Here is a 56,410-nt window from a genome sequence, read left to right on the forward strand (position 1 = left end):
GTCTGTTCAGGGGCGGGTCGCTTCAACATGACCCAGTGAATCAAAAACCCCCAGCAAATGCCAGGGGTTTGTCAGCAGTCTGAGGGGCCTGCGGGCCCCTTTTTGTTTTCTGAAAGCAGCAAACCGCGGCGGAATCCGATTTCCTGGCTTGCCCCTGGGGTTTTGGCCCAAAATAGTCGGATTTCAGCGGCTTAGCCTTTCATTTTGCACAATCGTCGGGACAATGCCCCCGAACTTGCCTTGGAGGATTCGCGAATGCGCGCCAGAAGACTGCCCTTTGTTCTGCTTTTCGCCATCATGGCGTTTGCGGCCGCACCGGTGGTCAGGCAGGCATTGGCCGAGGAGACGAAAACCGATCCCGGCCTGTCCGATGTGCTGACCGACCTGCTTCATGGCGTGGAAGGCGAAAACGCCACGGCTGGTCCCGACAAGCGCGTACCCTTCGGCCGCGAGGAGGTGCAATTGTCGTTTGCGCCGCTGGTCAAGCAGACAGCCCCGGCCGTGGTCAACGTCTATGCCTCGCAGACGGCCAAGGTCACGTCGCCTTTCGATGGCGATCCGTTCTTCGAGGAATTCTTCGGTCGCTCGCAGCCGCGTGCGCAGTCTTCGCTCGGCTCCGGCGTGCTGGTCGATCCGACCGGCGTCGTGGTCACCAATTACCACGTCATCAAGGATGCCGACCGGGTCAAGGTGGCGACCGCTGATGGGCGTGAGTTCGACAGCAAGGTGCTGCTCAAGGACGAGACACTCGACCTTGCCGTGCTCAAGATCACCTCGGACAAGCCGTTTCCGGTTATCGCCATCGGCGATTCCGACGCGCTCGAGGTCGGCGACCTGCTGCTGGCCATCGGCAACCCCTTCGGCGTCGGCCAAACCACCACCAGCGGCATCGTCTCGGCCCTGGCCCGCAGCCATATCGGCGTCTCCGATTCCAGCTTCTTCATCCAGACCGACGCCGCCATCAATCCGGGCAATTCCGGCGGTGCGCTGATCAACATGGGCGGCCAACTGGTCGGCATCAACACCGCCATCTACAGCCGCAGTGGCGGTTCGATCGGCATCGGCTTCGCCATTCCCTCGAATATGGTCCGCGCTTTTGCCGACGCGGCCAAGGCCGGGCTCGACTTCTTCGAACGGCCCTATATCGGCGCCGAGTTCGAATCGGTGACGCCGCAGATCGCCGAATCGCTCGGCATGGAGAAGCCGACCGGTGCGCTGGTCTCGTCGGTCGAGGCGACCGGTCCGGCCGGCAAGGCAGGACTCAAGCCCGGCGACGTGGTGCTGCAACTCAATGGCAAGCCGGTCGAGAGCATCGAAGCGCTGGACTACCGGATGGCGACGCTGTCGATCGGCACCACCGCCAATTTCGCGGTTTTGACTAAGGGCCAGCAGGCGGCGATGGATATTGCGCTGGAGCGTGCTCCGGAAGGCATGAAAGCTGCCGAGGTGACGCTGCATGGCCGCAGCCCGTTTTCGGGCGCCAAGGTCGCGGAGCTGTCGCCCCGGCTCGCGCAGCGGCTTGGCCTGCGCACGGACATCAAGGGCGTCACCGTGGTCGACATCAACCGTGATTCTCCGGCCGCCGATTTCGGCTTCCAGCCGGGCGACATCGTGCGCGAGGTGAACGGCACCACCATCGATACCGCGGCGACCCTGGAGTTGGCGGCCAGGACGGATACGCGCTGGTGGCGCTTTACCGTCGAGCGTGGCGGGCAGATAATGCGTCAGGTGTTGCGTTATTAGGGCTGGGTTCCGTGCATTCGGGCTCATGCTCCAACGAAAAAGAAGTGCATGGCCGATCTGTTCAGCGTCGATGAACCGGAAAAGACCCCGCCTGGGCGGCCGCTGGCCGACAGGCTGCGGCCGAGAAACCTTGGCGAGGTCGTCGGCCAGGAGCATCTGACCGGCCCTGACGGCGCGCTGACCCGGTTGATCGGTTCCGGCTCGCTCGGCTCGATGATCTTCTGGGGGCCGCCCGGCACCGGCAAGACCACCGTGGCGCGCCTGCTTGCCGGCGAAACCAGCCTGGCCTTCGAGCAGATATCGGCTGTCTTTTCCGGCGTCGCCGACCTGAAAAAGGTGTTCGAAGCGGCCAAATTGCGCCGCACCAATGGCCGCCTGACCTTGCTGTTCGTCGACGAGATCCATCGCTTCAACCGTGCCCAGCAGGACAGCTTTCTCCCGGTCATGGAGGACGGGACAGTCGTGCTGGTTGGCGCCACGACCGAAAACCCGTCCTTCGAACTGAATGCCGCTTTGTTGTCACGCGCGCGCGTTCTGGTCTTCCATTCGCTTGGCGAGGAGAGCATCTCCAAGCTGATGGTGCGGGCGGAGGAGACCGAGGGCAGGGCGCTGCCGCTCGACGACGAGGCGCGGACCATGCTCATCCGCATGAGCGATGGCGACGGCCGGGCCTCGCTGACGCTCGCGGAAGAAGTCTGGCGGGCAGCCAAACCCGGCGAGGTCTTCGATCCCGAGGGACTGCAGCGCATCGTCCAGCGCCGCGCGCCGATCTACGACAAGGGCCAGGACGGCCATTACAATCTGATCTCGGCGCTGCACAAATCGGTACGCGGTTCAGACCCTGACGCGGCTCTCTACTATCTCGCACGCATGTTCGATGCCGGCGAGGATCCGCTCTATCTAGGCCGCCGGCTGGTGCGCATGGCCATGGAAGACATCGGCCTTGCCGACCCGCAGGCGCTTGTCGTCGCCAATGCCGCCAAGGATGCCTACGACTATCTCGGCTCGCCCGAGGGCGAGTTGGCGTTTGCCGAGGCCACCGTCTATCTCGCCACCGCGCCCAAATCCAACGCCGTCTACAATGCTTTCAAGGCCGCCACGCGGGCCGCCAAGGAACACGGCTCTCTGCTGCCGCCCAAGCACATCCTCAACGCACCGACAAAGCTGATGAAAGAGGAGGATTACGGCGCCGGCTATCGTTACGATCATGACGAGCCGGATGCCTTTTCGGGGCAGGATTATTTTCCCGAGAAGATGGGCCGCCAGACCTTCTATGATCCGCCCGAGCGCGGCTTCGAGCGCGACATCAGGAAGCGGCTCGACTATTGGGCGAAGCTGCGCAAGGAGCGGGAGTAGCAGGCTTGCGTGAGGCCGTTGACCAGATCCACCGGGCAGCCAGCCGGCCACGATAGCAGGGCCGTTGTGTGGTAACCCAAAAAACCTTATCAAGGCGCACGACCGGGCGGTGGTCGTTGCCGTGATTTGGGCACTTCATTCGCAACAGGATCGCGCTCCGCGCGTGGAAAAATGACAAAAACCCTTCGCAAGTCCCTTCGCAAATTCGCCATTGCCATCCCGCTTCTCGCCCTTGGCTTCTATTTCATTCCCATCCTGACGACGATCTTCATCATCTGCGGCCTGATCGACGTGCTGCGCAACGACCGCAAGGATCTGTCGCTGTTCTCAGGCTATTTTCTCGGTAACGGCCTGTTCACCTGGCTGCTTTCGCCGTTCAATCTGCTGGTCGACCTCTTGTGCTACAGAAATCCGGGCGTCTGGAAGCTGGAGCAGTTTCCCGCCGACTACCAGCGCGAGGTCAACGAGGTCCTGGACATCTTCAAGGCGCGCAAGGATGAGATCATTGCCGACATTGACGCCAATTTCGGCGCCGGCCGGCGCGGCATGTATGTCTACCAGTGGTACGGTAAGCACAGGATCGACAACGTCGCCGAGTTCAACAAGGATTTCAAGTACATCAAGACCATAGCCGTTTCCGTCTTCAGCAAGCGCGAATCGACGTCCTGGCATTTCGGCCCGCTGCGGCTCAGCCTGCGCATCCTCTACAATCTGATCCCGGTTAAGTCGGAGATTTTCGTCGAGTGCGGCAACGTCAAGAATTATTGGTACGACAATCCGCTGTTCATCTTCGACGACACGCTGCTGCATCGCTCGGTCAACGAGTATGACGGACGCCGCTACTGCGTGTTCATGGACATCATCCGGCCGTCTCCGGTTCCCAGACTGATCGCGGGCATGCTCTCAATCGTCTCGGTCAGCGTCGAGCGCATCAATTCCATGTTCTACAAGAACTGGAAGATGATCGGTTCGACCAAGCCGAAGAATGCCGGCACGACCTGAGCAGGCAATCGCTCAATGCAGTTGGCGGCATCGGCTGAATTTGAATAGCCCAGGGAAGTACCGAAGATGTTCAATCTGCTTCTCGTCGTCGTCGGTGGCGGCATCGGCGCCGGAATTCGTCACCTTACCAACATCGGCGCGCTGCGTTTTGTCGGCCCCAGCTATCCCTGGGGCACGATGGCCATCAACATCATTGGCTCCTTCGCCATGGGGCTGTTCATGGCCTCCATGATGCGCCGTGGCGGATCGAACGAGGTCAGGCTGTTCGTTGCTACCGGCATTCTCGGCGGCTTCACCACCTTCTCCGCCTTTTCGCTCGATTTCGCGACGCTGTGGGAGCGGGGAGCCACGCTGCCTGCGCTGGCTTATGCCCTTGCCAGCGTCATTGGCGCCATTATCGCCCTGTTTCTGGGACTTTGGCTCGCAAGAAGCCTGCCTTAGTGCTATTGCCGCGCCAAGAACAGGCCGAGCTTCGCTCGGGAAACGGATAAGCGACAAAAAACATGGCAGGCGTTGAACAGATCACGGTGGAGGCCGGCGAGGCGGGCATGCGGCTCGACCGCTGGTTCAAGACCCATTTCCCGGGCCTTGGTTTCGGCCATTTGCAGAAGCTTCTGCGCTCCGGCCAGATCCGCGTCGATGGCGGACGGGTCAAGGCCGACACCCGTGTCGAGCCCGGCCAGATGGTTCGCGTCCCACCGCTCGAGGTCGACAAGAAGGGCGAGAGTGCGCTGACCGGCCACTCGATCCGCAACCAGGGCGATGCCGATGTCCTGTCGAAAATGCTGATCCATGAAGATCCCAAGGTTTTCGTCTTCAACAAGCCGGCGGGCCTTGCGGTGCAGGGCGGCTCGGGCGTCACCCGCAATGTCGACGACATGCTGGAGGCCTGGCGCAGCCAGAAGGGCGAGAAGCCCAGACTGGTTCACAGGCTCGACCGCGACACTTCAGGTGTTCTGGTCGTCGCCCGCACCCGGCTGGCCGCCATGAAGCTCTCGGAAGCGTTTCGCGCCCGCGAGACCAAGAAGACCTATTGGGCGCTGGTCAAGGGCGTGCCGCCCAAGCGCGAGGACAAGATCTCGACTTGGCTGATCAAGGAGCCGACGCCGGACGGTGACCGCGTGCGTGTCGCCGCGCATGGCGAAAAGGGCGCCGATCACGCCGTCTCCTACTACCGCATCATCGAGCAGGCTGCGCAGACGATGACCTGGCTTGAAATGGAGCCCTATACGGGCCGCACCCACCAGCTTCGTGTCCACGCCGCCTACATCGGCTGCCCGATCCTGGGCGATCCGAAATATTTCGAGGCCGACACCAACTGGGACTTTCCAGGGGGCATTCAAAACCGCCTGCATCTGCACGCCCGCCGCATCATCATTCCGCATCCCGACAAGGGCGTCATCGATGTCACCGCGCCAATGCCGCCGCACATGCGCCAGAGCTGGAACCTGATCGGCTTCGACGACGCCAGCGCGGAGGACTGATCGTGAGCGGCGCCAGTGACGCGCTCGACCGGCGCGACACGGTCGACATGGCCGCCGCCGCCATCATGGTCGGGCTGACCTTTTCCTGGGGGTTGAATTACGTCGCCGCCAAGATCTCCTACGCCGGCTATGACCCGGTCTTCCTGTCGATCGCGCGCTCGATCATCGGCGGCCTATGTGTCTTTGCCTGGTGCCGGTGGCGCGGCATCGCGCTTTTCACGCGCGACGGGACCTTGCTCGCCGGCATCGTGGTTGGCGCGCTTTTCGGCATCGAGTTCCTTTGCCTTTATGTCGGCCTGGAGCATACGACCGTTGCCCGCAACACGCTGCTGGTCAACACGATGCCGTTCTGGATGCTGCTCGGCGGCCATTTCCTGCTCGGTGAGCAGATCACATTGAGGAAATTCCTTGGCCTGCTGCTGGCCTTTGCCGGCCTTGTCGCGGTGTTTTCCGACAAGCTTGGCGGCGGCGGAGACATGCTGTTCGGCGATCTGCTGAGCCTCGGCTCCGGATTCTTCTGGGCTTTGACCAACATCCTCATCAAGCGGTCGAAGCTGGTCGAGGCGAGCGCCGAGAAGCTTCTGCTTTACCAACTCGCCGGGGCAGCGATCGTCGGCATATTGGTGCTGCCTCTCGCCGGCCCGCCCGTTCGCGACCCGACCGTGCTGCCGACCTTGGCGCTGCTCTTCCAGGCTGTCTACATCGTCGCCTTCACCTATGTGCTGTGGTTCTGGCTGTTGCGGCGCTATCCTGCGTCAGGCCTGTCCAGTTTCACTTTCCTGTCGCCGGTTTTCGGCGTGCTGTGCGGCGCCATGTTCTTGAATGAGCCGCTGACCATGCGCATTTTCCTGGCACTTGGCCTGATTGCCGCCGGCCTGATCATCGTCAACCGGCCAGTGCGCAAGCTGACGCCGGTGTAAGAGAGACCTTCTATGCGTGACATCCTCAACGACCTTGAAGCGGGCAAATATCTTTCGGATCCGGATCCGGTGCGCCGCGCCCAGATCCAGATGAAGACGCCTCTGCCGAAGCGCTTCTACAAGACCGTCTCGGTCGCGCCGGTCGAAGGCGGCTTTGCCGTGTATCTCGACGGCAAGCCGGTGCGCACGCCCGGCAAGGCGCTGCTGGCAGTGCCTACCGAAGCGGCAGCCGCGCTCGTCGCCGACGAGTTCGCCGCCCAAAGCGAGACCATCAATCCGGTGACCATGCCGGTGATGCGCCTCGTCAACACCGCCATCGACGGCGTCGCCAGCGACCCGCAGGCGGTGCTGGAAGACATTCTGCGCTTCGCCTCGTCCGATCTGCTCTGTTACCGCGCCGACGCGCCGCAAGGGCTGGTGGAGCGGCAGAACCAGCATTGGGACTCGGTGATAGACTGGGCGAGGGGAACACTTGGGGTGCGCTTCAATCTCGCCGAGGGGATCATCCATGTCGAGCAGCCGCGTGAGACCATCGCGGTGCTGGGCAGCCATCTTGCCCAGCGAACAGAGCCGCTGCGTCTCGCCGCCATCCATGTGATGACGTCGCTCACAGGTTCGGCGCTGCTGGCGCTGGCTGTCGATTTCGGCGAGATCGACGCTGAGGCTGCATGGGCCGCGGCTCATGTCGACGAGGACTGGCAGATCGAGCATTGGGGGCAGGACGCCGAAGCCGTTGCCCGCCGCGCGGCTCGCAAGCACGACATGATGGCTGCTGTCGGCCTGCTGGAAGCGCTCAAGGGCTAAGGGGTTTTCCCAGCTCGCCCGGTTTCATCCCGCAGCGCACCTAATACCAAAGTCATAATCCCAAAGACGCGCTGCCTTTGGCGGGCGCTTTCTGTCATTTTTCCCGAATGGCTGTCGTTGAGTCCGTGCTCGGAGGAGAGCGCGGACGGTGTTGCGCAGCATCGAGAACGGGTCTCACGGGAGGATAACGAAATGGCAATAGCATCGACCGCCGGCGGAGCAAGCCGCGCCATGACACGGGAGGAGAAGAAAGTCATCTTCGCTTCCTCGCTCGGCACCGTTTTCGAATGGTATGATTTCTATCTCTACGGCTCGCTGGCAGTGTTCATTGGTTCGACCTTTTTCAGTCCAGCCATCCCGGAAGCGACCCGCAATATCTTCGCGCTGCTGGCTTTCGCTGCCGGCTTCCTGGTGCGCCCGTTCGGCGCATTGCTGTTCGGCCGCATCGGCGATCTTGTCGGCCGTAAATATACTTTCCTCGTCACCATGACGATCATGGGCCTGTCGACCTTCCTGGTCGGCTTGCTGCCTGGCTATGCCACTTTGGGCATCGCCGCTCCGGTGATCCTGATCATCCTGCGCATGCTGCAGGGCCTGGCACTGGGTGGCGAATATGGCGGCGCGGCCACTTACGTCGCCGAACATGCGCCGGACAACCGGCGCGGCTACTACACCTCGTGGATCCAGACCACGGCGACGCTGGGCCTGTTCCTGTCGCTGGTTGTGATCCTGATCGTACAGGCTTCATTGAGCAAGGAAAACTATGCTGCCTGGGGCTGGCGTATTCCGTTCCTCGTATCCTTCCTGCTGCTAGGCATCTCGATCTGGATCCGGCTTTCGCTTTCCGAATCGCCGACCTTCCAGCGCATGAAGGATGAGGGCAAGGGCTCCAAGGCGCCGCTGACGGAAGCCTTCGGTCAATGGAAGAATGCCAAGATCGCACTGCTGGCGCTGCTCGGCCTCACCGCCGGTCAGGCCGTGGTCTGGTATAACGGCCAGTTCTATGCGCTGTTCTTCCTGACCAACGTGCTCAAGGTCGACGCGCAATCGGTCAACATCATGATCGCGATCGCCCTGGCAGTAGGCTCGATCTTCTTCGTCGTCTTCGGCTGGCTCTCCGACAAGATCGGCCGCAAGCCGATCATCATGGCGGGCCTTGCCTTAGCGATTGTATGCACCTTCCCGCTGTTCAAGGCACTGACCTGGGCTGCCAATCCGGCGCTTGCCACAGCCCAGCAGAACACGCGGGCGACGGTGACGGCGGCACCTGGAGATTGCAAGTTCCAGTTCAATCCGGTGGGTACCGCGAAGTTCACGACATCCTGCGATATCGCGACCTCGTTCCTGACCAAGAACTCGGTTCCCTATGACGTCGTGTCGACGGCCGCCGCCGGCACACCCGCATCTGTCAAGATCGGCAACGAGACGGTCGAGTCCTATGACGCCATCGCCGCCGGCGATCAGGCCAAGGCCAAGGAAGCCGCCTTCATCAAGGCCGTCAACATGTCGCTGCAGGACGGCGGCTATCCGCTGAAGCGCGCGGCAGCCAAGGTTGCGGACCAGAAGCTCGATGCGTTTGTTGCCGCCAACCCGGAACTGAAGCTGGATGCCGCTGCCATCCGTGCCGGTGAGAGGGCGACGGTGCCGATCGACCAGGCAGTCAAGGACAAGCTGCTGACCACCGACGAGGCGGCGGGCGCACCCGAAGTCACCGTCTACAACATTCCGGGTGGTGGCGCGTTCGCCATGTTCGCCGATCCTGCAGCAGTGAACTGGCCAATGACGATCGGCATCCTGTTCATCCTGGTGCTGTTCGTGACCATGGTCTATGGGCCGATCGCGGCGATCCTGGTCGAGATGTTCCCGACCCGCATTCGCTACACCGGCATGTCGTTGCCCTATCACATCGGCAATGGCTGGTTCGGCGGCCTGCTGCCGGCAACCGTGTTCGCGCTCAGCGCCTATAAGGGCGACATCTACTATGGCCTTTGGTATCCGGTGGTGATCGCGGCGATAACGCTGGTCATCGGCATGATCTTCGTCAAGGATACGCTCGGCACCGACCTGCACGCCAAGGAGTAGGCAGGCCCGGTGTTCAAAAGAAAGCCCGGCGCGAGCAATCGCGCCGGGCTTTCTCTTTTCAGGCCAATTCGTTGGCGAGGGCTGCTGCCCTTTGTGTCAGCTCTTGCGGCCCCGGGTCTCATCCTCGATGGCTGCCTCATGGTACCAGCCGTCGCCGAAGTCTGCGCGGGCACCACGCAGCGAGGCAAGCTCTGCCGCAAACTTAGCCTTGCCGCTCAAATTTGAGGCAGCGGCGCGCGCTGCCACCGGGAACATCAAAATTGTGGCCGACGGTCGTGTGGAAATGATTTCCATTGCCGGGTTCCTTTCTTCTGCCGAACCTTTTCGATTCAACTTGATCCGAAGATAAGGTCTGCAATCAAGTTAGGCAATATGCCTATGAAAAGATCAGCAATTGCACACTATTTGTGCAAAGAACGACTGTGATTGATCGGAACGCATCGCTTAGGCGGATCACCGACTTCGAGTGGATACCGGGTCAATTTTGCCGCACCCTTCACACCAAGAATGGCACACGAATTGCATTTTAAGAATGCGGCAGGCCGGCTGCTGACGGCAGACGCATGTCGACGCCGTTCAGTGTTCGGTGATCAAGCAACGAGAGGCTAGAATGACGAAATACAAGCTCGAGTATATCTGGCTCGATGGATATACCCCGGTCCCCAACCTTCGCGGCAAGACGCAGATCAAGGAATTCGCCGAATTCCCTGATCTCGAGCAGTTGCCGCTGTGGGGCTTCGATGGTTCCTCGACCCAGCAGGCCGAAGGGCACAGCTCCGATTGCGTGCTGAAGCCGGTTGCGGTCTATCCGGATCCCGCCCGTACCAACGGCGTGCTGGTCATGTGCGAAGTCATGATGCCCGATGGCGTCACGCCGCATGCCTCCAACAAGCGCGCCACCATCCTCGATGACGAGGGCGCCTGGTTCGGCTTCGAGCAGGAATATTTCTTCTACAAGGACGGCCGGCCGCTCGGCTTCCCCGAGAGCGGCTATCCCGCACCCCAGGGTCCGTACTACACCGGCGTCGGCTATTCCAATGTCGGCTCCGTTGCGCGCCAGATCGTCGAGGAGCATCTCGACCTCTGCCTCGCCGCCGGCATCAACCACGAAGGCATCAACGCCGAAGTGGCCAAGGGCCAGTGGGAATTCCAGATTTTCGGCAAGGGCTCCAAGAAAGCCGCCGACCAGATGTGGATGGCCCGCTATTTGATGCAGCGCCTGACCGAGAAGTACGGCATCGACATTGAATACCATTGCAAGCCGCTCGGCGACACCGACTGGAACGGCTCGGGCATGCACGCCAATTTCTCGACCGCCTATATGCGCGAAGTCGGCGGCAAGGCCTATTTCGAAGCGCTGATGGCGGCCTTCGACAAGAACCTGATGGATCACATCGCCGTCTACGGCCCGGACAACGACAAGCGTTTGACCGGCAAGCACGAGACCGCGCCGTGGAACCGGTTCAGCTATGGCATTGCCGACCGTGGCGCCTCGATCCGCGTGCCGCATTCCTTCATCAAGAGCGACTACAAGGGTTATCTGGAAGACCGCCGTCCGAACTCGCAGGGCGACCCCTACCAGATCGCCTCGCAGATCCTGAAGACGATCGCCTCGGTTCCGGCAAGCGCTCAGGTTTCGGCCGCCGCGTAAGCGTTTCGGACTGCATGACAAGATGACCCCGGCGTTTCGCGCCGGGGTTCTTTTTTGGCCGTTACCCGGCTGACGGCATTCCAGGTAAAACATACCCAGAAAAAGTCAGGGAATTCACGCGGTCGCAAATCGCCCGGAAGTTCTGGCCGCAGCCATGTGAGCCTCCGGCGATCACTCCCTATAAAGCCCGGAAAAGCGCCTTTTCCAGCCCTTATCTGGGGCAGTGGACCTTCCATAAGCATCTGTTCATACAGCAGAATCGGTCATTCGCGGCCCGGCTTGCAGCGTTGACAGATCACGCTACGGCATGCGTATTCGCAGGCCTTGGGGTTACGTCACGCGATGCTGTTCGGACGGGCGGGGTTTTCTGAACGGCGGCATTGGCGTGGGCGCCGGACGAGCGGTCACTGTAGCCTGAGACAGTGCTCCGCTCGCTCCTGGCTCCAACGTTGGCGACCGACAGTCATCCGCTTGTCTTCCACCAGACTTTGATGAACCTGAGGCTAACGTCACCGGATTGACGTGTCGTGCGTGCCAATGAGCCGCGCTCATCAACCCACGCTTCCGCGCGATCGTTGAAAATTCAAAGCAGAAGCGCTGCTCGGTTCGGCTGTCGCAGGCCGTAGAGCAGGCCTATCGGCAGGCATGACTATCGGGTCTGGCGGAAGCCTATTCCCTCGCCGGAGATCAGAACATCAATGGCATCGTCACCTTATCCACGAATGACGCGAATCTCTGTTTTCGAATTTCTGCGTCTTCGATCCAAACCAGCACTTCCATCAATACCGCATAGGCCGCCCCCATCAGCTTGCTGTCGCGGCCGACGTCGGGAGGACTTCCCTTGTCTCCATGGAAGAGATTGTTTCGGACCTGCTTAAGGCTTTCGATCAGCCCTTCGGTATCCTGTGCATACGTTCGGGAGGTCCATTCAGCGTTAGGTGGCTCGGGCGGCGCGGCCGGTTTGAACTTTAACTGACTCGGCGGCTTGTCGATGAGTATACGCATTTTCTCATTCCCGTTTACACGGGCGAAAAAGTCGGGACCCAAAGCCGTTGCAAATGCTTTCCAATCTGGCTCGGCCGAGTCGAAGGAACCTTGCTTGATAAAGTCGCTCCTCTTCATGGCATATTCGAAGCGGGAGAAGAGCTTGAAGAGGGCCAAGCTATCGATTGCGAATTGCTCCCGCTCAAGGTCTTTGTCCAGTACCGGTATATCCACGCACGAGCCCTCTGTCTGTCCAATGGTAAGTTCGCCTAACCGAAGAACTGAGCATCAAATGAGCTTGTATTTGTCGGCCTCTCTACTCATCCCATGCAGTGAAATCTCATTGCGGGCGTGGCGGAAGGCCTTCTCGTAGTCCTCACCATTCGCAAGGGCACGATAAAAGGCGCGCGAGAATGCTATTGCCGCGTCGTCAGCGATCGACTTGTCACAGCCGATGACCCACTTAACGTGCACACGCACCGCTTTCGCTACTTCCTCGGAAAAGCACGCGCTGAGGATTACGCACTGAACGGAATCGGCATGTAGGCTGACTAACTCGCCGAACGCTTTCGCGTCTACCGGTGCCGCATTCCCGTTCCGATCTTCGAAAAACAAGGTCCCGATGTCACCATGCCCACTGAAATGGAGGACCTGGGGCTTCCCATTGAAGAGAGCATCCTGAATCTGGTCGACACGTACAGCCCATTCATTGACGACCTCAATCGTGACGACCTTTCTTTCGACAGCCCGCAGCTTTTCCTTAAGGTCGCGTGCCTCTTGGTCCAATCGCAGCCGATCGGCGTCCTTTGGGGCAGCCGACAGGATGAGCACCTTGATGGCCCTCTTCTCGGGTTTGCCTTGTCGCTTGATCGACTGCATAAACTCATCCTCCCCACCAAATAGATCGGCGGTGCCCATCCGCAGGTCTTGCATGCGCAGCCGCCGATAGAGCGGTTGTCCCTCTGCTCCGAGCAGCAGATGGTCTCGTAGCTCCGGATTTGCCGCGAAAAGCTTCAAAGCTTCTTCTTCGTACAAGATGCAGACATTTGAGAACCGCGCGAAATGCTGAGCGAGCAGCTTCCGCACATACTCGACGGCTTCCTGCTTGGACCAATCAAGGGTGATACCCTCCAAGCCCTCGTAGTAGACCGTAAGCAATCCCTTTGCCATTCCTTCCCGCGCTTCGGCATGTGGAAGGTACGGTCCGTCGAGCATAATGCGATGTCGCTTGTCATGATCATGCTCGCGCATCGCGACAAGCTGCATGATCTTGGCCTGCACGTTCGAAGGGAGTACGTCCACCGGGTGCGTGTTGACACCCAAATCGTGCATTCCCAACTTCTGGTTTTCAATGATTGCCCAGACCGAATATTGGACGACGATGTCATCCGGATACGTGCCGAGCGCCTTTACGATCTGCCCGTTGCTGTGTCGTGGATGGAAGAGGTTGTCGACATCCTTGTTAAGGCCGACAGTGATCAGTGCCAGTTTCAGAATCTCTTTATCGGCCTTGTCGATGTCGATGCGCACGCTGGAGAGGTCGAGAAACTTGGGGTCAGTGTTCTGGAGCGCGGCTAAGGTACGCAGGCAAGGATCACAATTCCGAAACTGGTCGACTTCTTCTAGGCGACCGGAATACATGGTCGACAGTGCGGCGATACCCGCCGCAGTTATTTCCGGATCGCCATCATAGTGCTTCAGCGCAAGCTTGACGGGATTATCGGACACCATTCGGCGGCCAAGTTGACCTAGTGCATTGAGGCCCCACCGCACCACCTTCCGATCCTGATTGCTTTGTAGCAGAAGGCCGTCAATCGTGGTTTCGATGGCTTCCAAGCTCTCGGCGTTGAACCGTGCTCCGCCGCGATACATTCGAGAAACATCCTGTAGGATTTTCTTACGGCGGCGCGCATCACCATGGTCCAGTTCGAACCTAATAAATGCTGTTTGTTGAGGGGGAATAATCTGAGGGAGCGCCATTCACAACTGCTGTCTGCGGATGCATTCCAGTGCAGCGCGGGACCAAGGTTCTAAGTCGTCTCTATTGTTGATTCTCGACGAAATATCGAACCAGCATACATCATTCAACGAAAGACGCCGAGTGGTCGGCTCGAACCAAGCAGGACAATTCCACTGCATTATTAGCAGTATTGTCGGACGAACTTCGTCACGATCAAGCACGACAATATCCGTCGATGCTGGAAGCTCGACACGTCCGTCGTTCGTGAACGCCCGCAAGGACAAATCGAGGTCTGTTAGTAACGCATCAAGGGCCCCTTCAGCAGCACCGTAGTCGCCATCCGAGAATAGCGTATTGTCGGTAAAGCCCACGATTCCGGGAAAGCCGATCGTCCGACGGTTGGCGAACTGGTCTCGGTCGTCTCGATAGCGTCCGATGCGGTAAGAGAGAACGCTTTCGGCCCGCCTTACAAGCGAGAAAGACCAAATCATCGTGAAATCAGCAGACGTGGCTTTGGGGTCGACATATTTGAGCGCATTGTGGCGCTCCGCATCTTCGACCAATTCGTGCCACGTATGAAGTTGCGAAAACCTATCGGACATGACGTATCGCGTCGACAATGCCAAACACGGTTCATTCATGAGATCCCGTGTCCGACGCCGTGCAGGAAATGGGGCCTTAAATTTCTGTGGAATTGTCGGGTCCGACATAAACTCGGTCAAGAAGAAGACGCCGGGTTCGGTCCGGTAAAACAAGGTGTGACGGCGGTTGTACAGAATCTCTTCGCTGAGTCGTGCCTGCAAAGTCTTGTATTGCGTTTTGCCGTACAGGTGCTCCGGCACGATGCCAGCCCGGTATGCCGCGCTAATGATGGCGTGAGCGCTCATCGGGCGCTTGGACGCCCTGAGAACCTTCGCGGCTATGTCAAGATATGAGTCCACTCGACTATCACGTCCGATTACGTCAAATTCCAACAGGCTATCATAGCCATTGGTGGCGCGCGATGGCCGATAGAACGGTCCCATGCCACCTTTCGCAGCCTGGCTCCTCCACTCAATGGGCGTGAGGACCGCTATTGTATCGTCCGCATCGCCGCCAGATCGACGGCAATGAATGGGGTAAGTTGAACGAAACGCAGTATCCAAACCGACCGCATGTAAGTCGACTATTCGTTGCAGATAGCTGCACTCGAGAGTATCAGGGGTCGGCGGCTTCGAAGCGTATCGCCGACGCGGGCGAGGCCGGCCCGATCCATAGGCACGACCTGTCAGACGCGGCAAAAGGCCCTTGAAAGACGGAAATCTATCAAGGGCCTGATTATAATATCGAATCTTAGGCTGAGATTGAAATCTCAGACAGAGTAATACATATCGTATTCGACCGGATGCGGGGTCATTTCGAAGCGCATCACTTCGGCCATCTTCAGCTCGATGTAGCTGTCGATCTGGTCGTCGTCGAAGACGCCGCCAGCCTTCAGGAAGCCGCGGTCCTTGTCGAGGCTCTGCAGGGCTTCGCGCAGCGAGCCGCAAACGGTCGGGATCTTCTTCAGCTCCTTCGGCGGCAGGTCGTAGAGATCCTTGTCCATCGGCTGGCCGGGATGGATCTTGTTCTTGATGCCGTCGAGGCCGGCCATCAGCAGCGCGGAGAAGGCGAGGTAGGGGTTCGCGCCCGGATCGGGGAAGCGGACCTCGACGCGCTTGGCCTTCGGCGACGAGCCGAACGGTATACGGCAGGACGCCGAGCGGTTGCGCGCCGAATAGGCGAGCAGAACCGGCGCTTCGTAACCCGGCACTAGGCGCTTGTAGGAATTGGTCAGCGGGTTGGTGAATGCGTTGATCGCCTTGGCATGCTTGATGACGCCGCCGATGAAGAACAGGCAGCTTTCCGACAGACCGGCATATTCATTGCCGGCGAAGGTCGGCTTGCCGTTCTTCCAGATCGACATGTGGACGTGCATGCCCGAGCCGTTGTCGCCGAAGATCGGCTTCGGCATGAAGGTCGCCGTCTTGCCGTAGGCATTGGCGACCTGGTGCACGACATATTTGTAGATCAGCATCTTGTCGGCGTTGCGTACCAGTGCGTCGAACTTGATGCCGAGTTCGTGCTGCGCCGCCGCCACCTCATGGTGATGCTTTTCGACGCGCACGCCCATCTCGGCGAGCACGGTCAGCATTTCCGAGCGCATGTCCTGCGCGCTGTCGATCGGCGGCACCGGGAAGTAGCCTCCCTTGACGCGCGGACGGTGGCCGAGATTGCCGGTCTCGTAGTCGGTGTCGTCGTTCGACGGCAGTTCCGTGGAGTCGAGCTTGAAACCGGTGTTGTAGGGATCGGCCTTGTACTTCACGTCGTCGAAGACGAAAAATTCGGCTTCCGGGCCGACAAAGATGGTGTCGCCGATGCCTTCGGCCTTCATGTAAGCCTCGGCCTTCTTGGCCGTGCCGCGCGGATCGCGGTTGTAGGATTCACCCGAAACCGGATCGAGGATGTCGCACAGGATGACCATGGTTGACTGGGCGAAGAACGGATCCATGTGAACCGTTTCCGGGTCGGGCATCAGCACCATGTCGGACTCGTTGATGGCCTTCCAGCCGGCAATCGACGAGCCGTCGAACATCACGCCATCGGCGAACATGTCTTCCTCGACCTCGATGACATCCATCGTCACGTGTTGCAGCTTGCCCTTCGGGTCTGTGAAGCGCAGGTCGACGAATTTCACGTCGTTGTCCTTGATCTGCTTCATGATGTCTTTGGCTGTCGTCATGTCGTGTATCCCTGTGTGATGACTTTTTTTGATGATGACGTTTTCAGGAGGATGGGGCGGTCGGTTCAGACCGCGTCCATGCCCGTTTCGCCGGTGCGGATCCGCACGACTTCCTCGATGTTGGAGACGAAGATCTTGCCGTCACCGATGCGGCCCGTCTGGGCCGCCTTGCGGATGGCCTCAATGGCGCCTTCGACCGCGTCGTCGCCAAGCACGACCTCGATCTTCACCTTGGGCAGGAAATCGACGACATATTCGGCGCCGCGATAGAGTTCGGTGTGGCCCTTCTGACGACCGAAGCCTTTTGCCTCGGTGACAGTGATGCCTTGCAGTCCGGCTTCCTGAAGCGCTTCCTTCACTTCGTCCAGCTTGAATGGCTTGATGATCGCTTCGATCTTTTTCATGTAAAAAGTGGCCTCCACTGCCAAAAAAACGGGTTGTGACCCCCCGCTTGCGCCTCCATCAAGCACGAACTGTGCCAATTCAGCGGATTCTAAGCGGTCTCATAAGATTTCAAAGCCGCGCCGCACCGGGATGCAAATTCGCGTCATTCACTGCACCGGAAGCGGCATGGGCTGCCAGAGCCTACACAGCGCCAACACCCGCGTCCGCACAAAAATCAGGCACATCGCCTATCCCGCAGGCAATTTTCTGCCCGCGATGCCTTCGTCCCGACGTTATGGCCGCAGATCTCGGCAACTCCCCCTTGTTTGCTTAGGATCGAAATTGGACAATGCTTGATAGCATGCGGATCGGCAATCCATGAGCAACGAACTTCTTGTCCCCGCCGAAATGACCGCGGCTGATCGGCTGACGATCGCGGCCGGTCCGGCCGATGGAATCAGTCTGATGCGGCGCGCGGGCGCAGCGGTCGCGGCCGAGGTTCTCAAGCGCTATCCCTCGGCAAAGCACATCCATGTGCTGTGCGGGCCCGGCAACAATGGCGGCGATGGCTATGTCGTCGCACGCCTCCTGGCCGGCAGCGGCGTCGGCACAACGATCTGGTCATCCGGAGCGCCGAGGCCGGAAAGCGATGCGGCGCTCGCCGCCGCGGAATCACTGATCAAGTCCCGGCCGCTGTCTGATTTCGACGCCGAGTTCGGCTCGATCGTGATCGACGCGCTCTATGGGGCAGGGCTGTCCAAGCCGCTTTCCGGCGATGCCGCGAAGGCCGTCGATACCGTGACAGCCCTGCGCCTGCCTGTGGTCGCGATCGACCTGCCGTCGGGCGTTTCGGGTGCCAGCGGCGAAATATTGGGCAGGGCGTTTCGTGCCGAGGTCACCGTCACCTTCGCGCGGAAAAAGCCCGGCCACTTGCTGCTGCCGGGGCGCGGGCAATGCGGTGAAATCGTGCTCGCCGATATCGGCATCGATGACGGCATCATCGCCCAGCTCGCTGTCTCGACCTTCGAGAATGTGCCGGACCTGTGGTTGCGGGAATTTCCCCTGCCGGCGGTCGATGCGCACAAATACAAGCGCGGCCATGTCGGCGTCTTTTCCGGCGGCCCGAGTGCTACCGGTGCGGCGCGGCTGTCGGCGATGGCCGCCGCGAGAAGCGGGGCAGGGGCGGTCACCGTGCTGTCGCCTGGCAATGCCCTGCAGGTGAACGCGACACACCTCACCTCGATCATGCTGCGAGAGGCGGGGTCACTCGAGGAGGTGCAGGAATTTCTGACGGCGCGCCATCCCGAGGCGCTGGTGTTTGGACCGGGGCTCGGGCCAAAGCCCAAGGTCGGCGATTTCGCCCTGCAACTGATCAAGACCTTGGCGGAGGGTGCACGCGCATCGCAAACCGCAAACCACGGAGGAGCGATCGTGCTTGATGCTGACGCCATTACATCTATGGCCCATCAGCCGCAGTCGCTGTTCGAAGCCGCCCGTCACCTGAACGCGCCAGCGTTGGTGATCACGCCGCATGAGGGTGAATTCGGCCGCTTGTTCCCAGATATCGCCGGGGACAAAACCATGTCGAAATTGGACAAGGCGCGGGCGGCCGCAGCGCGGGCCAATGCCGTCATCGTCTACAAGGGCGCCGACACGGTCATAGCAGCGCCCGATGGCAAAGCGGCGATCAACTCCAACGGTGCACCGTGGCTGGCCACAGCCGGGTCAGGCGACGTGCTGTCGGGCATCATTGCCGGTTTGCTCGCACAAGGCATGCCGCCCTTCGAGGGCACCTGCGCGGCGGTGTGGCTGCATGCCGAAGCCGGCAGCCGGTTCGGACCCGGCTTGATCGCCGAGGATCTGCCGCTGGCGCTGCTGCCGGTGTTGCGTGAACTCTTCGACGCGCGCATGGCTGTTCCATGAACCGCGCCCTGGCTCTGCTGCTTGCCACACTCTTTGCCGTCTTCGTGGCGTCGACGGCGCGCGCCGAGGGCCCTGTGATCATCGTCGACGATCCGGCGGTGCTCGCCGCACTCGATGCCAAGGGTTTCGGCTTCGTCGACGTTTTCGGCGTCGACGGCGAGGACGGTCTAAAGACGCTTTACGACGAGGCACCCGCCTATCACGCCATCGTCGACATCGTTGCCTCTGATGTTGCGGCATTGCGCGCCGAGATGAAAGCCGGTGGGCGGCCGCTCTACGAGATAACCGACGGCAATGTCGGCCGCATCATGGACATGCGCTGGCTGAAGACCGATGCCGCGCGCCTCCGGTTGGTCGGCATCGTCAACCGGCTCGACCGTCGCGATTTCACGCGGCTGCAAGGCGACAGGAACTGCGGCGAGGTGCGCTTCGTCTACCGCCTGGCCTACAGCTTCCGCAAAAGCGGCAAGCTGCTGGCGTCGCGCCTGCCGTTCAATTTCAATGCCGTCTACAGCGCCGCCCCCGATGCCGATGGCGGCTGCGTCGGCGCTGCTGGGCGCTGGACGCCACAGCTTGACGAGGCCGTCGATGCCGGCTGGCTGACCGGCGGGCCGCTGGAGAAGGCCGGGCTGACCTTCAAGCAGCTGGAGCTCAACGCGCAGGTGGTGCGCTTCCCCTCCGGACAGGAAACCGAGTTCGGTGGCCAAGCCGCCTATCTCATGCGGGTATTCGGCATCGATGGCGCTGCTATCAGCGAGAAGCCGCTGGAGAACACGCCCGACACCGCACGGCTCTCGCAGGACGCGGCGCTGAAAGCACGGCTTGCCGCCTATGTCGGCGCCAATCTGCCGGCGGTCGATGAAGGCGTTTATGAAATTCCCGACGAGTTCCTGGCCAGAAAGATTATTTCATGGTCGACCTTCGGCAGTGCGCGGCAGGCCAATCACCCGTTTACGCAATTATTCCAACCTGAGGAATTCGCATCGCTCGATTATTCCGCGCTGAAACTCGTGCGCACGCCGGAAGCGCTGGTCGAACGATTGGACAATGGCGCCTGCCAGGGGTGCCATCAGGCCGGTTCGACCGCCGGTTTCCATTTCATCGGGCTAGACGACAAGACGACATCGCCGTTGAACCGCATCGAGGTCGGGGTTTCGCCGCATCTTCATGCCGAGATCCCGCGGCGCCAGGCGTGGCTGGCCGCCACGGCCGAAGGCAAGCAGCCGAACCGCTTCCGTCCGCTCTCCTTTGCGCCGCCGGCGGTCTGGACGAACGCCGGCGCGGTCGATTACGCGCCGGCGGAGATGGCCATGCCGTGCCTGATGCAGGAAGATGCGACCCGCTTCGGCGCGACCTGGCAGTGCAGCAGTGATACCATCTGCACGCCGCTGGCCACCGCTTCGGGCGTGCACACGAAACTGGCGCAATGCCTGCTGCCCAAGGACAGCGAAAAAATGTTTTCCGGCCATCCCTGCCTGACCGGCTCGATCGCCAGCAACGCGGCGCAGCCTTTCAACGACCGCTACAGCAGATCGGGCCAGTTCGCGGCCTTCGCCCCGGACATTTCCCGTACCGCCTACACCTGCCGTCCGCCGAAGATCGGCGTGCCTGGAGGCATCGCCTATCGCGGCTGCGACGACAAGGACCGTGCTTTCGCGGCCTTCAAAGCCGGCAAGCCGATGCCGAACGAAATCTGCGGGCTGGTCGGCGGCAAGAAATTCGACATCTGCGTGGCCACCAACAATTTCGACCAATGTCTCGGCGGCGCCGTCAATCGCGGCAACCGGCCGGCGTGTTCGGCCGATCATTTCTGCCGCGAGGACTATATGTGCCAGTCGCTGCCGCCGGACACGCCGGGCATCGGCAAGGTGAAAGGCATCGGCTTCTGCTCGCCGACTTACTTCATCTTCCAGATGCGCATCGACAACCACGCAACGCCATGGGGCAGCCCTGTCCGTGCCACGATGGGAGCGGGGTTTGGTGCGGCGGAAGAGGAGTGAGCTGCCCGACGGTTACCTCCTCGGATAGATGCCCAGCGACGCCTCACAGCGGGATGTTGTCGTGCTTCTTCCAGGGGTTCTGCATGTCCTTGTTGCGCAGCATGCGCAGCGCGCGCGCGATGCGGCGGCGGGTCGAGTGCGGCATGATCACCTCGTCGACATAGCCGCGCTCGGCGGCGACGAAGGGCGACAGGAAGCGATCCTCGTAAGCCTTTGTGTGGGCTGCGATCTTTTCGGCGTCACCGATGTCCTTGCGGTAGATGATCTCGACCGCTCCCCTGGCGCCCATCACCGCGATCTGCGCGGTCGGCCAGGCGTAGTTCATGTCGCCGCGCAGATGCTTTGACGCCATCACGTCATAGGCGCCGCCATAGGCTTTGCGGGTGATGACGGTGATCTTCGGCACGGTGGCCTCGGCATAGGCGAACAGGAGCTTCGCGCCATGCTTGATCAGCCCGCCATATTCCTGCGCCGTACCCGGCAGGAAGCCGGGGACATCGACGAAGGTGACGATCGGGATCGAAAAACAGTCGCAGAAGCGCACAAAGCGCGCGGCCTTGCGGCTGGCGTCGGAATCGAGCACGCCGGCCAGCACCATCGGCTGGTTGGCGACGAAGCCGACGGTGCGGCCCTCGACGCGTCCGAAGCCGGTGACGATGTTCTTGGCAAAATTCTGCTGGATTTCGAAGAAGTCGCCTTCATCGGCGACCTTCAGGATCAGTTCCTTGATGTCGTAGGGCTTGTTGGCGTTGTCGGGAATCAGCCGGTCGAGCGACAAATCATGGTCGGTGACCGACTGGTAGCATTCGATCTCGGGAAGCTCCGACGTGTTGGAGGCCGGCAACAGGTCGACCAGCCGGCGCATCTGCAACAGCGCCTCGACGTCATTGTCATAGGCGCCGTCGGCGATCGAGGATTTCGTCGTGTGGACGGAGGCGCCGCCGAGGCTCTCGGCGGTCACCGTCTCGTTGGTCACGGTCTTCACCACATCCGGCCCAGTAACGAACATGTAGGAAGTGTCGCGCACCATGAAGATGAAGTCGGTCATGGCAGGCGAATAGACGTCGCCGCCGGCGCACGGTCCCATGATGACAGAAATCTGCGGAATGACGCCTGAGGCCAGCACGTTGCGCTGAAAAATCTCGGCATAGCCGCCGAGTGCTGCCACGCCTTCCTGGATGCGCGCGCCGCCAGCATCGTAGAGGCCGATGATCGGCGCCCGGTTGCGGAGCGCCATCTCCTGCACCTTGATGACCTTCTCGGCATGCGCTTCCGACAGCGAGCCGCCGAATACGGTAAAGTCCTTGGCGAAGAGGTAGACCGGGCGGCCGTTGACGGTGCCCCAGCCGGTGACGACGCCGTCGCCGGCGATCTTGGTGTTCTCCATGCCGAAGTCGGTCGAGCGGTGCTCGACATACATGTCGAATTCCTCGAACGAGCCCTCGTCGAGAAACACCTCGATGCGTTCGCGCGCGGTGAGCTTGCCCTTCTTGTGCTGGGCATCGATGCGGACCTGGCCGCCGCCCATGCGGGCGATCTCGCGGCGGCGCTCGAGTTCCTTCAGTACATCTTTCATGGCCGATCCCCCGCGCCGCGCGAAACTTCTTGGCAGGCATTCGCCTGATATGGCAGACTAAACCTATGAAGAACAACATAGAAATATCCGAGGATTTGAACCGCCGGATCGAAATGTTGACCTCGCGCTCGACCCTGACCCGCGATCAGATCATTGAGGATGCCCTGTCCCATGGCCGTTCTCTGGCCTGGCAGGAAAAGTGGATCGCCGGCGTTCAGGCGGGAATCGAGGCCGCCGATCGTGGCGACTTCGCCAACGAGGAAGAGATCGCGGCCGTTCTCAACAAATACGGTCAGGCATAACGCTCTGTGCGAATTGTCTGGACCCGACACTATCAGATCGAGCTTGCATCAATCGGCGACTACATCGGCCAATACAATCCGCGGGCCGCTGCCCGGGTCGTCAATGACATTCATTCCAAGACCGCTCGGCTGTTATCCGCCAATCCGTTCATCGGACGAATCGGTGAAATCAAAGGCACTCGTGAGCTGGTGATTCCCGGCACGCCCTACATCGTCGCGTATCGGGTGAAGGACACTCAGATAGAAATTCTGTTCGTCCAACACGGCGCGAGGAAATGGCCAGATGAAGTTTGAGCGGACACTCACGAAAGCCTTGCAATAGAGGCATGAAAATTGCCACAGAACATTCCGCGTGATCATCACTACGTGCCGCAATTTTACCTGCGGAATTTTGCCACCGATCCCGAAAAGCAAAAACTAACGACAGTTGCCAAACATGGCCATGTCGCTGTTTGGGCAAAGCGCTCCATTAAGAGCCTCGGCTTCGAGCGCGATCTATATGTTTCCATGCGCAATGGTGTGCCTGTTTCCGTCGAAAACATCATCAACGAACGGATTGAAACGCCGATCTCGGAGAGCGACGTGGGCCAAGCTCGTCAACGGCAGAGCAGATGCGCTAGACAAGACGGACAAGCCAATCCTGTATGCATTGATCCGGCATCTTAATGTCCGGACACCTCATTATATGGCCGTCACGATGGAATTGGCGCGGCTGGCCGAGGATCAGGATAGCGCTATCCCGTTTACGAACGAAGAGCGCGAGCACTATGCCTACCTTCGCGCGAACCCGAACGAAGCGAAGGCGATGTTCAATCTGATGTCTATGTCAACAGCGTGGGCGGAGGCGGACTATCGCAAGGCTGCGCTCTCGATCTTCAGATCGCCTATCCCGTTCCGGACACTGAGTTCGCCTGTAGTATCTATTCGGGCACCGACACATCCGGCCTTGTATCTGCCCATGCCTGGTCTCACTCCCTATCAGTTGGTTCTAGCGCTCAATCCAACCACTATCGCGTGCCTAGTGCTGGGGGATTTCGATGATGCTTTTGGTAACATTGAAATGCCGATGGATTCAGCTTTAGGGTTCAATCGGCAATTCGTCGCCCAGTTCGCACTCTATGATGGCATCCGTCATTTGGTGACGAGCCGCGATGACCTTTCTGTCGACATGACGTGGGCTCCTTACTCCCTGATCGAGGATACTGAGCAGAAAATTACGTACCGCCGGAAGGCGTAGCGCCAGAATTCCGGCGCTTCGAAGGTGAACCTGAAGTCCTAGGGTTCGAGCAGCGCCTTCATGTTTAGAAGACCAGTTTTGCTGCGCTGCAACATGAAGCCCCTTGCAATTGAGGGCGAACTCAGCCATATGCAGCCCATAGGCGCTTGGGCCGGGAACGAATCCGGCCTTCTCGACGAATGAGACTGGTTGCGTCTGTTTTCCCTCTTTCCGGTATATCGGCCCTTTTTCCGGTAAATCAAAGCGGCGAAAAAGCCCCGTGGCATGATGCCTGCGGGCACGACAGCGCAGCCGAGTGGACGAATACGTCCGCCCGCCTTGTCGTTCATCACAGATTTTTCGACGGCAGGTTGCGCCCTGCCGCCATCGATGTTTGCGGCCAGAAGCCGCGTGAAAGAAGATTATTTTGACCAACGAAAACACTTTGCCCGGTAGCACTGCGGAACTCACCGGTTTCGCGGCACTGGGTATTACGGGCGCGCTGCTCAAGGCCACCCACAACGCCGGCTTCGCCGAGCCGAAGCCGATCCAGGCACAGGCGATCCCGCCGCAGATGGAAGGCCGTGACATTTTCGGCATCGCCCAGACCGGCTCCGGCAAGACTGCGGCCTTCGCGCTGCCGATTCTGTCGAAGATCATTGCGCTTGGCACCAAGCGCCGGCCGAAGACGGCACGTGCGCTTATCCTGGCGCCGACGCGCGAACTCGCCGTGCAGATCGAAGACACGATCAAGATCCTCGCCAAGGGCGCGCATGTCTCGACCGCGCTCGTGCTCGGCGGCGTGTCCCGCTTCAGCCAGGTGAAGAAGGTTGCTCCCGGCGTCGACATCCTGATCGCCACGCCCGGCCGGTTGACCGACCTGGTGCGTGAGGGAGACCTTGTGCTTGCCGACACCAAATGGCTGGTGCTGGACGAAGGCGACCGCATGCTCGACATGGGCTTCATCAACGACGTCAAGCGCATCGCCAAGGCGACCGCGCCCGACCGTCAGACGGTGCTGTTCTCGGCGACCATGCCCAATGAAATCGCCGAACTGGCCAAGGGCCTGCTGAAGAACCCGATTCGTGTCGAAGTCGCGCCGCAAAGCACGGCGGCGGCCGAGATCGTGCAGGGCGTCGTCTTTGCCCGCACCAAGCAGAAGCGCCAGGTGTTGTCGACGATGCTCGCCGACGAGGCGATGAAGTCCGTCATCATCTTTTCGCGCACCAAGCATGGTGCCGACAGGGTGACCAAGGACCTCGAGCGCGATGGCTTCAAGGCCGCCGTCATCCACGGCAACAAGTCGCAGAACGCCCGCCAGAAAGCGCTGAACGATTTCCGCGACGGCTCGGTGCGCATTCTGGTGGCGACCGACATCGCGGCGCGCGGCATCGACGTGCCCGGCATCAGCCATGTCGTGAATTTCGACCTGCCTGATGAAGCCGAGAGCTACGTCCACCGCATCGGCCGTACCGGCCGCAACGGCATGGACGGCATCGCGATAACGCTTTGCGATCCTTCCGAGAACAGCAAGCTGCGCCAGGTCGAGCGCATCATCCGCACCAAGCTGCCGATCGTTGCCGACCATCTCGGCAGCCCCGATCCGCTGCGCAATCCGGCTGAAAAGAACGAGCGATTCGAGCCGGCCAATGATCGCAACGACCGCAATGGCCGTCGCGACGGCAGGCGGCCCGGTGGCGAGAACAAGGGCAACGGCTTTGGCAAGAAGCGCTTCGGCGACAAGCCGGCCTTCGCAGGCGAGCGCAAGCCTGATGGCGCCAAGCCGGCCTTCAAGGGCAACAACAAGCGTCGCTTCGGCGGCAAGCGTCCGGCGGCGCGGGCTGCGTAAGTAGCCAGCGTTGTAGTCAGTCAAGCTCAGGCTGGCTGACTGCCGGGACAGACCAAGGAAAGGGCGGCTGAAGCGATGCTTCGGTCGCCTTTTTCGTCTGCCTACTTCACCACCGCTTCGATTCAGACGGCGATCCTTTGCGCCAGAAACGCCGTGGTCGATGGCGACAGCGCGCCGCCGGCAATGACGTGATTGTCCGGGTCGCCGGTGTCGTCGACCGGAACCAGTTCATGCGGCGCCCCCCAGCGCCCGGCAATCTCGCGGGTGCGATCGGCCCGCACCACTTTGTCCGAATCAGAAAAGATGAACAGTGCAGGGGTGGTCGCCTTCTCCACCGGCGCGCCATAGGCAAGCTCGGTCAGCGCCTGCATCGGCAAGGTCGCTTCGATCGGATAGCGGGTGGTCCAGAATTTTTCATGCAGCGCGTTGCGTGGCACGAAGCTGTGTTCCTTGCCGGCGACCAGCCTGGCGATCTGTTTGCCCCACGGCATGGTCAGGATCTCGGCGCCCGAAGCCTTGACGCCGAAGTTCGGGGAGATGAACGCAATCGCCGCCACCCCGTCCGATGCACCGGGCTGCGTTGCCGCCCAGACGGCCAGCGAGCCGCCGGTCGAAGTCGAGATGACGATCACCTTGTCGCCGATCACCCGGCCAATGGCGAGTGCCTCCTCATAGTCGTTGATCCAGGCATTGATGCTGCCTTACGTCATCGCCGCGCCATCCTGCCCATGACCGGTAAGGCGTGTGTAGAAGAGATTGGCGTCAAGCCGTTCCGCCACTTCGTCGGGCAGCGGGCGGACCTCACCCTTCGATGCGGAAAAGCCGTGGATGTAGACGATCGACAGCGGCGTCCTGGCATGCACCATCGGATCGGCCCAGACGATCTCTTTTTCCAGCCCGTCACGGATTCCGGGGATGGCGGCTTCGGCCTTTGCCATAGGCCTGCGGATCGTCAGCGATGAGCGAGGGATCGAAAACGCATCGTGGTGTCGACGCGAACGCGCGGGCCGAGCACGAAGGCCAGTGCGAGAATGGCGATAAGGCCCAGCACAGCAAGCACGATCCGTCGCCCCATCGCAGACTCCACCCAGCACTTGTCTCAACCATGGCGACGGCGGCCCGAAACGGTGAGCCTGCCAATTTCGCCGGCGTCCTATTCGATCGGGGGCTTGCGGTCGTAATGCAGCGGCCGCGCCTTCCAACTGGTCATCAGGCTGATAAACCCTCTGCACAGCGGCCTCGGCAGCAGGCCGAGCAGTTTCAGGGGCCAGCTGGTCCGGCGCGGGAAATGGACTTCGAAGCCGCCCGACTTGATGCCCCGCGCCATGCGGCGCGATGCGCGGCTGACCGGCATCAGTCCCGGCATCGGCAGCATGTTCTTCTCGGTCAGCGGGGTGTCGATGAAGCCTGGATTGAACACCTGGATACGCACGTTCATCTTGTCGAAATCATACTTCAGCGACTCGGCCAGGATGTTGATGGCCGCCTTGGTGCCGCCATAGGCGGCCGTTGTCGGCCAGCCGAAATAGGATGTCACCGAGCCGACCAGCACGACATGGCCGCGCGCCCGCACACGCATGCGTTCGACCGCGGGCACGAGGCCGTTGATGATGCCGAAATAATTGACCTCGAAGGACCGGCGAAAGTCGTTGACGACAAGATTCTCCCCCGGCGTCGAAATGTAGTTCCCTGCATTGAAGATGGCGAGCACGATGGGACCGAGCTCCTTCTCGATCGAGGCGACGGTTCTTGCCATGCGCGGCTCGTCGGTGACATCGCAGGGAAAGGCCGTGACACTGCCCGGCATCTGCGCGGTCTCGACGACAAGCGTGTCGATCGGATCGTCGTCAAGCGCCGTCACCGCGACGGCATAGCCCTGGGAAGCAAGATCCCTGGCCAGCGCACGGCCGATGCCGCTTGAGCCGCCCGTGATCCAGGCGACGCCGTGCTTCGGGTTAGCCCGGTAGAGTGTCATGCTGCGCCCTGTCGACTTGTTGGTGCTTTGCTCTAGAGCGGTTCACCGTTTCACGGAAACGGAGAACTGCTCTATCTCCTTGTTTCTACGCAATTCCGGACGGAAAACCGTTTCACACTTTTCCTGGAATTGCTCTAGCGGTGAAGAAATCGAATGAAAAGCCGCTTTTCAACGTCAGCCGGAAATGAACAGTGGCGCAAGAGGCCAGCCTCGGGAAGCGCCGACGCAACAACAGCACTGCAAATGCGACTGGACCAGACAAATTCTTGCCTTGAAACCGCAGCTTCGGGTTTCTAGGGTTTCGGCGCACCTACACAAGGAATCCTGAATGCCCCGTTCTGTGATCGACGCGATCGGCAACACGCCTCTGATCCGCCTCAACAAAGCTTCGGAACAAACCGGTTGCGAGATCCTGGGCAAGGCCGAATTCATGAATCCCGGCCAGTCGGTCAAGGATCGTGCGGGCCTGTTCATCATCCGCGACGCCGAGAAGCGCGGGCTGCTGAAGCCCGGCGGCGTGATCGTCGAGGGAACGGCGGGCAATACCGGCATCGGGCTGACGCTGGTCGCCAAGGCGCTCGGCTACCGGACCGTCATCGTCATTCCCGATACGCAGAGCCAGGAAAAGAAGGACACGATCAAGCTGCTCGGCGCTGAGCTGATCGAGGTGCCGGCCGTGCCCTACAGGAATCCCAACAACTACGTGAAACTGTCGGGGCGGCTGGCCGAGCAACTGGCAAAGACAGAACCGAACGGCGCCATCTGGGCCAACCAGTTCGACAATGTCGCCAACCGTGACGGCCATATCCGCACCACCGCGGAGGAGATCTGGAGCCAGACCGGCGGCAAGGTCGACGGTTTCGTGTCGGCGGTCGGTTCTGGCGGCACGCTGGCCGGCGTCGCCTCCGGACTGAAGGCCAAAAGCCGGGATGTGAAGATCGCGCTCGCCGATCCGCTGGGGGCCGCGCTCTATTCTTTCTACACCAGCGGCGAGCTGAAGTCCGAAGGCAGCTCGATCACCGAAGGCATCGGGCAGGGGCGCATCACCGCCAATCTCGAAGGGTTCACGCCGGATTTTTCATTCCAGATCCCCGATGAGGATGCGCTGCCGATCGTCTTCGACCTGATCCAGGAAGAGGGCCTTTGCGTCGGCGGCTCGACCGGCATCAACATAGCCGGCGCGATCCGTCTGGCCAGGGAACTAGGCCCCGGCCACACCATCGTGACCATTCTTTGTGACTATGGCACCCGCTATCAATCAAAACTGTTCAACCCGGAATTCCTGCGCGAAAAGCAGCTGCCGGTGCCAGGCTGGATGGAGCTGAAGAGCACAATTCCGGTGCCGTTCGAAAAGGTCGCGTGATGGCAAACAGGACGGACGCCCTGTTTCGCGACGATGCCTATCTGCGGACGGCGGACGCAACTGTCGTTGCCGTCAACGATCGCGGCGGTATCATCCTCGACCGGACGATCTTCTACGCCACTTCGGGCGGCCAACCGGGCGATACCGGGTATCTCGAACGCGGCGACGGCAGCCGTATCGTCATTGCCGCCACCCTCACCGGTGAGACCAAGGACGAGATCATACACGTGCCAGCGCCGGAGCAGGCGGTTCCGCAGCCAGGCGAGGCGCTGAGGCTGGCGATCGACTGGGAGCGGCGGCATCTCCTGATGCGCATGCACGCGGCTTGCCACCTGCTTACCGTCGTCTGCCCGTTCCCGATCACCGGTGCCTCGGTTTCCGAGGACGACAGCCGTGTCGACTTCGACGCTCCGGATGCCGGCTTCACCAAGGAGGACGTCACCGCCGGGCTGATGGACCTGGTGCGGGCCGATCATCCGATCTTTGTCAGGCTGATCAGTGACGAAGACCTGGCCGCCAATCCCGGCCTGGTGAAATCCAAGAACGTCCGGCCGCCGGTGGGCACAGGCAAGATCCGCCTGGTGTGTATCGGCGACAACGCCTCGGTGGACAGCCAGCCCTGCGGCGGCACCCATGTGAAAAGCACCGCCGAAGTCGGCGAAATCCACATCGGCAAGATCGAGAAGAAGGGCCGCGAGAACCGGCGCTTCCGCATCCGCTTTGGGCCGATGCCGGCAAACTGAACAGGACAGTGATCGCCAAAAAGCGAGCAGGAGAACAAAATGGCCGAGGATAGCCCCTTCACCGTCGACGCAGACTGGCTGCAGCAACGTCTCGGCGAGCCGGGCCTGACGATCATCGACGCATCCTGGTATCTCCCGGCGCAGAAGCGCGATGCGCGCGGCGAGTATGAGTCGGGCCACATCCCGGGTGCACGATTTCTCGATCAGGATGCCGTTTCGGACCCGGATTCGCCCCTGCCGCATACCTTGCCGTCGCCGCAGCATTTTGCTCAGTATGTCGGCGCCATGGGCGTTTCGGCCGATGACACCATCGTCGTCTACGACGGCCCGGGTTTCTTCTCCGCACCCCGGGCGTGGTGGATGTTCCGGGTGATGGGCGTCTTTCAGACCTATGTTCTGGATGGTGGCTTCGATGGCTGGAAAGCCGCCGGCAGGCCGGTGACGGCCGAACCGACCAAGATCGCGCCAAGCGTGTTTCATGCGGATTTCGACGCCGGGCGCGTCGCTGGCCTCGCCGACATGCGCCAGATCGTCGACACCAGGGCGAGCCAGATCGCCGACGCCCGTGGACCGGGCCGCTTCACCGGCACTGAACCTGAGCCGCGCGCGGGTATCCGTTCCGGCCATATGCCCGGCGCGCGCAATCTGCCCTATTCGGCGCTGTCGGAAAATGGCGAGCTGCTGTCGAAGGATCGCCTGCGCAAGGCGATCGAGGAGGCCGGCATCGATCTGTCGAAACCTGTCGTCACTTCATGCGGCTCCGGTATTACCGCGGCGGTGGTGACGCTGGCGCTGGAAACGCTTGGCCATACGAACAACAGGCTTTACGACGGCTCCTGGACGGAGTGGGGCGGGCTTTCCGACACGCCCGTGGCGACCGGCCCCGTTGTGACCGGCAAGGAATGAAGACGATGGAAAACGGCGCGCTGGAAGACATCGAAGTCACGGTGACGTTCCTCGAGATGCATGTGCCTCCGGCCTATTCACCGGCCGTGCCGTATAACCGTCAGGTCGCGCTGCTGAAGACCAAGGACATTCCGCTGCATTTTTACCGCTATCTGATGGACCGGGTGGGGCGCAAATGGCACTGGGTCAATGTGCTGAGGCTGGATGACGACGAGCTTTCCGCCGGCATCCATCGTGAGGATCGCGACATCAGGGTCCTTTACCTCGACGGCGCGCCCGCCGGCTTCTTCGATCTCAAGCCGCATCTGCCGGAAGAAGTCGAACTCGCCTATTTCGGCATGATGGAACATGCCACCGGGCAAGGCATCGGCCGCTGGTTCCTGGGCTCCGCGATCGCCGCCGCATGGTCGCATGGGCCGAAGCGGGTGACGGTGCAGACCTGCACGCTCGATCATCCGGCGGCTCTGCCGCTCTACCAGAAGCTCGGCTTTGCACCGGTGGCGCAAAAGAGGGAAATCGTCCACCCGCTGCCTTTCACTGAGCGTGCGGCCAGCGTCATGCGGCCCTAGCCGGAAGCTGACACCAGCTCTAATCTGAACCCGCCGTTCATCGGCCCTTCAGGCTGTTTTTGGCATGTTGCCGGCACCATCAATGCGGCCAAGGCCGAAGGAGACGAAGACATGCTGACCCGCCGTACACTTGCCGCCGCGCTGATCGCGGCAATTGCCATGCCAAGCCTGGCCGCAGCCCAGGCGACAACGCCTTCGGCCGCGACGATCGAGCGGAAGCTCGAGGCGGCGCCGCGTGTGAAATTGCGGCCGAACGAGCGCGTCACCATCCGCGAATTCAAGCGGCGCCCGGATTTGCGCCGCATGGCCCGCTCGATCGATATCCAATCGATCAACTTTGCCTTCGGTTCGGCGGCTATTGCCAACTCGCAATACGACAAGATCGAGACCATCGCCGACGCGCTGCGGCGCATCCTGCGCCGCGATCGCGGCGCCCGCGTGCTGATCGAGGGCCACACCGACGCCGTCGGCTCCTTCCAGTCGAATCAGGCTCTGTCCGAACAGCGCGCCGCTTCGCTTAAGCGCACATTGGTGCGCGAATTCGGCGTGCCGGGTCATGCTCTCGAGACAGTCGGCTATGGCGAAGAGTTTTTGCTGGTGCAGACGCAGAACGAAAACTGGCAGAATCGCCGGGTGACACTGCGCCGCTTCGACGATTTCATCCGTTGAGCCGCAGCTCTGAATTTTAGTTAGCCGGCGCTTTCGACGGGACTTGATGAGAGCCGGTCGCCGACGGGCGACCGGCTCTTCGATATCTGGCAGGAATCGGGTGGGCGGCGAGAGTTCAAAGGGATAATTTCCGGTAGACCACACCGGAGATTTTCCATGACCATCCAGTTCAAAGCTTTGCCGACCGAAGGTGTCAGGACGCTGCAGCGCGGCGGGATTGATGCTTATGGCCAAATGCCCGAGCGAAAGATCTCCGACGGTGACGGCATGCCTTGCCGGCATTGCTTGAAGAACATCGCCGCCGGCGATGCCTATCTTGTTCTGGCGTACCGGCCATTCCCGCAGCTTCAGCCCTATGCTGAAACGGGGCCGATCTTCCTGCATGGCGAGGAATGCGACCGCGCTGCCGAGAGCGAGGCGCTGCCCGAGATTCTCGAAAGCCCCGACTACATCGTGCGCGGCTATGGCGGGGATGATCGCATCGTCTATGGCAGCGGCGGCGTCATCCCGACCACGGCAATTGCTGCACGGGCCGAGACGCTGTTCGAACGCGACGAGATCGCCTACGTCCATGTCCGTTCGGCGCGCAACAATTGCTACCAGTGCCGCATCGAGCGCGCTTGAGGCTGAGATTAGCCGCTGGAAACAGTTGTCGTACTCCCGTCGCATATTCGCGATAGAAAGCTATTGTCGATCGATTTGCCGACCGCGGATGAACCGGCGGTAAATCTCGACATCGAGGAAGCGGGGCTTTGGCTCCGCTTTTTTGTTGCCTGCGTTTGGCGCGGAAAGATTCGAGCAATAAAAAAAGCCCGCCGGCATGGCCGACGGGCTGCAACTGTTTGGCTGGAGGGCCTTTTAGTTGAACTTGTACTTCGCGCCGAGGCGCACGGTGTGGAAAGAGGAAGTCGAGGTAAGGGTGTCGTCGGGTGCGCCGAATTCCGAAGAAAAGTCCTTCTCGGCGAACTGCGAATAGCGATATTCGAGACCGACGGTAACGTTGCTGGACAGAGCCGTTTCAAGGCCGCCACCAACCGAGAAACCGCTGGAACCCCAGTCGAGAATGTCGCCGATCGGGTCGGAAGCGTTCAGATCGAAGTGCTGCCAGCTGTAGCCGGCAAGCGCATAGGCAAGGGTTGATTCGTTCATCTTCATGCCGACGCGGCCCAACACATCGAACCCATAGTCGGTATCGACGTTGATCGATCCGCCGCCGAGCTCCAGTTCGGAAGTCATGCCGGAGTAGCGTGCATCGACCATGACGCCTGCGACCCAGCTGCCGAAGTCATGATCGTAGCCGACGTTCAGTTCACCAAAGGCCCCTTCGCCACCCAGACCATTGAATTCCAGGCCGCCGAGCGGCGGAACGTTGATCTGATGCACGGACGCACCGGCACCACCAGCGCCGCCGATATAGAATCCGGTCCAGTTGTAGGCTGGCGTCTCGAATGCAGCGCCGCCGCCGTTCTGGGCACCGAACCGGTAATTGGCTGCGATCTGGAAAGTATGGCGCGAGGTGTCAAGCTTGAGGAGACCGTCCGGAACCCCGACAATGCCAGCCTCGGAAAGAAGATCGTCCTTGGTCCCGAAGCCCGTATAGCGATACTCAGTCTTGATCGTCCAATTGCTGTTGATGGCCGTTTCGATGCCACCTCCGACAAAATACCCGCTCTGATCCCAATCAAAGTCGAAGCCGGCGTTCGTATCGAGCTTGTACTTCTGCCAGGAATAGCCACCCAGCACGTAGCCCAGAGTGTTCGGCGTCAAGAGGTAGCCGAGACGCAGGCCAGCGTCGAAACCGTAGGTTTCCTTGATCGAAGCGTCGAACCCCGTAATGTCCAGCGTGGTCTTGATGTTGCCCACGTGAGCGTCCAGCAGACCGCCGATGAGGAACCGGGGCGAGACCATATAGTCATAGCCAACCGTCAGCTCACCATAGACGCCTTCGCCACCAATGCCGTTCAGCGAGATTGGAATAAAATCGCTGCCGAGCTCGTGTACGTTGGCACCGGCACCGACGCCAAAACCAACGTAGAGGCCGCTCCAGTTAAAGCCGGCAGCTTCTTCTACCGACTGCACGACGTCTGCTGCATGAGCAGCAGACATCAAAGCCACAGCAGAAACAGCACCAAGAAGAAAAGATTTCGCGGATGTGCGAATGAACATATGCCCGTACCCCAATGAGTAAACCCAGAATGTCTCTAGCAGGGAGTCGGCCGGTACGGGAATGACAAATATGCAACAATGATGAGCAAAGTGCCGTTGCGTCACATCTTTCGACGCCATGCTTTGCCTGAAAAACAGGCTCGCAAGAAAAAACCCGCCGGCATGGAACCGGCGGGCTGGATTGAAAGGAGCTGTTTTCGCGAAAATCAGGCGGCGAGAACGGCTTTCGGCTCGACCAGTTCGTAGCCGAGCGCCTCGGCGACTGCCCGGTTGGTGATCTTGCCCTTATGGACATTGAGGCCGTTGCGCAGGTGATGATCGTCGACCAGCGCCTTCAGGCCCTTGTCGGCGAGCTGCAGGCCGTAGTGAAGCGTCGCGTTGTTGAGCGCGTGGGCCGAAGTGACCGGCACGGCACCGGGCATGTTGGCGACGCAATAGTGGATGACGCCGTCGACCTCATAGGTCGGCTCGGCATGAGTGGTGGCGTGCGAGGTCTCGAAGCAGCCGCCCTGGTCGATGGCGACGTCGACCAGCACCGAGCCTTTCTTCATGCCCGACAGCATTTCGCGCGAAACCAGTTTTGGCGCCGCGGCACCCGGGATCAGCACCGCGCCGACGACGATGTCGGCTGAAAAACACTCTTCTTCCAGCGCCTCGACAGTCGAGTAACGCGTGTGGACGCGGCCGGCGAAGAGGTCGTCGAGCTGTCGCAGGCGCGGGATCGAGCGGTCGATGATGGTGACGTCGGCGCCAAGGCCGGCCGCCATCCTGGCCGCGTGCAGGCCGACGACGCCACCGCCGAGCACGGTGACCTTGCCGGGCAGCACGCCGGGCACGCCGCCGAGCAGCACGCCGCGGCCGCCATTGGCCTTCTGCAGCGCCGTGGCGCCGGCCTGGATCGACAGGCGTCCGGCAACTTCCGACATCGGCGCCAGCAGCGGCAGGCCGCCACGGTCGTCGGTCACGGTCTCGTAGGCGATTGCCGTGACGCCCGACGCAAGCAGGCCCTTGGTCTGCTCCGGATCCGGAGCAAGGTGGAGGTAGGTGTACAGGATCTGGCCTTCGCGAAGCTGCGCCCATTCGCTGGGCTGCGGCTCCTTGACCTTGACGATCATGTCCGACCTGGCGAACACCTCGGCGGCCGTCTTGGCAATCGTGGCGCCGGCGGCGCGATAGGCGTTGTCATCGGCGCCGATGCCGGCACCGGCCCCGGTCTCAACCAGCACTTCGTGGCCATGGGCGACATATTCGCGGACCGAGCCGGGGGTGAGGCCGACGCGGTATTCGTGGTTCTTGATTTCCTTGGGGCAGCCGACGCGCATTTTCTTCTCCTGATCCGGCCCTTTGGGCTCGTTCCCTGTATGGATGGAGTGAACCACGAATCGTTGCGCAGGTGTTTGCGAATGCGCTTGCGCCAACCAGCCGGTTTCGATAATCGTTGCGCGAAATAACAAGATATTCGCAGGATTCACGAATAATGCCGCTCGACAGGATTGATATCGCCATTCTCGAGGCTTTGCAGAAGGATGGCAGGATACCCAATGCGGCACTGGCCGAGAAGGTCGGCCTGTCGCAGTCGGCCTGTTCGCGCCGGCTCGACAATCTGGAGAAATCGGGAACCATCCGCGGCTATCATGCCCGGCTTTCCAATGCAGCACTTGGCCACCAGATGACGGCGATCGTGCACATATCGCTGTCGGGACAGTTCGAGAAGACGCTGTCGGATTTCGAGGCGGCGATCAAACGCTGCCCGAACGTTCTGTCCTGCCATCTGATGTCGGGCGAATACGACTACATCCTGAGGATCGCGGCAAAGGATCTCGTCGACTATGAGCGCATCCACAAGGAATGGCTGTCGGCGATGCCGCACGTGACCAAGATTAATTCGTCCTTTGCGCTACGCGAAATCGTCGACAGGACCGCCATGGGCATGAAGCCGGAAATGGCCTAGGCTGCGTTGATATTCAGGTGATGCCGGCCTGCAAATGGTAGCTCCCTGCGCTTCCGGTGCTCGCGTACGAAAAGTACGCTCCGCTCCCGTTCTCGGAAGCGACCATTTTCGACTCGGCCTGACCTGAATCTCAGCACAGCCTGGACTAGCTGGCCTCCGTTACCACCCGGTCCATCGGGATATCGTGCGGCTGCGGGTAGATGGTCGCGATGCGCTGCAGCTCGTAGCCGACGCCGATGACCAGCGGCTTGAACGGCATCGCTGCCAGCGTACGGTCAAAGAAACCGCCGCCATAACCCAGGCGATAGTTCTGGGGATCGATGCCGACGATCGGCGAGATGACGATGTCCGGCAGCACCGGATCGCCCTCGGCCGGGATCGGGATGTTCCAGACACCTTTCTCCAGCCGGTCGCCCGCTTTGTAGGCGCGGAAGATCAGCGGGTGCCCCTTCTCGATGACGATGGGCAGGGCGGTGCGGCCGCCGCGTTCGTTTATGGACGCCATCCAAGGCCGCAAATCCGGCTCGCCGCGAAACGGCCAGTAAAGACTGACCATGCGCCTGGCGATTTCGCCGATGATCGCGTCGAGGCCATCGGCGATGCGTTGCGACATTACCGTTCGGGCGTCAGCGGAAACCGCCAGCCGGGCAGCGATCAGCCGTTCGCGTTCGGCCTTGCGCCAGCGTCTCACATCGATCCAGTCGCTCGAAGGCGCACGGAATTCCGGATCGAGCTCGTGCATGAAACAGGGCGGCGAAGAATACTGCGCCGGAGCATCGTCGTCACGATCGTTGGCCATGCCTCACCTCATCGCGTGTTCGATGACGCTATACCTCGCGATACGATACAACATGTGCATTCACGACATGCAACGACGAGTCTCGGGCACTGCCTATCTGTTGTTGCATTGCACAAAAATACCTACATCCAGGACAGGCAATCTTGCTATCGGGGTGAACGATATGAACGAAGCCAAGCATCATGTCGTCGTTGTCGGCGCGGGTTTCGGCGGCCTCGAGTTCACCCGTGCGCTTGCTGGCGCTCCGGTGCGTATCACCATGATCGACAAGCGCAACCATCACCTCTTCCAGCCGCTGCTCTATCAGGTGGCGACGACGGCGCTGGCCACCTCCGAGGTTGCCTGGCCGATCCGCCACCTCCTGTGCAAGCGCAAAGATGTGACGACGCTGCTCGCCAATGTCACCGGTGTCGACCGCGCCGGCAAGCGCGTGCTGCTCGATGACGGCAGCGCGGTCGCCTACGACACGCTGGTGCTCGCCACCGGTGCCCGCCACGCCTATTTCGGCCACGACGAATGGGAGCCTTTCGCCCCGGGCCTGAAGACGCTGGAGGACGCCACCAGCATTCGGAGGCGAATTCTCCTGGCCTTCGAGCAGGCCGAGCGGGAGACCGATCCCGCCAAACGCCGGGCGTTGCTGACCATTGCGATCGTCGGCGGCGGGCCGACCGGCGTCGAGCTTGCCGGCACCATCATCGAGCTGGCGCATGACACGCTGCGCGGCGAATTCCGCAACATCGACACGCGGCAGACGCGTGTGGTGCTGATCGAGGCCGGCGACCGCATTCTGGCCAATTTCGCACCGAAACTTTCCGACTATGCCAGCAAAGCGCTCGAGCGGCTCGGTGTGATGGTCGAGCTTGGCCGGGCCGTCACGCGCTGCGACGCCGAAGGTGTTGCATTTGGCGATAAGCAACTGGCAGCCCGAACGATCCTATGGGCAGCCGGCGTTGCCGCTTCGCCGGCCGCTGAATGGCTGGGAGCGAAGGCGGACCGCGCGGGCAGGGTGCTGGTCGAGCCCGATCTGACTGTATCTGGCAGCCCGGAGATTTTCGTCATCGGCGACGCCGCCCTTGTGCTGCGGCCCGATGGCCGGCCGGTGCCCGGCGTCGCGCCTTCCGCCAAGCAGGAGGGCCGACATGTTGCGGCCACCATCAAGGCCAGGCTCGGCGGCGACACGACCGCGCGTCCTTTCCACTACAGGCATGCCGGCGATCTCGCCACGATCGGCAAGCGCGCCGCGGTGATCGATTTCGGCTGGCTCAAGCTGACCGGCTGGGCGGCCTGGTGGCTGTGGGGAGTGGCGCACATCTATTTCCTGATCGGTTTTCGCAACCGGCTTGCGGTTTCGCTGAGCTGGCTATGGATTTACGCGACAGGCCAGCGCAGCGCGCGGCTGATCACCCAAGGCGACGACGACAAGGGCTGATTTCCTCGCCCCGATCGTTCATCCGCACGTCATCCGTTGCTGATCGAGTGGCGGCTTCATGCGCGCGACTTGTTGAATGGACTTAAGCAGGTTTCAGAGCGAAGTTCGCTTCGGGGCAGGGCTTGTCAGTTGTCGAAGGAGAAAACATGTCGCAACTGCTCCATCCCATATCCCGCCGCGATCTCCTTGCGAGCGCCGCCGCAGGGGCACTGATCATGCTGCATCCGTTCTCCGCCCGCGCTCAAGCCAACCAGGCCCATCTCCGGATCATGGAGACCACCGACATCCATGTGAACGTGCTGCCTTACGATTACTACGCCGACAAAACGAACGACACGCTGGGCCTGTCGCGCACGGCGTCTCTCATCGATGCTGTGCGCAAGGAAGCCGTGAATTCGATGCTGATCGACAATGGCGACCTGCTGCAGGGCAATCCGATGGGCGACTACATCGCCTATGAGAAGGGGCTGAAGGACGGCGACCTGCATCCGATCATGAAAGGCATGAACCTGCTTGGCTACGAGTGCTCGACGCTGGGCAACCACGAGTTCAACTACGGCCTGTCGTTCCTGGATAAGGTGCTGGCCGGCGCCAATTTTCCCTTCGTCTGCGCCAATTTGATCCGCGGCACCGAGCTTGCCGCGAACCCGCGCGACGACAAGCTCTATCTCAAGCCCTATGTCATCCTCGACAAGAAGATCAAGGACGGTTCGGGCGCCGAGCAGCCGATCAGGGTCGGCATTATCGGCTTCGTGCCGCCGCAGATCATGGTCTGGGATCTCAAGAACCTCGAGGGCAACGTCAAGACGCGCGACATCGTCGAGGCGGCCAAGGCCTGGGTGCCGCAGATGAAGGAGGAGGGCGCCGACATCGTCCTTGCGCTCTCGCATTCCGGCATCGACGTGAAGCAGGGCGACATGATGGAGAACGCCTCGTTCTTCGTCGCCGGCGTCGACCGCATCGATGCGGTGTTCACCGGCCACCAGCATCTGGTGTTCCCCGGCAAGAAGGATTTCCAGTCGCTCGACGGTGTCGACACGCAAAAGGGCACGCTGCAGGGCAAACCCGCCGTCATGGGCGGTTTCTGGGGCTCGCATATGGGGCTGATCGACCTGATGCTGGAGCGTGACGGGTCGAATGGAAGGTCGTTTCAGCCACCTCCGAAGCGCGGCCGATCTTCGAACGCCTCGACAACAAGAACAAGCCGACTGTCCCGGACGACAAGCGCATCATCGCGGCCCTCGAACAGGACCACCAGGCGACGCTGGCCTATGTGCGGCGTCCCGTCGGCAAGACCTCCGCGCCGCTTTATTCCTATTTCGCGCTGGTCGCCGACGATCCGTCGGTGCAGGTCGTCAGCCAGGCGCAGACCTGGTACCTCAGGGATATCCTCAAGAACACGCAATGGAAGGATGTGCCGCTGCTGTCGGCGGCCGCGCCGTTCAAGGCCGGCGGGCGCAACGGCGCCGACTACTATACCGACGTGCCGGCAGGCGACATCGCCATCAAGAATGTTGCCGACCTCTACCTCTATCCCAACACCGTGCGTGCGGTCGAAATCATCGGTGCGCAGGTCAAGGAATGGCTGGAAATGTCGGCCGGCATCTTCAACCGGATCGAGCCTGATAAGGCCGACCAGGCCCTCATCAACACTGATTTTCCGTCCTACAATTTCGACGTCATCGACGGCGTCACCTACAAGATCGATCTGTCGCAGCCGTCGAAATACGATACCAAGGGCGGGCTGGCCAACGCTGGCGCCAATCGCATCGTCGACCTGAGTTTCGATGGAAAACCAATTGATCCTAAACAGAAATTCGTCATCGCGACCAACAATTACCGGGCTGGCGGCGGCGGCAATTTCCCCGACATCAATGCCTCGAAGATCATCTACGAGGCGCCGGACACCAATCGCGATGTCATCGTCCGCTATATCGTCAGCGAGGGCACGATCAACCCGTCGGCGGACGACAACTGGTCGTTCGCACCGCTGCCTGGAGCCAGCGCCGTCTTCGAAACCGGCCCCAGGGCCAAGGATTTCATTGCGCAGGTGAAATCGCTGAAGATCGAACCGGCGGGCGAGGGCGAGGCGGGCTTCGCGAAATACCGCATCCTGCTTTGAAGGGTGGGCTGCGGGGCGGCTCGATCCAAGCCCCTTACGGCGTGGATTGATCCGAGCCGAAACGTTCCTTGATGTCAGGGATGACGAGATCCAGCGCATCCGTGGAAATGCCGCCGGAATAGCCGTCCGGCAGTTGCTTGATCAGTTCGGGATCGTCGAGCCCTTGCGAAAAGTCGCCGCCGGAATAAGGGCCGAGCAGATAGACGCGGCTGTCGACTCCTTGCATGCGATCGAGAAACCGGTTCGGCCACCCCCACATCCATTTCGCGACGTTGACGGGGATGAGCAAGGTGCCTTTGCGGCAGGCATCCGGAACGTAGCCGGTCCAGCCAATTGCGGCATAGCGCAGGATGCATTGCGTCAGCGATGCGCGGCTTAGCGTATGCATGTCCGGCAGCGCAGCCTTGACGGCGGCAATCGGCTTGTCGCCGCCATAGACCGAGAGATAACCGCGCTCGGCTGGTGCCAGCGTGGCAAGCCATGCGGCCAGCTTTTCGCCTTCGCCCGGATCGTTGCTCTTGACGTTGATGTTGAAGCGGCGGGCCGGGAAGTGCGTCAGAACCTCATCCAGGGATGGCATCATGCCGATACCTTTGCCGCGGAATGGAAAGGTCTTGCCGCCATCCGCCGTATAGCCATAGCCGACATCGAGGGCCTTCAACTCGGCCATGGAATGGCTGCGCGTTTCTCCCGTGCCTTCCGTGCGGCAATCCAGCGTCCAGTCATGGAAGACGGCGAACTTGCCGTCCGTCGTCGGGTGAACATCCAGTTCGAGCGCGTCAGCGCCGAGCGCGAAGGCGGCCTCCTTCGAGGGAATTGTGTTTTCGAGGTAGCCATGGCGCGGCGGCAACATGCGACTGGCGGTACAAGTCTGTCCTGTCATGCCTGCGCGCAAATAATCCTGGGCAAGGCCGCGATGGGCAAGCATCTCCGGCTTGCCGGCGGGGCGACTCGATAACAGCGAGGTGTTGTTGAGCCAGATGCCCACCGCAGCGACAACAATGACGCCGAAGAAGATCGTCCGTCTGCGCATCAGGTGATTTCCGATTCGTCCGTCCCGCGCGGCATTCTGCTTCGCGATCGGACTTTTTGACGGCGACGATGCGGCTATGTCGCGATCATGCTCGACATAGCCTGTTCAAGAGCGTGTCGGCTTACGCCTTGTAGACCACTTGGCGCACGTCGATGTAGCTGGCGCGGAAGCCAGCCTCGCAATAGTGCAGGTAGAACTCCCAGAGCTTCTTGAACCGGTCGTCGAAGCCGAGCGGGACGATCTTTTCCCATGACGCCCAGAACCGGTGGCGCCACTCGGCAAGCGTGCGCGCGTAGTCGTCCGGAAACACGCGCTCGCGCAGATGGGCAAGGCCATGATCCTTGCCCAGTGCCTTCAGGATCGACGGTGTCGGCAGCATGCCGCCCGGGAAGACGTAGCGCTGGATGAAATCCGGCCTTGCGCGATAGGTGTCGTAGGCGGCTTCGTTGATGGTGATGATCTGCAGGCCGGCGGTGCCGCCGGGCCTCAGGCAGGCCTTCATCTTGCCGAAAAACACCGGCCAGTATTTCTCGCCGACCGCCTCGAACATCTCGATCGAGGCGATGCGGTCATAGGTGCCGGTTTCGTCGCGATAATCCTGCAGCTTGATGTCGACCTTGTCGGCAAGGCCAGCCCTGGCGATGCGAGCCGTGGCAAAATCGTGCTGCTCGCGGCTGATCGTCAGCCCGGTCACGCGGCAGCCGATCTCGCGCGCCGCGAATTCGGCGAAGCCACCCCAGCCGCAACCGATTTCCAGCACATGGTCCTTCGGACCGATCCCTGTATCCTTCGCCAGAGCGCGATATTTGGCGGCCTGGGCGCCTTCCAGGTCGTTGGCACCGGTCGTGTAGAGCGCCGAAGAATAGGTCATGCTCGGATCGAGCCATTCCTTGTAGAAGGCGTTGCCGAGGTCGTAATGCGCCGAGATATTGCGTTTCGAACCGGTGCGCGTGTTCTGGTTGAACCAGTGGCGTATGCGCTGGACGGTGTTGATCAGCCAGCTGGTGCCGCCCGCGATACGCTCGCCAATGACCGAATTGACCACGAACAGCTCCAGGAAGCTGGTCACATCAGGGCTTTCCCAATCGCCGTCCATATAGGATTCGGCAACGCCGATCGTGCCGCCGGAAAAGGCGCGGCCGGGCAAGCGCCAATTCTTCAGCACCAGTTCGGCATCCGGGCCAGGTCCCTTGCCGCCGACGAGCACGGCACGGCCGTCCGGCAGCCTCACCCTGAGCGAACCGCGAGGCAGGTTCATCGCCGCCGACAGCACCATGCGCGCTTTCGCCGGCAGACCTTTGACGATCTCCGCGAAGTTGAATTCATCGAGCCTGACCGCGTCGCTCAATGCTACGCCAACATGTTCCTTTTGCGCCATCTCATGCCCCTGGATTTCCGCGGTGTCGGCGCAAATTGCCGGGCCACGGTTCTCTTGGATCATTCGCCAGCTTCGAACGCCGCCGCGACCGGTTCGTCGGCGAGCGGGCTCGAACGAAGTGCGCGCCCCCTACCAGAGCTTCAGCGCTTCCCGGTGAATCCGTGCGACAATCTTCCACGTCATGCGGGGAAACTTCAAGGGGCAGGCTGCAAGCGGGGCTGTGCCAAGCAGATTGCTCCCGCCGGCGGGCATCTGTGCCTGTGCACAGCCAAGGCGCAGCGCGTCAAAAAACGCCTATGACCGCAGAATTCCTTGTGCGATAGATTTAGCCATGCGTTATGTAATCGTCATTGCCGCCATCGCATTTTTTTTGATCTGGGATGGCATGTACAATCAGGGCCGCTATCTCGACACCGCTGTGAGAGAGCTTAGCCATGTTGTGCGATATGTTACTGGCAAGGCTTAACTCCAGTGGCAGCAGCCGCGACATCCTTGTCGATTGACGCCAACTTCCTGCCGTCACAAAAGACCCCGGCACTTTGATCGAGGAGGCGGGGTTGATCCGGCATATCGTTTTCTTCAGCGCTCGGCGAAAAGAGGATGTCGAGGCTGTGCGCACCGGCTTGCTGGCGCTCGGCGACATTCCTCATTCCAGCCTCTTCGAGGTCACGCTCAACATCAAGGTGGATCCGCTGTCGGATGAGGTCGACGTGGTCGTCTATGCGGAATTCGCCGATGACGCCGCGCTGGCCGCCTACAAGGCGCACCCGCTCTATGCGCAGACCACCAGCAAGGTCAAACCGCTGCGCGAGCTGCGCTATTCCGCCGATGTCGTTGCCGGAAGCTGATCGAGGCCTCTTCCCAACTGGTGCCTTTTTCGACGTCCGGTGGCTGGCGGGGGCGAACTGGCCGGGATTGCGATCAAGTCTTGAACCGATTTGCGGAATGATGCACATCCCGGCTGCATGACCCGAACCACCACTGGCACTCATCCGCTCGATCACCTGGTGCTGCCGACGCAGAGCCTTGAGGTGGCGCGAGCCCGGCTCACCGCGCTTGGCTTTGTCGTGGCTCCGACCGGCGTCCATCCCTTCGGAACGGAAAACTGCTGTGTTTTCCTGGCCGACGGCCCTTATCTCGAACCGCTGGCGGTCGGCGACGAACAGGTGGCAGCAAAGGCTATCGCGGACGGCAATGTCTTCGTCACGCGTGATCGCGCCTATCGCGACAGCAAGGGCGACGAGGGATTTTCCGCCATTGTTCTAGGTACGGGCAATGCCGATGCCGACCATGCACGCTATGTCGATGCCGGCGTCTCGGCGGGAGACATGCTGGGTTTTTCGCGCGCCTTCACCGACCCGGCCGGCAAAAGCGACATCGCTTCGTTCAAGCTTGCCTTCGCGGCCGGAGCCGAAGCCACGGACGCCTTTCTGTTTGCCTGCGAGCGCGTCAACGCGCCTGATGTCGACCGCACGGCTTTGCAGGCCCACGCCAACGGCGCGACCGGAATTGTCGAGATCTTGGCGGTCAGTGATGCGCCTGGAAAGCAGCATGGGCTGATTTCCGTGGCGGTGGATGATGCGGCCGCCGACAGGCAGGGCGGCATGTTTCCCTTGCCGAATGCAGATTTGAGCGTGCTTGACCGCGTGGCTTTCGCCGCGCGCTTTGACCTGCCGGCCGGCTCGCCGACAGATCTGCGCTTCGCAGCGGTGGTCTTTTCGGTTCGGAACGCCGATGTGACATCGAGGCTGCTTGCAGCCAATTCCGTCCAACACGATATAGCGGGCAATGATATCGTCGTGCGGTCCGCACCCGGACAGGGCGCGGCTTTCATCTTCCGGGAGATCCCATGAGCAAGCCGCAAGCGTCCAATTCGATGGCGCCCAATTCGTCTGTGACCGTCGGCGATGTCGTCTTCGACAACAGGGCGGCTTTGTCCCTGATCGCCGGCCCGTGCCAGTTTGAATCGCGCCAGCACGCTTTCGACATGGCCGGCGCGCTGAAGGAACTGACCGGCAGGCTCGGCATAGGCCTTGTCTACAAGACCAGCTACGACAAGGCCAACCGCACCTCGCTGTCGGCGACGCGCGGTGCCGGCATGGACGCGGCACTTCCCGTCTTCGACGAACTGCGCAAGGAATTTTTGCTCCCCGTGCTGACCGATGTCCACACCGAGGAGCAGTGCGCCATCGTCGCGCCGCATGTCGATGTCCTGCAGATTCCGGCTTTCCTGTCGCGCCAGACCGACATGCTGGTCGCCGCGGCGAAAACCGGCAAGGTGATCAACGTGAAGAAGGGACAGTTCCTCGCTCCCTGGGACATGAAGAACGTCGTCGCCAAGATCACCGGTTCCGGCAACGCCAATGTACTGACCACCGAGCGCGGCGCCTCCTTCGGCTACAACACGCTGGTCTCCGACATGCGCGCTCTTCCCATCATGGCCGAGATCGGCGCGCCGGTGATCTTCGACGCCACCCATTCGGTGCAGCAGCCGGGCGGGCAGGGGGGCTCCTCGGGCGGCGAGCGCCGCTTTGTCGAGACGCTGGCGCGCGCGGCCGTCGCTGTCGGCGTTGCCGGCGTGTTCATCGAGACCCACCAGGATCCTGACAACTCGACCTCTTCGGATGGCCCAAACATGCTGCCGCTGAAGGACATGCCCGCCCTGCTCGAGCGGCTGATGGCATTCGACCGTATCGCCAAGGGCCTCTAAGGCCGGACGCATACCCCGCCGACCGCCGGCGCTTGTGGAAGGCACGAGCCGGCTATACGCTTGCCTTGCAACTGAGCGTTTTGGCAGGAGGAAGCCATGTCTGTCGCCCGCGTCACCGAAATCACATCGTCGTCGAAGAAGAGCTTTCAGGACGCCATCGAACAGGGAATTGCGCGCGCCTCGAAAACCCTGAAGAACGTCGAGGGCGCCTGGATCCAGGACCAGAAGATCGTCGTCCAAGACTTATCGCGTCAATATGAAGGTTACCTTCATCCTCGCGGAGTGACCGGGCGTCGCCGAAAAAGTCGGGAACCTTCGCCCGCGCCCCTCATTGTCCAAGTATGGTTCTAAACCACAATGAGGAGCATAATCATGACAACCCAGACAGGTCACACCCAAGCCATCGCCGCCTCACGCGTCATCGGTACATCGGTCTACAATACCGAAGGCACGAGCATCGGAAGCATCGAGGATGTGATGCTCGACAAGATGACGACCGGCATCATGTTCGCGGTGATCGGTTTTGGCGGCTTCCTCGGCATTGGCGAAAAATATCACGCCATTCCGTGGGCGAGCCTCGACTATGATGAGGACAAGGGCGGCTATGTCGTGCCGTTTTCCAAGGAACAACTCAGGGCGGCACCTGCCTACTCGATCAACGAATTGACCGGGGCGGATGGCGAGGCGGCGCGCGACGAATCTTACAATTACTACAAGGTCACGCCTTACTGGCATTGACAGCAACGACAAAGCGGCCCCGTCGAGAGACGGGGCCGCTTTGTATTCTGGCTTATTCGCTGACGTGTAAGGGGGCCATCGCCTTCGGCGGCGACTGCTGATTGTCGCACGACGTCAGGAATGCCGCCGCGATCATTAACAGACTCACGATACCACTCAACTGGGACATGGCGAAACTCCTCCTGTTTCGCCCCGCGCGCTGCACCTTAACCGGAAGTCAGCCGACCGTGCATGACTTATGATGACAGCGATTTGCGCTTCGTGAATCGTTCAGAGGCTGATGCCGCGGCAATAATTGCCGGCCGGCCGATTGCCTTTTGCAGCACTTTGGCTAAGACGTGCGGCATTCTTCAGATCAATCGAGGACATCGCAAATGACCGCCATCATCGACATTGTCGGGCGTGAAATCCTGGACAGCCGTGGAAATCCGACCGTCGAGGTCGATGTCATTCTCGAAGACGGCTCGATGGGCCGCGCGGCGGTGCCGTCGGGTGCTTCGACCGGCGCCCACGAGGCCGTCGAACTGCGCGACGGTGGCGCCCGCTATCTCGGCAAGGGCGTGCTCAGGGCCGTCGAAGCGGTGAACGGCGAGCTGTTCGAGGCCATCGGCGGCATGGAAGCCGAAAACCAGATCCATATCGACCAGACCATGATCGAGCTTGACGGCACGCCCAACAAGAGCCGGCTTGGCGCCAACGCCATTCTTGGCGTTTCGCTAGCGGTGGCCAAGGCGGCCGCCGATGCCGCCGGCCTGCCGCTCTACCGCTATGTCGGCGGCACCAAGGCGCATCTCCTGCCGGTACCGATGATGAACATCATCAATGGCGGCGCGCATGCCGACAACCCGATCGACTTCCAGGAATTCATGATCCTGCCGATCGGCGCGCCGACGCTGCGCGAAGGTGTCCGCTGGGGTTCGGAAATCTTCCATACGCTGCGCAAGAAACTGAAAGACGCCGGCCACAACACCAATGTCGGCGACGAGGGCGGCTTCGCCCCGAACCTGAAAAGCGCGCCGGTGGCGCTCGATTTCATCATGGAATCGATCGAGCAGGCTGGCTTCAAGCCGGGCGACGAGATCGCGCTGGGCCTCGATTGCGCCGCGACCGAGTTCTTCAAGGACGGCAACTACGTCTATGAGGGCGAGAAGAAGACGCGCGATCCCAAGGCCCAGGCCAAATACCTGGCCAAGCTTGCCGCCGACTATCCGATCATCTCGATCGAGGACGGCTTGGCCGAGGACGACTGGGAAGGCTGGAAGTACCTGACCGACCTGATCGGCAAAAAGACGCAGCTGGTCGGCGACGACCTGTTCGTCACCAACACCGCACGGCTGCGCGACGGCATCCGCATGGGCGTTGCCAATTCGATCCTGGTCAAGGTCAACCAGATCGGCTCGCTGACGGAAACGCTCGACGCCGTAGAGACCGCGCACAAGGCCGGCTACACTGCCGTCATGTCGCACCGCTCGGGCGAAACCGAGGATTCGACCATCGCCGATCTCGCGGTTGCCACCAATTGCGGACAGATCAAGACAGGCTCGCTGTCGCGCTCCGACCGCATGGCCAAGTACAACCAGCTGATCCGCATCGAGGAAGAGCTCGGCAAGCAGGCAAGCTATGCCGGCAAGTCGGTGGTCAAGGGCTGATCCAGAAACACCGGCTCATCGATACCGGACAAAAGGGCGGGAGCATTCCCGCCCTTTTTCGTTTCGGCGCCGCCAAACAGATCACCTGTAACCGTCCGTTAAGCACAATCGGGCGAAAAAGACAGGGAGCCGCCTGAGTTCGTGGCCGCGAGGATTTGGATCATGTGGACGCGTCAGCACAAGCAGAGAAACACCGGCCGGCTGATCATTCCCTCGCTTTGCGTGGCGTTCCTGGCCTATTTCGGCTTTCACGCCTATCACGGCGAATTCGGCATCTATTCGAAATATCAGCTGGAAGCCCAGACGGTGGCGCTGCAAGGCCAGCTCGATGTGATCAAGGCGCGCCGCATGGAACTCGAGCGCCGCGTTCGGTTGATGCATGAAGGCACGCTCGAAAAGGACATGCTCGATGAGCAGGCACGCAAGGCGCTCAATCTGTCCCAGGCTGACGAAATCACCATTATGTTGCCGACCTCGGCGAAATAACTGATTTCAAGTTAATCATCAATATTTTCAATGATTTTAATCGCTTAGGCGCATGCCAGCTATGCAAATTCAGCATGGCGCAACGCTTTGACGCGTGTTAGCCTCCCTTAAATCGGTGGGGAAGAGCTGATCTCCCCAGAGCAGATTTCATCTGCTCTAATGTCCACAAAGAGACGCCAACAGGGAGTGATGCATGGCCACCGCCGCCAGAAAAGCGCCTGCCAAATCCAAATCCGACGGCAAATCGGGGCTTTCGGCCCCCAAGCCCGCCGAATTCACCAAGGACGAAGAGCTTGCCGCTTACCGGCACATGCTGCTCATCCGTCGTTTCGAGGAAAAGGCCGGCCAGCTTTACGGCATGGGTTTCATCGGCGGCTTCTGCCACCTCTATATCGGCCAGGAAGCGGTCGTCACCGGCATGAAGATGGCACTGATCGATGGCGATCAGATGATCACCGCCTATCGCGACCACGGCCACATGCTGGCGATGGAACTGTCGCCGCGCGGCGTCATGGCCGAGTTGACCGGGCGTCGGGGCGGCCTGTCCCGGGGCAAGGGCGGCTCCATGCACATGTTCTCCAAGGAAAAGCACTTTTACGGCGGCCACGGCATCGTCGGCGCGCAGGTGTCGCTCGGCACGGGCTTGGCCTTCGCCAACCGCTACCGCGACAACAACAATGTTTCGCTGACCTATTTCGGCGATGGCGCGGCCAACCAGGGCCAGGTCTATGAAAGCTTCAACATGGCCTCGCTGTGGAAGCTGCCGGTGATCTACATCATCGAGAACAACCGCTATGCCATGGGCACCTCGGTGTCGCGCTCTTCGGCGGAAACCAATTTTTCGCACCGTGGCGCCTCGTTCAAGATCCCCGGCATCCAGGTCGACGGCATGGATGTCCGCGCCGTCAAGGCCGCCGGCGACCAGGCGACCGAATGGTGCCGCGCGGGCAACGGGCCGATCATTCTCGAAATGCAGACCTACCGCTACCGCGGTCACTCGATGTCCGACCCGGCCAAATACCGCTCGAAGGAAGAAGTGCAGAAGATGCGCTCGGACCATGACCCGATCGAGCAGGTCAAGGCACGGCTGATGGAAAAGAAGTGGGCGACCGAGGACGAGCTCAAGACCATCGACAAGGAGGTCCGCGACATTGTCGCGGATGCCGCCGAATTTGCCCAGAACGACGCGGAGCCGGATCCGTCCGAGCTCTGGACCGATATCGTATTGTAACGGGAGGGCAAGGACATGCCGATCGAAATTCTCATGCCCGCTCTCTCGCCGACCATGGAAGAGGGCAATCTTTCGAAGTGGTTGAAGAACGAGGGCGACAAAGTCGTCGCCGGCGACGTCATCGCCGAGATCGAGACCGACAAGGCGACGATGGAAGTCGAAGCCGTTGACGAAGGCACGCTGGGCAAGATCCTGATCGCCGCCGGTACCGAAGGCGTCAAGGTCAACACACCGATCGCCGTGCTGCTACAGGACGGCGAAAGTGCCGGGGATATCGGCAAGGCCGCGGCGCCCGCCAAGGCGGAAGCGCCTGCAAAGGCAGAGGCTCCGGCGGACGCAGAGGATAAGGCGGAGGCCGCAAAGCCGGCTGCGCCGGTGGCTGCTGCTCCGAAGACGGAAATCGCCGCCGATCCGGACATTCCGGCCGGCACGGAAATGGTCTCGACCACGGTGCGCGAAGCGCTGCGCGATGCGATGGCCGAGGAAATGCGCCGCGACGGCGATGTCTTCGTCATGGGCGAGGAGGTTGCCGAATACCAGGGCGCCTACAAGATCACGCAAGGCCTGCTGCAGGAATTCGGGCCGCGGCGCGTCGTCGACACGCCGATCACCGAGCATGGCTTTGCCGGCGTTGGCGTGGGTGCGGCGATGGCCGGCCTGAAGCCGATCGTCGAGTTCATGACCTTCAACTTCGCCATGCAGGCGATCGACCAGATCATCAACTCGGCCGCCAAGACGCTCTATATGTCGGGCGGCCAGATGGGCGCGCCGATCGTGTTCCGTGGACCGAACGGCGCCGCCGCACGCGTCGCCGCTCAGCACTCGCAGTGCTATGCCGCCTGGTACAGCCACATTCCGGGCCTGAAAGTGGTGATGCCCTACACCGCCGCTGACGCCAAGGGCTTGTTGAAGGCAGCGATCCGCGATCCGAACCCGATCATCTTCCTCGAGAATGAAATCCTCTACGGTCAGTCCTTCGACGTGCCGAAGCTGGACGATTTCGTGCTGCCGATCGGCAAGGCGCGCATCCATAAATCAGGCAAGGATGTCACCATCGTCTCCTTCGGCATCGGCATGACCTATGCGGTCAAGGCTGAAGCGGAACTGCGTGGCCTTGGCATCGATGCCGAGATCATCGACTTGCGCACGATCCGGCCGCTCGATCTCGACACCATCATTGCCTCGGTCAAGAAGACCAACCGCCTGGTGGTGGTGGAGGAAGGTTATCCGCAGAACTCGGTCGGCGACCATATCGCCAACCAGGTGTCGCAGCGCGCCTTCGATTTTCTTGACGCGCCGGTCATCACCATCGCCGGCAAGGATGTGCCGATGCCTTATGCGGCGAACCTCGAGAAGCTGGCGTTGCCGAATGTCGGCGAAGTCATCGAGGCGGTCAAAGCCGTCACGTATCGCTGAACCGGGCGGGAGGACAAAATGCCAATCAACATCACCATGCCGGCCCTGTCGCCCACGATGGAAGAGGGCAATCTGTCCAAGTGGCTCGTCAAGGAAGGCGACAAGGTTTCGCCGGGCGATGTGATTGCCGAGATCGAGACCGACAAGGCGACGATGGAAGTCGAGGCTGTCGATGAGGGCACGGTTGCCAAGCTCGTCGTTCCCGCCGGCACCGAAGGCGTCAAGGTCAATGCGCTGATCGCCGTGCTCGCCGGAGAGGGCGAGGATGCGGGCGCTGCCGCGAAAAGCGGCGATGCTGCCGCACCAGCCAAAGCCGAGACGCCGAAAGCGGAGGCTCCCAAGGCTGACGCACCGAAGGCTGAGACACCCAAGGCCGAACCGGTCGCGACCGCATCCAAGGCAGATGCGGCTCCGGTTGCCAACGGCCATGCGGCTGGCGAGCGCACCTTCGCGTCGCCGCTTGCGCGCCGCATCGCGAAGGAGGCCGGTGTCGATGTGTCTGCCGTGACTGGCACCGGCCCACATGGCCGGGTGGTGAAGGCGGATGTCGACGCGGCGATTGCCGGTGGCGGTGCCCAGGCGGCGCCTGCCGCCAAGGCTCCTGCTGGCGCTCCTGCGCCTGCGGTGAAGGCGATGTCGGACGACCAGGTGCTGAAACTGTTCGAACAGGGCTCCTACGACCTCGTCCCGCATGACAATATGCGCAAGACCATTGCGCGCCGCTTGGTCGAGGCCAAGACCACCATCCCGCATTTCTACCTGACGCTCGACTGCGAGCTCGATGCGCTGCTGGCGCTGCGCACGCAGATCAATGCGGCTGCACCAGTGAAGAAGACCGATAAGGGCGACGCTCCGGCCTACAAGCTGTCGGTCAACGACATGGTGATCAAGGCTATGGCCATGGCGCTGAAGGCGGTGCCGGATGCCAATGCCTCATGGACCGAAAGCGCCATGGTCAAGCACAAGCACGCCGATGTCGGTGTTGCCGTGTCGATACCCGGTGGGCTGATCACGCCGATTATCCGCAAGGCCGACGAAAAGACGCTGTCCGCCATCTCCAACGAGATGAAGGACCTGGCCAGCCGGGCGCGCAGCCGCAAGCTGAAGCCGGAAGAGTATCAGGGCGGCACCACGGCCGTGTCCAACCTCGGCATGTTCGGCATCAAGGATTTTGCCGCCGTCATCAACCCGCCGCATGCGACCATCCTGGCGGTCGGCGCCGGCGAAGAGCGGGCAGTGGTCAAGAATGGCGAGATCAAGATCGCCACCGTGATGTCGGTGACGCTGTCGACCGATCACCGCGCCGTCGATGGCGCGCTGGGTGCCGAACTGCTGGTCGCCTTCAAACGGCTGATCGAAAACCCGATGGGCATGCTGGTCTAGGGAGGAGAGGGCGGTGCGGATATTCTTCACCTCCCTCATGGCGTTTTTCCTGTCAGGATTGGCAGGCGGCCTGGTTGCTCAACAGCTGGCGGTCGCAACCCATGCGCAGGAAGAATACATTCTGGTGTTCATGACGTCGGTGCTTGTCACCATTGCTACGACGATCATGTTTTTCATCGCGCAGCTTTTTGCGAACGCACCGACGATCATCAACTGGCTGGGCCTCTGCGCAATTGTCCTGTTCGTGCTGATCGGGCTCGGCCTGATCGGCTGGACGTTCTCTCAGCCGGTCGATAAGCGCCAGTGGGGAGGTGACCTGCCGATCGTCGCCGGCCTGGTTTTGCCGAACCTGGCCACTGTGCTGGTTCACTGGCTGTTCGTGCGCTGGCGGTTGAGGCGCGGCTCGATTAACGCACAGGTGGGCGCATGAAGACGGTTCTTTGCTACGGCGACTCGCTGACCTGGGGCTACAATGCCGAAGGTGGCCGCCACGCGCTGGAAGACCGCTGGCCGAGCGTGCTGCAGGCAGCGTTAGGCGCCGGCGTGCAAGTGATTGCCGATGGCCTCAACGGCCGCACCACGGCCTTCGACGACCATCTGGCCGGCGCGGATCGCAACGGCGCCAGGCTGCTGCCAACGGTGCTGACGACCCATGCGCCGATCGACCTGATTGTCATCATGCTCGGCGCCAACGACATGAAGCCATGGATCCACGGCAATCCCGTCGCGGCCAAGCAGGGCATCCAGCGGCTGATCGACATCGTGCGCGGTCACGACTATCCGTTCGACTGGCCCGCGCCGCAGATCCTGATCGTTTCGCCGCCTGTCGTCAGCCGTACTGAAAATGCCGACTTCAAGGAAATGTTCGCCGGTGGCGATGACGCCTCGAAGTTTTTGGCACCGCAATATGCAGCGCTCGCCGACGAGGCCGGCTGCGGCTTCTTCGACGCCGGCAGCGTGGCGCAAACCACACCGCTTGATGGCGTCCACCTCGATGCCGAAAACACGCGAAACATCGGCAAGGCGCTGGCACCCGTCGTGCGCGTCATGCTGGAATTGTGAAGGAGAAAACCCGTGGCTGAGAACTACGACGTCATCATCATCGGCTCCGGCCCTGGCGGCTATGTCACCGCGGTGCGTTCCGCGCAACTCGGCTTCAAGACGGCGATCGTCGAGCGCGAGCATCTCGGCGGCATTTGCCTCAACTGGGGCTGCATCCCGACCAAGGCGCTGCTGCGCTCGGCCGAAATCATGCACTATTCGGATCACCTGAAGGATTACGGGCTGAAGCTCGACGGCAAGGTCAGCGCCGACACAGCGGCCGTGGTCGACCGCTCGCGAAAGGTCTCGCTGCGGCTCAATGGCGGCGTTGCCTTCCTGATGAAGAAGAACAAGGTCGACGTCATCTGGGGCGAGGCCAAGCTTTCGAAGCCGGGCGAGATCGCCGTGTCCAAGACGGCCAAGAAGCCGATGGAGCCGCAGCCGCCGGTGCCGAAAGGCGTCAAGGGCGAGGGCACGTATACCGCCAAGCACATCATCCTGGCGACCGGCGCGCGACCACGCGCGCTGCCCGGCATCGAGCCTGACGGCAGACTGATCTGGACCTATTTCGAGGCCATGGTGCCGAAGGAGATGCCGAAGTCGCTGCTGGTCATGGGATCGGGCGCCATCGGCATCGAATTCGCCTCCTTCTACCGCACCATGGGCGCCGAAGTAACGGTGGTCGAGCTGCTGCCTGCGGTGATGCCGGTCGAGGATGCCGAAGTCTCGAAATTCGCGCAGAAGCAGTTCGAGAAGCAAGGCATGAAGATCATCCTCGAAGCCAAGGTGACCAAGGTCGAGAAGGGTCCCAATTCGGTCACGGCGCATGTCGAGATGAAGGACGGCAAGGTTGAGAAGATCACCGCCGATCGGATGATCTCGGCCGTCGGCGTGCAGGGCAACATCGAGGGCCTCGGACTCGAGGCGCTTGGCGTGAAGACGGAGCGTGGCTGCGTCGTCATCGATGGCTACGGCAAGACCAACGTGCCGGGCATCTATGCCATCGGCGATGTCGCCGGCCCGCCGATGCTTGCCCATAAGGCCGAGCATGAAGGCGTGGTGTGCATCGAGAAGATCGCCAATTTTCCCGGCGTGCATGCCACCGACAAGCTCAAGATCCCGGGCTGCACCTACTGCAATCCACAGGTTGCCTCGGTCGGCCTGACGGAAGCGAAAGCCAAGGCCGAGGGCAAGGATATCCGCGTCGGGCGCTTCCAGTTCGCCGCCAATGGCAAGGCCATCGCCCTTGGCGAGGATCAGGGCTTCATCAAGACCATCTTCGACAAGAAGACTGGCCAGTTGCTCGGCGCCCACATGGTGGGTGCCGAAGTGACCGAACTGATCCAGGGCTTTGTCGTGGCGATGAACCTGGAGACGACCGAGGAAGAGCTGATGCACACCATCTTCCCGCACCCGACGCTGTCGGAGATGATGAAGGAAAGCGTGCTCGACGCCTATGGCCGCGCGCTCAACGCCTGATAGATTGAAAGCGCTGCTACAGATGGAACCCGGCGGCAAGGTACTTCGTTTGCGGATGCGTTTTCACGCATCACACAAGGAGAAGGCATATGCACCTGAATGGCGTCGGCTGGATAGCAGCCATCATCATCGGCGGCCTGGCAGGCTGGTTCGCCGAAATGTTCATGAAGAGCGACACCGGCATCTTCATGAACATCGTTATGGGCATCGTCGGCGCGGTCGTGCTGAACGCCATTCTGCAGGCTCTCAATTTTGGCCCGTTCGGCGTCGGCTGGATTGCCTATCTGATCACCGGCTTTATCGGTGCCTGCCTGCTGATCTGGGCGGGGCGTCTGGTGCGCCGTTAGCATCACTGAAGAGCTGCCATGCGAAAAAGGCTGTTGCGGCATGCGCCGCGGCGGCCTTTTTCTTTGCGTTGAAAAGTCTTAGATGACGTTATGACAGCGAACGCCTGACTGGCGTCGCGAATGAACCAGGTTCCCCGATGGTCACTGTCCTCGATACGATTGCCAACGCCCCGCGCTTGCGGCATCCGGAAAAGGCGCACAAGCCTGACCAGGACGTGCTGCGCAAGCCCGACTGGATCCGCGTCAAGGCGCCGATGTCGAAGGGCTATGCCGAAACGCGCGAGATCGTCAAATCGCACAAGCTGGTGACGGTCTGCGAAGAGGCCGGCTGCCCCAACATCGGCGAATGCTGGGAAAAGAAGCACGCCACCTTCATGATCATGGGCGAGATCTGCACGCGCGCCTGCGCCTTCTGCAACGTCGCCACGGGGATTCCAACCGCGCTTGACCCCGATGAGCCGGCCCGCGTCGCGCATGCGGTCAAGCAGATGGGCCTTACCCATGTCGTCATCACCTCGGTCGACCGCGACGATCTCGCCGATGGCGGTGCGCAGCATTTCGCCGAAGTCATTCGCGCCATCCGGGCGGCAACGCCGCTGACGACGATCGAAATCCTGACGCCCGACTTCCTGCGCAAGGACGGCGCGCTGGAGGTCGTCGTGGCCGCCAAGCCCGACGTCTTCAACCACAATCTCGAAACCGTACCGTCGAACTATCTGACGGTTCGTCCGGGCGCCCGCTATTTCCATTCGATCCGGCTGTTGCAGCGGGTCAAGGAGCTTGATCCGTCGATCTTCACCAAGTCCGGCATCATGGTGGGGCTGGGCGAA

52 protein-coding genes and 3 pseudogenes (1 of these 55 cut by a window edge) are annotated in these 56,410 nt (G+C 61.2%); 40 read left to right on the forward strand and 15 right to left on the reverse strand.

Annotation, left to right across the window (positions count from 1 at the left end):
- Positions 1-255: 255 nt before the first annotated feature.
- The 8 genes from NKJ67_RS22295 to NKJ67_RS22330 all read left to right on the forward strand — a co-directional run bounded on the left by NKJ67_RS22295 (position 256) and on the right by NKJ67_RS22330 (position 9,391).
- Complete coding sequence (locus NKJ67_RS22295; RefSeq protein ID WP_127330906.1) at positions 256-1,743, forward strand: DegQ family serine endoprotease; 1,488 nt, start codon at positions 256-258, stop codon at positions 1,741-1,743.
- 48 nt (positions 1,744-1,791) lie between these two features.
- Positions 1,792-3,099, forward strand: a complete 1,308-nt coding sequence (locus tag NKJ67_RS22300) for a replication-associated recombination protein A (RefSeq protein ID WP_352583115.1) — start codon at positions 1,792-1,794, stop codon at positions 3,097-3,099.
- 171 nt (positions 3,100-3,270) lie between these two features.
- Positions 3,271-4,101: an aspartyl/asparaginyl beta-hydroxylase domain-containing protein gene (locus NKJ67_RS22305; protein ID WP_127268773.1), complete on the forward strand. Its 831-nt coding sequence runs from the start codon at positions 3,271-3,273 to the stop codon at positions 4,099-4,101.
- A gap of 66 nt (positions 4,102-4,167) precedes the next feature.
- A complete protein-coding gene (crcB, locus tag NKJ67_RS22310) occupies positions 4,168-4,542 on the forward strand; it encodes a fluoride efflux transporter CrcB (protein ID WP_352583118.1) in 375 nt (124 codons plus the stop codon).
- A 62-nt stretch (positions 4,543-4,604) separates the two neighbouring features.
- Positions 4,605-5,585, forward strand: coding sequence for an RluA family pseudouridine synthase (locus tag NKJ67_RS22315; protein WP_127271590.1), 981 nt, complete (start codon positions 4,605-4,607; stop codon positions 5,583-5,585).
- A 47-nt stretch (positions 5,586-5,632) separates the two neighbouring features.
- Positions 5,633-6,505, forward strand: a complete 873-nt coding sequence (locus NKJ67_RS22320) for a DMT family transporter (protein ID WP_164748929.1) — start codon at positions 5,633-5,635, stop codon at positions 6,503-6,505.
- A 12-nt stretch (positions 6,506-6,517) separates the two neighbouring features.
- A complete protein-coding gene (locus NKJ67_RS22325; RefSeq protein WP_256746212.1) occupies positions 6,518-7,309 on the forward strand; it encodes an ATP12 family chaperone protein in 792 nt (263 codons plus the stop codon).
- 192 nt (positions 7,310-7,501) lie between these two features.
- Positions 7,502-9,391 (forward strand): MFS transporter, encoded by a 1,890-nt coding sequence (locus tag NKJ67_RS22330; RefSeq protein ID WP_352583120.1) that lies wholly within the window; start codon positions 7,502-7,504, stop codon positions 9,389-9,391.
- A gap of 96 nt (positions 9,392-9,487) precedes the next feature.
- Here NKJ67_RS22330 and NKJ67_RS22335 read toward each other — a convergent pair whose 3' ends face one another.
- Positions 9,488-9,685, reverse strand: coding sequence for a DUF2735 domain-containing protein (locus NKJ67_RS22335; RefSeq protein WP_127269123.1), 198 nt, complete (start codon positions 9,683-9,685; stop codon positions 9,488-9,490).
- A gap of 316 nt (positions 9,686-10,001) precedes the next feature.
- Between NKJ67_RS22335 and NKJ67_RS22340 the strand changes: the two genes are divergently transcribed.
- Positions 10,002-11,042 carry a glutamine synthetase beta-grasp domain-containing protein gene (locus tag NKJ67_RS22340; protein WP_127260164.1) on the forward strand — a complete coding sequence of 347 codons (1,041 nt, stop codon included), beginning with the start codon at positions 10,002-10,004 and terminating at the stop codon, positions 11,040-11,042.
- Between the two features lie 687 nt (positions 11,043-11,729).
- Here the strand turns inward: NKJ67_RS22340 and NKJ67_RS22345 are convergent.
- From NKJ67_RS22345 to NKJ67_RS22365, 5 genes are all read right to left on the reverse strand, one after another.
- The gene (locus tag NKJ67_RS22345) at positions 11,730-12,260 is read right to left on the reverse strand and encodes a hypothetical protein (RefSeq protein ID WP_352583123.1); all 531 of its coding nucleotides are present in this window, start codon (positions 12,258-12,260) and stop codon (positions 11,730-11,732) included.
- 54 nt (positions 12,261-12,314) lie between these two features.
- Positions 12,315-14,006, reverse strand: coding sequence for a CHAT domain-containing protein (locus NKJ67_RS22350; RefSeq protein ID WP_352583125.1), 1,692 nt, complete (start codon positions 14,004-14,006; stop codon positions 12,315-12,317).
- Positions 14,007-14,873 carry a hypothetical protein gene (locus NKJ67_RS22355; RefSeq protein WP_352583127.1) on the reverse strand — a complete coding sequence of 289 codons (867 nt, stop codon included), beginning with the start codon at positions 14,871-14,873 and terminating at the stop codon, positions 14,007-14,009.
- Positions 14,874-15,337: 464 nt separating this feature from the next.
- Positions 15,338-16,747 carry a type I glutamate--ammonia ligase gene (glnA, locus tag NKJ67_RS22360; protein WP_127269124.1) on the reverse strand — a complete coding sequence of 470 codons (1,410 nt, stop codon included), beginning with the start codon at positions 16,745-16,747 and terminating at the stop codon, positions 15,338-15,340.
- 65 nt (positions 16,748-16,812) lie between these two features.
- A complete protein-coding gene (locus NKJ67_RS22365; protein ID WP_006205430.1) occupies positions 16,813-17,151 on the reverse strand; it encodes a P-II family nitrogen regulator in 339 nt (112 codons plus the stop codon).
- 358 nt (positions 17,152-17,509) lie between these two features.
- Here NKJ67_RS22365 and NKJ67_RS22370 point away from each other — a divergent pair, with 358 nt between their 5' ends.
- Positions 17,510-19,054 (forward strand): NAD(P)H-hydrate dehydratase, encoded by a 1,545-nt coding sequence (locus tag NKJ67_RS22370; protein ID WP_352583129.1) that lies wholly within the window; start codon positions 17,510-17,512, stop codon positions 19,052-19,054.
- Entirely contained in the window at positions 19,051-21,054 is a 2,004-nt protein-coding gene (locus NKJ67_RS22375) for a hypothetical protein (RefSeq protein ID WP_352583131.1), read from the forward strand. Before NKJ67_RS22370 ends, NKJ67_RS22375 begins: the two co-directional genes overlap by 4 nt.
- A 43-nt stretch (positions 21,055-21,097) precedes the next feature.
- Here NKJ67_RS22375 and NKJ67_RS22380 read toward each other — a convergent pair whose 3' ends face one another.
- A complete protein-coding gene (locus NKJ67_RS22380; RefSeq protein WP_023812067.1) occupies positions 21,098-22,630 on the reverse strand; it encodes an acyl-CoA carboxylase subunit beta in 1,533 nt (510 codons plus the stop codon).
- 65 nt (positions 22,631-22,695) lie between these two features.
- Between NKJ67_RS22380 and NKJ67_RS22385 the strand changes: the two genes are divergently transcribed.
- The 4 genes from NKJ67_RS22385 to NKJ67_RS22400 are packed head-to-tail and all read left to right on the forward strand — an operon-like array spanning position 22,696 to position 24,169.
- Positions 22,696-22,932, forward strand: coding sequence for a transcriptional regulator (locus tag NKJ67_RS22385; protein WP_352583267.1), 237 nt, complete (start codon positions 22,696-22,698; stop codon positions 22,930-22,932).
- A gap of 6 nt (positions 22,933-22,938) precedes the next feature.
- Complete coding sequence (locus tag NKJ67_RS22390) at positions 22,939-23,226, forward strand: type II toxin-antitoxin system RelE/ParE family toxin (RefSeq protein ID WP_352583132.1); 288 nt, start codon at positions 22,939-22,941, stop codon at positions 23,224-23,226.
- Positions 23,227-23,265: 39 nt separating this feature from the next.
- Entirely contained in the window at positions 23,266-23,598 is a 333-nt protein-coding gene (locus NKJ67_RS22395; RefSeq protein ID WP_352583134.1) for a DUF4238 domain-containing protein, read from the forward strand.
- A gap of 19 nt (positions 23,599-23,617) precedes the next feature.
- The gene (locus tag NKJ67_RS22400; RefSeq protein WP_352583136.1) at positions 23,618-24,169 is read left to right on the forward strand and encodes a hypothetical protein; all 552 of its coding nucleotides are present in this window, start codon (positions 23,618-23,620) and stop codon (positions 24,167-24,169) included.
- A gap of 38 nt (positions 24,170-24,207) precedes the next feature.
- Here NKJ67_RS22400 and NKJ67_RS22405 read toward each other — a convergent pair whose 3' ends face one another.
- A complete protein-coding gene (locus NKJ67_RS22405) occupies positions 24,208-24,498 on the reverse strand; it encodes a hypothetical protein (protein WP_352583138.1) in 291 nt (96 codons plus the stop codon).
- A gap of 77 nt (positions 24,499-24,575) precedes the next feature.
- Here NKJ67_RS22405 and NKJ67_RS22410 point away from each other — a divergent pair, with 77 nt between their 5' ends.
- Positions 24,576-25,997 (forward strand): DEAD/DEAH box helicase, encoded by a 1,422-nt coding sequence (locus tag NKJ67_RS22410; RefSeq protein ID WP_023812066.1) that lies wholly within the window; start codon positions 24,576-24,578, stop codon positions 25,995-25,997.
- A 122-nt stretch (positions 25,998-26,119) separates the two neighbouring features.
- Here the strand turns inward: NKJ67_RS22410 and NKJ67_RS22415 are convergent.
- Both NKJ67_RS22415 and NKJ67_RS22420 read right to left on the reverse strand, forming a co-directional pair.
- Positions 26,120-27,072: pseudogene (locus tag NKJ67_RS22415) on the reverse strand (alpha/beta hydrolase).
- Between the two features lie 78 nt (positions 27,073-27,150).
- Complete coding sequence (locus tag NKJ67_RS22420; RefSeq protein ID WP_352583140.1) at positions 27,151-27,972, reverse strand: SDR family oxidoreductase; 822 nt, start codon at positions 27,970-27,972, stop codon at positions 27,151-27,153.
- A gap of 328 nt (positions 27,973-28,300) precedes the next feature.
- Between NKJ67_RS22420 and NKJ67_RS22425 the strand changes: the two genes are divergently transcribed.
- The 6 genes from NKJ67_RS22425 to NKJ67_RS22450 all read left to right on the forward strand — a co-directional run bounded on the left by NKJ67_RS22425 (position 28,301) and on the right by NKJ67_RS22450 (position 32,846).
- Positions 28,301-29,335, forward strand: a complete 1,035-nt coding sequence (locus NKJ67_RS22425; RefSeq protein ID WP_127381186.1) for a cysteine synthase A — start codon at positions 28,301-28,303, stop codon at positions 29,333-29,335.
- Positions 29,335-30,078, forward strand: coding sequence for an alanyl-tRNA editing protein (locus NKJ67_RS22430; RefSeq protein WP_127270595.1), 744 nt, complete (start codon positions 29,335-29,337; stop codon positions 30,076-30,078). The genes NKJ67_RS22425 and NKJ67_RS22430 overlap by 1 nt, the downstream gene beginning before the upstream one ends.
- A 39-nt stretch (positions 30,079-30,117) precedes the next feature.
- Positions 30,118-30,984 (forward strand): 3-mercaptopyruvate sulfurtransferase, encoded by an 867-nt coding sequence (sseA, locus tag NKJ67_RS22435; RefSeq protein WP_352583142.1) that lies wholly within the window; start codon positions 30,118-30,120, stop codon positions 30,982-30,984.
- Between the two features lie 5 nt (positions 30,985-30,989).
- Positions 30,990-31,553, forward strand: coding sequence for a GNAT family N-acetyltransferase (locus tag NKJ67_RS22440; RefSeq protein ID WP_127330928.1), 564 nt, complete (start codon positions 30,990-30,992; stop codon positions 31,551-31,553).
- A gap of 111 nt (positions 31,554-31,664) precedes the next feature.
- A complete protein-coding gene (locus NKJ67_RS22445; protein ID WP_127271734.1) occupies positions 31,665-32,222 on the forward strand; it encodes an OmpA family protein in 558 nt (185 codons plus the stop codon).
- A gap of 156 nt (positions 32,223-32,378) precedes the next feature.
- The gene (locus NKJ67_RS22450) at positions 32,379-32,846 is read left to right on the forward strand and encodes a DUF1203 domain-containing protein (RefSeq protein WP_256746221.1); all 468 of its coding nucleotides are present in this window, start codon (positions 32,379-32,381) and stop codon (positions 32,844-32,846) included.
- A 234-nt stretch (positions 32,847-33,080) separates the two neighbouring features.
- Here NKJ67_RS22450 and NKJ67_RS22455 read toward each other — a convergent pair whose 3' ends face one another.
- Together NKJ67_RS22455 and ald are read right to left on the reverse strand one after the other, a co-directional pair.
- Positions 33,081-34,388 carry an outer membrane protein gene (locus NKJ67_RS22455; RefSeq protein ID WP_352583145.1) on the reverse strand — a complete coding sequence of 436 codons (1,308 nt, stop codon included), beginning with the start codon at positions 34,386-34,388 and terminating at the stop codon, positions 33,081-33,083.
- Positions 34,389-34,594: 206 nt separating this feature from the next.
- Positions 34,595-35,710 (reverse strand): alanine dehydrogenase, encoded by a 1,116-nt coding sequence (ald, locus tag NKJ67_RS22460; RefSeq protein ID WP_023812057.1) that lies wholly within the window; start codon positions 35,708-35,710, stop codon positions 34,595-34,597.
- A 155-nt stretch (positions 35,711-35,865) separates the two neighbouring features.
- Here ald and NKJ67_RS22465 point away from each other — a divergent pair, with 155 nt between their 5' ends.
- Positions 35,866-36,339, forward strand: a complete 474-nt coding sequence (locus tag NKJ67_RS22465; protein ID WP_013531467.1) for an Lrp/AsnC family transcriptional regulator — start codon at positions 35,866-35,868, stop codon at positions 36,337-36,339.
- Between the two features lie 145 nt (positions 36,340-36,484).
- Here NKJ67_RS22465 and NKJ67_RS22470 read toward each other — a convergent pair whose 3' ends face one another.
- Positions 36,485-37,138 (reverse strand): 5-formyltetrahydrofolate cyclo-ligase, encoded by a 654-nt coding sequence (locus NKJ67_RS22470; RefSeq protein ID WP_352583147.1) that lies wholly within the window; start codon positions 37,136-37,138, stop codon positions 36,485-36,487.
- Positions 37,139-37,301: 163 nt separating this feature from the next.
- Between NKJ67_RS22470 and NKJ67_RS22475 the strand changes: the two genes are divergently transcribed.
- Both NKJ67_RS22475 and NKJ67_RS22480 read left to right on the forward strand, forming a co-directional pair.
- Positions 37,302-38,567, forward strand: coding sequence for an NAD(P)/FAD-dependent oxidoreductase (locus tag NKJ67_RS22475; RefSeq protein ID WP_352583149.1), 1,266 nt, complete (start codon positions 37,302-37,304; stop codon positions 38,565-38,567).
- Between the two features lie 146 nt (positions 38,568-38,713).
- Positions 38,714-40,689 (forward strand): annotated as a pseudogene (locus NKJ67_RS22480) (bifunctional 2',3'-cyclic-nucleotide 2'-phosphodiesterase/3'-nucleotidase).
- Between the two features lie 34 nt (positions 40,690-40,723).
- Here the strand turns inward: NKJ67_RS22480 and NKJ67_RS22485 are convergent.
- Positions 40,724-41,722, reverse strand: coding sequence for a glycerophosphodiester phosphodiesterase family protein (locus NKJ67_RS22485; protein ID WP_352583151.1), 999 nt, complete (start codon positions 41,720-41,722; stop codon positions 40,724-40,726).
- A 121-nt stretch (positions 41,723-41,843) separates the two neighbouring features.
- Positions 41,844-43,100 carry an SAM-dependent methyltransferase gene (locus NKJ67_RS22490; RefSeq protein WP_127269951.1) on the reverse strand — a complete coding sequence of 419 codons (1,257 nt, stop codon included), beginning with the start codon at positions 43,098-43,100 and terminating at the stop codon, positions 41,844-41,846.
- A 557-nt stretch (positions 43,101-43,657) separates the two neighbouring features.
- Here NKJ67_RS22490 and NKJ67_RS22495 point away from each other — a divergent pair.
- The 15 genes and pseudogenes from NKJ67_RS22495 to lipA all read left to right on the forward strand — a co-directional run.
- Complete coding sequence (locus NKJ67_RS22495; RefSeq protein WP_352583153.1) at positions 43,658-43,948, forward strand: Dabb family protein; 291 nt, start codon at positions 43,658-43,660, stop codon at positions 43,946-43,948.
- A gap of 117 nt (positions 43,949-44,065) precedes the next feature.
- Entirely contained in the window at positions 44,066-44,953 is an 888-nt protein-coding gene (locus NKJ67_RS22500; protein WP_352583155.1) for a VOC family protein, read from the forward strand.
- Positions 44,950-45,810, forward strand: a complete 861-nt coding sequence (kdsA, locus tag NKJ67_RS22505; RefSeq protein ID WP_352583157.1) for a 3-deoxy-8-phosphooctulonate synthase — start codon at positions 44,950-44,952, stop codon at positions 45,808-45,810. Before NKJ67_RS22500 ends, kdsA begins: the two co-directional genes overlap by 4 nt.
- A 96-nt stretch (positions 45,811-45,906) precedes the next feature.
- A pseudogene (locus tag NKJ67_RS22510) lies at positions 45,907-46,096 on the forward strand (dodecin family protein).
- Positions 46,097-46,182: 86 nt separating this feature from the next.
- Positions 46,183-46,548, forward strand: coding sequence for a PRC-barrel domain-containing protein (locus tag NKJ67_RS22515; protein WP_352583159.1), 366 nt, complete (start codon positions 46,183-46,185; stop codon positions 46,546-46,548).
- Between the two features lie 374 nt (positions 46,549-46,922).
- A complete protein-coding gene (eno, locus tag NKJ67_RS22520) occupies positions 46,923-48,197 on the forward strand; it encodes a phosphopyruvate hydratase (protein ID WP_127273626.1) in 1,275 nt (424 codons plus the stop codon).
- 162 nt (positions 48,198-48,359) lie between these two features.
- Positions 48,360-48,683: an FtsB family cell division protein gene (locus NKJ67_RS22525; RefSeq protein WP_352583161.1), complete on the forward strand. Its 324-nt coding sequence runs from the start codon at positions 48,360-48,362 to the stop codon at positions 48,681-48,683.
- A 193-nt stretch (positions 48,684-48,876) separates the two neighbouring features.
- Positions 48,877-49,914 (forward strand): pyruvate dehydrogenase (acetyl-transferring) E1 component subunit alpha, encoded by a 1,038-nt coding sequence (gene pdhA / locus NKJ67_RS22530; RefSeq protein ID WP_127272717.1) that lies wholly within the window; start codon positions 48,877-48,879, stop codon positions 49,912-49,914.
- A gap of 15 nt (positions 49,915-49,929) precedes the next feature.
- Positions 49,930-51,330: a pyruvate dehydrogenase complex E1 component subunit beta gene (locus NKJ67_RS22535; protein WP_352583163.1), complete on the forward strand. Its 1,401-nt coding sequence runs from the start codon at positions 49,930-49,932 to the stop codon at positions 51,328-51,330.
- Between the two features lie 18 nt (positions 51,331-51,348).
- A complete protein-coding gene (locus NKJ67_RS22540) occupies positions 51,349-52,713 on the forward strand; it encodes a pyruvate dehydrogenase complex dihydrolipoamide acetyltransferase (protein WP_352583165.1) in 1,365 nt (454 codons plus the stop codon).
- Between the two features lie 13 nt (positions 52,714-52,726).
- On the forward strand, positions 52,727-53,143 hold the full coding sequence (locus tag NKJ67_RS22545) for a hypothetical protein (protein ID WP_127270644.1): 417 nt from the start codon (positions 52,727-52,729) through the stop codon (positions 53,141-53,143).
- Positions 53,140-53,775 carry an SGNH/GDSL hydrolase family protein gene (locus NKJ67_RS22550; protein ID WP_127270643.1) on the forward strand — a complete coding sequence of 212 codons (636 nt, stop codon included), beginning with the start codon at positions 53,140-53,142 and terminating at the stop codon, positions 53,773-53,775. The genes NKJ67_RS22545 and NKJ67_RS22550 overlap by 4 nt, the downstream gene beginning before the upstream one ends.
- Positions 53,776-53,787: 12 nt before the next feature.
- Positions 53,788-55,233: a dihydrolipoyl dehydrogenase gene (gene lpdA, locus NKJ67_RS22555; RefSeq protein ID WP_352583167.1), complete on the forward strand. Its 1,446-nt coding sequence runs from the start codon at positions 53,788-53,790 to the stop codon at positions 55,231-55,233.
- Between the two features lie 89 nt (positions 55,234-55,322).
- Positions 55,323-55,580, forward strand: a complete 258-nt coding sequence (locus NKJ67_RS22560) for a GlsB/YeaQ/YmgE family stress response membrane protein (RefSeq protein ID WP_127322932.1) — start codon at positions 55,323-55,325, stop codon at positions 55,578-55,580.
- Between the two features lie 137 nt (positions 55,581-55,717).
- Positions 55,718-56,410, forward strand: the 5' portion of a protein-coding gene (gene lipA / locus NKJ67_RS22565; RefSeq protein ID WP_127408712.1) for a lipoyl synthase. Its footprint extends 273 nt past the window's final position; 693 of the gene's 966 nt are visible here — the first part of the coding sequence; its start codon is at positions 55,718-55,720; its stop codon lies beyond the right edge, outside the window.

The organism is Mesorhizobium sp. M0088 (genome assembly GCF_040322895.1).
In the GTDB taxonomy this organism is placed as follows: domain Bacteria; phylum Pseudomonadota; class Alphaproteobacteria; order Rhizobiales; family Rhizobiaceae; genus Mesorhizobium.

What these genes read in the sequence shown, in the direction of transcription:
- NKJ67_RS22420 (WP_352583140.1), bottom strand. Translation starts at nt 27,972, where the DNA reads ATGACACTCTACCGGGCTAACCCGAAGCACGGCGTCGCCTGGATCACG.
- NKJ67_RS22425 (WP_127381186.1), top strand. Translation starts at nt 28,301, where the DNA reads ATGCCCCGTTCTGTGATCGACGCGATCGGCAACACGCCTCTGATCCGC.
- NKJ67_RS22540 (WP_352583165.1), top strand. Translation starts at nt 51,349, where the DNA reads ATGCCAATCAACATCACCATGCCGGCCCTGTCGCCCACGATGGAAGAG.
- ald (WP_023812057.1), bottom strand. Translation starts at nt 35,710, where the DNA reads ATGCGCGTCGGCTGCCCCAAGGAAATCAAGAACCACGAATACCGCGTC.
- glnA (WP_127269124.1), bottom strand. Translation starts at nt 16,747, where the DNA reads ATGACGACAGCCAAAGACATCATGAAGCAGATCAAGGACAACGACGTG.
- NKJ67_RS22305 (WP_127268773.1), top strand. Translation starts at nt 3,271, where the DNA reads ATGACAAAAACCCTTCGCAAGTCCCTTCGCAAATTCGCCATTGCCATC.
- NKJ67_RS22445 (WP_127271734.1), top strand. Translation starts at nt 31,665, where the DNA reads ATGCTGACCCGCCGTACACTTGCCGCCGCGCTGATCGCGGCAATTGCC.
- NKJ67_RS22385 (WP_352583267.1), top strand. Translation starts at nt 22,696, where the DNA reads ATGAAGAACAACATAGAAATATCCGAGGATTTGAACCGCCGGATCGAA.
- NKJ67_RS22380 (WP_023812067.1), bottom strand. Translation starts at nt 22,630, where the DNA reads ATGAAAGATGTACTGAAGGAACTCGAGCGCCGCCGCGAGATCGCCCGC.
- kdsA (WP_352583157.1), top strand. Translation starts at nt 44,950, where the DNA reads ATGAGCAAGCCGCAAGCGTCCAATTCGATGGCGCCCAATTCGTCTGTG.
- NKJ67_RS22465 (WP_013531467.1), top strand. Translation starts at nt 35,866, where the DNA reads ATGCCGCTCGACAGGATTGATATCGCCATTCTCGAGGCTTTGCAGAAG.
- NKJ67_RS22470 (WP_352583147.1), bottom strand. Translation starts at nt 37,138, where the DNA reads ATGGCCAACGATCGTGACGACGATGCTCCGGCGCAGTATTCTTCGCCG.
- pdhA (WP_127272717.1), top strand. Translation starts at nt 48,877, where the DNA reads ATGGCCACCGCCGCCAGAAAAGCGCCTGCCAAATCCAAATCCGACGGC.
- eno (WP_127273626.1), top strand. Translation starts at nt 46,923, where the DNA reads ATGACCGCCATCATCGACATTGTCGGGCGTGAAATCCTGGACAGCCGT.
- crcB (WP_352583118.1), top strand. Translation starts at nt 4,168, where the DNA reads ATGTTCAATCTGCTTCTCGTCGTCGTCGGTGGCGGCATCGGCGCCGGA.
- NKJ67_RS22455 (WP_352583145.1), bottom strand. Translation starts at nt 34,388, where the DNA reads ATGTTCATTCGCACATCCGCGAAATCTTTTCTTCTTGGTGCTGTTTCT.
- NKJ67_RS22340 (WP_127260164.1), top strand. Translation starts at nt 10,002, where the DNA reads ATGACGAAATACAAGCTCGAGTATATCTGGCTCGATGGATATACCCCG.
- NKJ67_RS22450 (WP_256746221.1), top strand. Translation starts at nt 32,379, where the DNA reads ATGACCATCCAGTTCAAAGCTTTGCCGACCGAAGGTGTCAGGACGCTG.
- NKJ67_RS22375 (WP_352583131.1), top strand. Translation starts at nt 19,051, where the DNA reads ATGAACCGCGCCCTGGCTCTGCTGCTTGCCACACTCTTTGCCGTCTTC.
- NKJ67_RS22525 (WP_352583161.1), top strand. Translation starts at nt 48,360, where the DNA reads ATGTGGACGCGTCAGCACAAGCAGAGAAACACCGGCCGGCTGATCATT.
- NKJ67_RS22300 (WP_352583115.1), top strand. Translation starts at nt 1,792, where the DNA reads ATGGCCGATCTGTTCAGCGTCGATGAACCGGAAAAGACCCCGCCTGGG.
- sseA (WP_352583142.1), top strand. Translation starts at nt 30,118, where the DNA reads ATGGCCGAGGATAGCCCCTTCACCGTCGACGCAGACTGGCTGCAGCAA.
- NKJ67_RS22365 (WP_006205430.1), bottom strand. Translation starts at nt 17,151, where the DNA reads ATGAAAAAGATCGAAGCGATCATCAAGCCATTCAAGCTGGACGAAGTG.
- NKJ67_RS22560 (WP_127322932.1), top strand. Translation starts at nt 55,323, where the DNA reads ATGCACCTGAATGGCGTCGGCTGGATAGCAGCCATCATCATCGGCGGC.
- NKJ67_RS22440 (WP_127330928.1), top strand. Translation starts at nt 30,990, where the DNA reads ATGGAAAACGGCGCGCTGGAAGACATCGAAGTCACGGTGACGTTCCTC.
- NKJ67_RS22515 (WP_352583159.1), top strand. Translation starts at nt 46,183, where the DNA reads ATGACAACCCAGACAGGTCACACCCAAGCCATCGCCGCCTCACGCGTC.
- NKJ67_RS22330 (WP_352583120.1), top strand. Translation starts at nt 7,502, where the DNA reads ATGGCAATAGCATCGACCGCCGGCGGAGCAAGCCGCGCCATGACACGG.
- NKJ67_RS22400 (WP_352583136.1), top strand. Translation starts at nt 23,618, where the DNA reads ATGGCCGTCACGATGGAATTGGCGCGGCTGGCCGAGGATCAGGATAGC.
- NKJ67_RS22350 (WP_352583125.1), bottom strand. Translation starts at nt 14,006, where the DNA reads ATGGCGCTCCCTCAGATTATTCCCCCTCAACAAACAGCATTTATTAGG.
- NKJ67_RS22320 (WP_164748929.1), top strand. Translation starts at nt 5,633, where the DNA reads ATGGCCGCCGCCGCCATCATGGTCGGGCTGACCTTTTCCTGGGGGTTG.
- NKJ67_RS22550 (WP_127270643.1), top strand. Translation starts at nt 53,140, where the DNA reads ATGAAGACGGTTCTTTGCTACGGCGACTCGCTGACCTGGGGCTACAAT.
- NKJ67_RS22485 (WP_352583151.1), bottom strand. Translation starts at nt 41,722, where the DNA reads ATGCGCAGACGGACGATCTTCTTCGGCGTCATTGTTGTCGCTGCGGTG.
- NKJ67_RS22535 (WP_352583163.1), top strand. Translation starts at nt 49,930, where the DNA reads ATGCCGATCGAAATTCTCATGCCCGCTCTCTCGCCGACCATGGAAGAG.
- NKJ67_RS22490 (WP_127269951.1), bottom strand. Translation starts at nt 43,100, where the DNA reads ATGGCGCAAAAGGAACATGTTGGCGTAGCATTGAGCGACGCGGTCAGG.
- NKJ67_RS22500 (WP_352583155.1), top strand. Translation starts at nt 44,066, where the DNA reads ATGACCCGAACCACCACTGGCACTCATCCGCTCGATCACCTGGTGCTG.
- NKJ67_RS22370 (WP_352583129.1), top strand. Translation starts at nt 17,510, where the DNA reads ATGAGCAACGAACTTCTTGTCCCCGCCGAAATGACCGCGGCTGATCGG.
- NKJ67_RS22405 (WP_352583138.1), bottom strand. Translation starts at nt 24,498, where the DNA reads ATGAACGACAAGGCGGGCGGACGTATTCGTCCACTCGGCTGCGCTGTC.
- NKJ67_RS22325 (WP_256746212.1), top strand. Translation starts at nt 6,518, where the DNA reads ATGCGTGACATCCTCAACGACCTTGAAGCGGGCAAATATCTTTCGGAT.
- NKJ67_RS22430 (WP_127270595.1), top strand. Translation starts at nt 29,335, where the DNA reads ATGGCAAACAGGACGGACGCCCTGTTTCGCGACGATGCCTATCTGCGG.
- NKJ67_RS22315 (WP_127271590.1), top strand. Translation starts at nt 4,605, where the DNA reads ATGGCAGGCGTTGAACAGATCACGGTGGAGGCCGGCGAGGCGGGCATG.
- NKJ67_RS22355 (WP_352583127.1), bottom strand. Translation starts at nt 14,873, where the DNA reads ATGAGCGCTCACGCCATCATTAGCGCGGCATACCGGGCTGGCATCGTG.
- NKJ67_RS22335 (WP_127269123.1), bottom strand. Translation starts at nt 9,685, where the DNA reads ATGGAAATCATTTCCACACGACCGTCGGCCACAATTTTGATGTTCCCG.
- NKJ67_RS22295 (WP_127330906.1), top strand. Translation starts at nt 256, where the DNA reads ATGCGCGCCAGAAGACTGCCCTTTGTTCTGCTTTTCGCCATCATGGCG.
- NKJ67_RS22475 (WP_352583149.1), top strand. Translation starts at nt 37,302, where the DNA reads ATGAACGAAGCCAAGCATCATGTCGTCGTTGTCGGCGCGGGTTTCGGC.